Consider the following 56,736-nt stretch of genomic DNA (forward strand, 5'->3'; position numbering starts at 1 on the left):
CGGGATGAGCAGGGCGGGCGGGCCGGTGAGCGCCGCGCCGATGAGCATGGCCCGCGCGGTGCCACAGCGCCGGGCGAGGGCGGTGGCCAGCAGCGCGCCGATGATCCCGCCGATGCTCATCACCCCGACCAGGACGCCGACCAGCCCCGGCGCGAGTCGTAGCTCGCGGACCAGGAAGACGACCAGGACCGCCTGGTAGCCGGTCAGGCCGATGTTGCTGGCCGCCCCCATGAGCGTCAGGACCCGCAGGTACGGGTCACGAATGACGAAGCGCAGCCCCTCGGCCATGTCCCGCCGCAGCGACCGGGACCGGTCCTTGCGGACGGGACGAGGCTCGGCGGTGCGGATGCGCAGCAGGAACAGCGCGGAGAGCAGGAACGTCAGGGCGTCCAGCAGCAACGCGGCGACCGCTCCGGCGAGTTGGGCGATCAGGCCGGCGATGCCGGGCCCGACGACGTAGCTCACCGTCTGGGTGGCCTGGAGCTTCGCGTTTCCCTCGGGCAGTTGCTCGGGTCGCAGCAGCACCGGCAGGTAGACCTGGTCGGCGGTCTCGAAGAAGACCCGCGCCACGCCCGCACCGAGGGCCACCAGCAGCAGTTGCGCGACGGTGAGGCGACCCAGCAGGGCAGCCACCGGCACGCTGAGGAAGGCGACCGCGCAGATCAGGTCGCAGACCACCATGAGCGGCCGGCGTGGCAACCGGTCCACCCACGCGCCGGCCGGTAGGCCGATCATCAGCCAGGGCAGCCAGGCCGCGGCGGTGAGGACCGCCACCTGGAAGGTGCTGGCGTCGAGCACGGCGACCGCCACCAGGGGCAGCGCGACCGTGGTGACGTTGCTGCCGATGCTGCTGACCGTCTGGCCGGCCCAGAGCAGGCGGAAGTCGCGGTGCCGCAGCAGCCCACCGGCCCCTCGGACCGGCGTGGGTTCGCTGCGGGTGGCCGCCGTCACGGCCGGGCCGGCACGCCGTGGGCGAACACGAACACCGGCTGGCGCTCGGCGCCGTCGTCGGGCAGCTCGCGGTCGCCCCACCGGGTCAGCACGGCGACGATCTCACTGCTGAACTCTTCCAGCTCGGCCGGCGTGAGGTGCATCCACCGGTCCAAGGAGAATGGTCCATTCCCCCAGACGGCCTGCTCGGTCTCCTCGGCGGCGTGCCAGGCGCGGGCCAGCGCGACGTGCCGGTCGAGGTTGAGGGAGGTGGCGGCGTCGGCGACGGCACGGTCGGCGGGATCGGTGTCGAAGTCGGTCGTGGACCAGCGCACCGTCCGACTGGCCAGTTTCCACCAGCGTTCGCGGCGGTCCCGGGCCAGTTCGGGAGCTTCGGTGACCAGGTCGGCGGCGGCGAGCACCTTGAGGTGGTGGCTGACGTTCGCCGGGGCCTGGTCGGTGCGGTCGGCGAGCATGCCGACGGTCGACGGCCCGTGCACCTTGAACACGTCCATCAGTCGGCGGCGCAGCGGGTGTGCCATGGCCGCGAGGACCCGCGAGTCGGTGACCTGGCGTACGTCGGGCTTCTCCATACCCCTACGGTGCCATCCGCAACGACTCTTGCGCAATAGTTGTTACCCAAGAGTCGTTGCGGAATGGGCGGATGGGAGGGGCGACCCGGCGGCTACGGGCCGCCCCCGTTCAGGCGACCAGCCGGCGGGCCAGCTCGTCGGCGACCTGCTTGGCGATGGTGGGCGGGATGGCCGCGGCGATCTTCTCCGGCGTCAGCCCGGCCAACACGCCCGCAACGATCGCCGCCTCGTCGGTGAAGTCCTTCCCGGCCAGCGCGTTGAGCGTGGTCTGCAGGTCGGTGAGCTGCTTCGTCATCGCCTGCAGGTTCCAATTGCCGGCGACCGGGGCACCGGTGTCGTCCCGGCCCTCCGCCAATCGGGTGTAGATCTGTCCGATCGGGTTGCGGCCGTCCAGCACGGTCAGGTTCTTGTGGACGGTGGCCAGCCAGTTGTGCTCTTCGGGGGTCATGTCGTCGTCCTCCAGGAGTCCGATGGAGCTGAGGTAGCGGCGAAACAGGGGCCGCTGGTCACGGCCCGCCTTGATGGCGTCGCGGAAGAAGCTGAAGTGGGTGTGCCAGCGGTGCGAGCTGTCGCCGCTGGTGCGCTTTCCGAGCCGGTCCCACCGCTTCACGTTCGTACCGTCGGGGCTGTAGATGATTTCGCGGATGTCCCGGGTGTCGGCGGCGTTCGCGACGCACTGGCCCACACACCACACCGAGAAGCTGGCCAGGGTGTGCCGACCGCCACCGGAGAGGACGTCGAACTCGCCGACGTCGATCGCCGCCGCGTCCAGGGTCAGTCCGGACCGGTCCCGGGGTGACTCGACCACCGAGTAGTCGTTCGGCACCACCCGGTCCGAGCCGCAGTGATAGCCACCCCGGTGGGCCGGGTCGCCGACGATGCCGACCTCCGCCGGATCGAGGTCGTCCGGGCCGGGCGCGTTGTCGAGGTGGGTGAGGAGCAGACGTCGAAGGTCCAACAAATTGTCCGGGGCCCGCGTCATGGGGTCCCCCTCTCAGCTGGGGCGGGGACCGGGCACGACGTCACACCGCGTACGCGGTGTTGGGCTGTGGGCGAGCCCGGTCTGGTGGTGCACGGCGCCGGGCGTTGACCCAACCATAGCCCGCATTTCCGATGAATGCCCAGCTCAGAGGCGCTCTGTTCAGATTGGAGGCGAAGCCGGGGCAGAGTGGACGATCGGCATCAGCAGCGCCGAGGGATGAGCCGGACCATGCAAGACCTGCCGCCAACCGGCACGCAGCGTCACCGCCGTACCGAGAGGTTCGCCGGTGCCGGGGTTGCGTGCCCACCGCGGATGGGCGCCACCGGCGACCTGCACCCGCAGCCGGTGCCCGGTGGCGAACCGGTACGCGGTCGGCCAGAGCGTCACCGGCACCCGCAGCACCCCGGACGAGTCGGTGGGGAAGCGTTCGGGTGTCACCCGCACCAGACCGTCGCACACGTTCCACGACCGACCGCGGCGGTCCACATCGCACAGCCGCACGAAGACGTCCAGGTGTGGCAGTTCGCTGCGGACGTGCAGCTCGGCGCGGACCGGGCCGATCACCTCGACCGGCTCGACGAGCGGCGCGCTGGTGTAGGTCAGCACGTCGGGGCGGGCTTCGACCTGCCGGTTGTCCACCGGACCGGCTCGCTGGGCGACCAGCAGCGGCCCACCCAGCGACGGAGTGGGGTCGGCCGGGTCGTACCGGAACCTGTCGGCCGTCGACGCGACCGGGGGACGTGCCGCCAGCTCACCGCCCGGATGCAGGTGCCAGGCGGTCTGGACGGTCGGCGGTGGCCAGTCCGGCAGGTCCCGCCAGCCGCCGGGACCACCCACGTGCAACCGGACGGGGGCGGCGCGGGGCGGGGGTTCGTCGTCCGGTGGCCCGTCGAGGTGCTCGTCGAGCCAGGTCAACCCCTCCCGCAGGGCCGCCACGAACAGCCCTGGGCTGCCGTGGGTCCAGGGACCGATCACCAGGCGCGGTCGAGCGCCGGTGGCGCGCAGGGTGGCGTAGTCGTCGAGTTGGGCGGGCAGGAAGATGTCGTGCCAGCCGGTGACCATGACCACCGGCGCCCCCACCCGGGCCACCCGGTCGGCGAAGACCCGCTCGCGCCAGTACGCCGCCTCCGGGGTGTGGTGGCGCAGCCACTCCTGAAAGAACGGGATGCGGGCACCGGTGGCCACCCGGTCGGCCTCCGCGAGCGGCAGGTGGTCGAGCGCGGCGGCCAGCCGGGGCTGGCCGCGCTTGAGTTCCCGCTGCCGGGCCAGCCACGGCACGGTCTGGGCGTGCAGCAGCTCGGCCCAGGTCAGCACGGTGTCGAGGGCGAACGACTCCCCCGCGTACGTCGAGTCCCGGGTGGCCGAGGCGGTCACCACCGCGACCATCGCGCGCAGCTCCTCGCCGGCGTCGGCGGCCAGTGCCCACTGGGCGAAGCCCTGGTAGCTGACGCCGAACATGCCGAACGCCCCCGACCACCAGGGCTGGCGGCGCAGCCAGTCGAGGGTGTCGACCCCGTCGTCGCGCTCGTGCACCAGCGGGGCGAAGGTGCCGCCCGAGCCGCCGGTGCCCCGGCAGGACTGGATCACGGCGTGCCGGCCCCGCGCGGCGAGCAACCGGCCGAGCAGCCGCAAGGGACCACCCCGGCCGTACGGGGTACGGATCAGCACGGCCGGCGCGGATGCGCGGTGCGGCGCGTAGTGGTCGGTGCGGAGCACCACGCCGTCCCGGGCGCGGACCGGTATGTCCCGGGTGACCCGGACCGGGCCGGGACGCGTCACGGGCAGCCGCAGCGCGGCGGCGGCGAGGCGGGCGACGAGCCGGCCGGGCACGGTCAGTCCGTCGTCCGGTGGGGCGCGCCGGGCCGGGCGGCACGGACCGCCTCACGGTGCGCCCGCAGCGACTCGCCCATCTCGGCCAGGAACCGGTGCACCACCTCCAGCTCGTCGTCGTCGAAGCGGTCCATCACGGTGTCGGTACGCGCGCCCAGCGGCCGGAAGAACTCCATCGCGAGGGCGGCGCCCTGGTCGGCGTAGTGCAGCAGCACCTTGCGCCGGTCGACGGTGTCGCGGTCGCGGCGGATGTGCCCGGCCCGTTCCAGGCGGTCGATCAGGGCGGTGACCGAGCCGGAGGACAGGTTGAGCTGCTCACCGAGGCGGCCGGGGGTGATCGGGTCGCCGAACAGTTCGGCGTCCATGACAGCGATCAGCGCGTTCAGGTCGGTCGGGTTGAGGCCGTGCAGGTTGGCGAAGGCGTGACCGACCTGCTGGGCGTCCACCGCGTACCGCCGAAGGTTGTTGGTGATCTCGGCGACCAGCTGCTCGCGGCGCGTGTCGCGCCGCCGGTACATGCCGTGAGTCGCCACGTCGCGCCGCTTCTCCCCGTCGTCGGTCTCCCGGGTTGCAGCATAGAGCAGCCGCCGATAATCTCGGCCATCAAGATACTTGGCTTTCGAAAGACCTAGGGGTCAGCGATGTCCGTCTTCAGCAGGGTCGCGCGGGGTCGGCTGGCCGCGTGGCTGACCGTCGCCGCCGCGCTCGTCGTCGCCGCGGTCGTCTTCGGTGTCCCCCGGCCGGACAACCCGGCACCGGTCTCCGCCACCGGCCTGGACGCCACGTGGCAGTCGACCCAGGTGCAACGCCTCCAGGACCAACTGCCCACCAGCGACGTCCAACCGGCCATCGTGGTCGTCAGCCGCGAGGGTGGCGGTGCGCTGAGCGACGCCGACCGGGCCGCCCTGGCCTCCCGCTCCGGCGACCTGGGCCGACTCGCGGTGGGCGGTCGGGTGAGCCCCCCACAGGTCTCCCCGGACGGTACGGTCGCGCTCGTCGCCGTCCCGCTGGACACCTCCGGTGGCCAGGAGGAGGTCACCGCACGGGTCGCCGAGCTGCGCGACGCGCTGTCGGACCTGCCCGACCCGCTGGCCGCCGAGGTCACCGGCGCCCCCGCCCTCACCGCCGACCTGTCGTCGGTCTTCGAGGGCGCCGACGTCACCCTGCTCGCGGTGACCGCCGCCGTGGTCGCCCTGCTGCTGCTGATCACGTACCGCAGCCCGTTCCTGTGGATCGTCCCGCTGGTCGTCGTCGCCGCGACCGAACAACTCACCCTGCGCGCGGTGGACACGATCGTGCCGGCCGTCGGCATCAACCTCCAGCAGGGCCAGGTCACCGGCATCGCCAGCGTGCTGGTGTTCGGCGCCGCCACCGACTACGCCCTGCTGCTCATCGCCCGCTACCGGGAGGAGCTGCGGCGCGAGCAGGACCGCTTCGCGGCGATGCGGGCCGCGCTGCGCCGTACCGCCGAGCCGATCCTCGCCAGCGGCGGCACCGTGGTGCTCGGTGTGCTCACCCTGCTGCTCAGCGAGCAGGAAACGAACCGGGCACTGGCCGTGGCCTGCGCCACCGGTGTGGTCTTCGCCATGCTCTCGGCGCTGTTCGTGCTCCCCGCCGTGCTGGTGCTCTTCGGTCGCGGCCTGTTCTGGCCGTTCGTACCCCGGGTCGGCGGCCCGGCCCGGGAGGGCCGACTCTGGGGCCGGCTCGGCGAGGTGGTGCGACGCCGGCCGGTGGTGGTCGCGGCGCTGTCGACCGTGCTGCTCGGCGGACTGGCCCTCGGTGGGCTCGGGATCCGCACCGGCCTGTCCGAGACCGAGCAGTTCCGGGCCGCGCCCGAGGCGGTGACCGGCGCGCAGACCCTGGCCCGCGCGTTCCCCGCCGGCAGCACCCAGCCGGTGGCGGTGCTCACCACCCCGGCGGCGGTACGGGCGGTCACCGACGTCGCCGCCGCCGTACCCGGCGTCGCCTCGGCGCGACCGGGGGACGTCGGCCAGGCCGTCGCCCAGGTCGACGTGGTGCTGGACGCCGAGCCCGGCACGCCCGCCTCGGACCGAGCGATCGAGGCGCTGCGCGACGCGGTCGCCGCCGTTCCCGACTCCGCTCCGCCGGCCGTGAGCGGCGTCGAGCCGCCCGCCGGGGCGATCGTGGGCGGCTCGGTGGCCGCGACGTACGACTCGGACGAGGCCAACGACCGGGACCTGCGGCTCATCCTGCCGATCATCCTGCTGCTGGTCGGCGCGGTGCTGGTGCTGCTGCTGCGGGGCCTGGTCGCGCCGGTGCTGCTGGTGCTCACCGTGATCGCGTCGTTCTTCGCCAGTCTCGGCGCGGCGTGGCTGCTCTTCGACCACGTGCTGGACTTCCCGGCGTTGGACAGCGGCGTGCTGCTGCTCGCCTTCGTGTTCCTGGTGGCGCTCGGTGTGGACTACAACATCTTCCTGGTCACGCGGGCGCGCGAGGACGCCCGCAGCGCCGGCACCCGCGACGGCATGCTCTCCGCGCTGCGGGTCACCGGAGGTGTCATCACGAGCGCCGGGGTGCTGCTGGCGGCGGTGTTCGCCGTGCTGGGCGTGCTGCCGCTGATCACGCTGACGCAGATCGGCATCATCGTGTGCATCGGCGTCCTGCTGGACACCCTGCTGGTCCGCACGGTCCTGGTGCCGGCGCTGGCGTTCCTGCTCGGTGACCGGTTCTGGTGGCCGGGCCGCGTCCACGCCGACCCGGGCGTCGACGCCCCGGCGACGCGGGAGCCGGTGGCCGTCCGCGACTGACGCGCACGGAAAAGGGGCGGGGTCCACCCCCGCCCCTTTCCGTCGTGTTCAGTAGCTCAGGCAGACGCACTCGGTCATCAGCGCCCGCACGTTGCGCACGTACGACGGGTTCGGGATGGCCAGCGGCTCGCCCTCCTGCGCCACCGCCCCGTGCCCGAAGTTGTACGCGGCGATGACCGCGTTGAGCAGGCAGGAGTCCAGTTCGGCGGTGCACAGGTCCGCGTCGAGCCGGAAGTCGGACTCGAAGTACATGTCGCCGATGTACTTGGTCAGCCAGGCCAGGTAGTTGGCGCCCAGGTACGCGTTGTCCTGGTAGGCGGCGATGTCGTAGCTCTGGTCGAAGCGCTGGTTCATCCAGGTGGCGGTGGCCGGCATGACCTGCATCAGCCCGACGCCGCCGTCGCAGGCGTAGATGTTGGACTGCCAGCCGCTCTCCTGCCAGGCCGTGGCCTTGAGCAGGTTGAGCGGGATCTTGAGGTCGGGGGCGGAGCTGGGCCAGTAGGTGCGGGCGGCGGCCGCGGACAGCGCCACCTTCACGTCGGCACGGCTCGCCTGCGTGCCCTTGTAGCTGGGCTTGCAGGACGAGGGAGCGGGCTTGGGTGGGGCCGGCGGGACCTTCGTCTCGGTGGGCGCCTTGGCGACCACCCGCGGCTTCGTGGGCGGCGACGTACGCGTCGGCTTCTTCGACGGCTTCGGGGAGGCCGACGCGCTGCGACTCGGGGCGGCGCCCATCGCCGCCACCCCGCTCGGGGAGGGGCTCGCCTCGACGGACGGCTCGTCGACCGGCTCGTCGGTCGGCGCATCGGTGACCGAGACGGGGGCGGCAGCCTGGTCCTGCGGACGTTCCCCCTTGCCGGCGCAACCCACTGTGCCGCCGGCGATCAGGAGCCCGGCGAGCACGAGCGCGCCCACCCGACCGGCTCGTTGACGCATGGTGATCCTCCCCCGTCGAACAGTCGCCGCAGATTAGCAAGGTTCGACGGGCCGGGGTTGCCCCTGCGACGGGAGGACCGGACCGCTCGACGGCTCCCGTCCGCCGACCGCACGGTCCCGGGTGGCCCAGGCGACCATGAACACCACCGTCCACAGCACGCCGAGCAGCACCGCCGCCGCCGTACCGCTCGCCGTGTCCAGGCCCAGATAGAGCCGGGCGACGCCGACCCCCAGCACGCCCGCGGCGGCGGCCGTCCACGCGGCCACCGCCACCGGCCAGCGCGCGTTGCGCGACACCAGCCAGGCGAGGGTGCAGAGGCTCGCCGCGACCACGGCGTTCTGGGTCGGGAACGGGCCGGACTCGTGCCCACCCGGGCCGCCGTGCGTGCCGGTCAACTCGGCCACCCCGGCGAGCACCACCAGCGGCACGAACGCGCCGACCGTACCCACCACGCTCAGCAGGTCGGTACGCAGCGGTCGGCGACGCCACGCCAGTACCGCCGCCACCATCGCCACCAGCACGATCAGCGCCCACCCCCGTACCAGTGACACCACGACCAGGGTGGCGTCGGCGGCGTCCGGAGTACGGCGGGCGGTGAACCAGACGTCGATCGCCCCGTCGAGGGCCGCCAGTCCGCTGTTGCGCACCACCACGGCGAGCAGACCGGCGATGGCCAGCCCGGCGGCGAAGAGCAGCAGCAGCCCGACGGCCAGGTTGAGCAGCAGCGTCCAGGTCGGCCCGATCCGCATGGCCACCAGGAAGAACAGCACCCCGTAGCGGGCGCTGAGCCAGCGCACCGGCGGCAGCGCGGCGGCCCGCGACAGCAGCGCGCGTGCCGGGTCGGGGTTGCGCCCGAGCCACCGGCCGGCGAGCACCACCCCCAGCAGTCCCGCCAGCAACGCCAGTGCCGCGCCGGTGGCCCGGCCGAGCACCCGGGAGACCGTGTCGTACGACTCACCGGCGAGGTTGCCGAGCAGGATCGAGCCGCCCACCCAGGTCACCACCCCGGCCAGGTTCCAGACGGCGAACCGCCGGTACGGCATGCCGGCGGCCCCGGCCAACCGGGGCACCAGGGTGCGGGCGAAGGCCACCCACCGCGCGGCGAACACGCCCCGCCCACCGAGGCGGGCGAGCATCGCGTCGGCCCTGCTCCAGCGCCCGGGGCCGACCCGGTGACCCAGCCCGGCGCGCAGCCGAGGGCCGTAGCGCCGACCGGCGCGGAACGCCAGCGCGTCGCCGACCAAGGCCGAGACGATCATCGCGAGCAACGCCGGCCCGAGGCGCAAGGTACCGTTGTAGGTGAGGAAGCCGACGAGCAGCAGGGTAGCCTCACCCGGCACCAGCAGGCCGAAGATCACCGCGGTCTCGCCCGCCACGATCAGCGCGGCGGCCAGGTAGATCCACAGGGTGGGCAGACCTTGCACCCAGGTCAGCAGGTCGTGCACTCAGGCCCCCGGGACACGGGAGCCAGCATGCCAGCCGGGGGAACCACCGGCACAGCAGTTTCACCATAGATCAGGGGCACCTGGGGGTGACCCCGACGCAGCCTGCGCGAGCGCAGGCGGAAGGATAGAGGGTATGCAGCTTCGCACCGACCTCCGCAACGTCGCCATCATCGCTCACGTCGACCACGGCAAGACCACCCTGGTCGACGCCATGTTGCGGCAGGCCGGCGCGTACGGCGCACGAGGCGAGAACACCGAGCGGGTGATGGACTCCGGCGACCTGGAGCGGGAGAAGGGCATCACGATCCTGGCCAAGAACACCGGCGTGCGGTACCTGCCCGCCGATGGTTCGGACCCGGTCACCATCAACATCATCGACACCCCGGGCCACGCCGACTTCGGCGGCGAGGTCGAGCGCGGCCTGACCATGGTCGACGGCGTGGTGCTGCTCGTCGACGCCAGTGAGGGCCCCCTCCCGCAGACCCGCTTCGTGCTGCGCAAGGCGCTGCGGGCCCGGATGCCGATCATCCTGGTGATCAACAAGGTGGACCGTCCGGACGCCCGGATCAAGGAGGTCGTGGACGACACCTACGAGCTCTTCCTCGACCTGGACGCCGACGAGGAGCAGATCGACTTCCCGATCGTCTACGCCTGCGCCCGGGACGGCATCGCCTCGCTGACCCAGCCGGCCGACGGCTCGGTGCCCGACGACAGCGACTCCCTGGAGCCGCTGTTCCGCACCCTGCTGGACACCATCCCGGCCCCCGCGTACGAGGACGACGCGCCCCTGCAGGCGCACGTCACCAACCTCGACGCGTCGCCGTTCCTCGGCCGGCTCGCGCTGTGCCGCGTCCGACAGGGCACCATCAGCAAGGGCCAGACCGTGGCCTGGTGCCGCACCGACGGCAGCACCCAGCGGGTCCGCATCTCCGAGATGCTGATGACCGAGGGCCTGGAGCGCAAGCCGGCCGAGACCGCCGGTCCGGGCGACATCATCGCCGTCGCCGGCATCCCGGAGATCATGATCGGTGAGACGCTCGCCGACGTGGAGAACCCGGTGGCGCTGCCGCTGATCACCGTCGACGAGCCGGCCATCTCGATGACCATCGGCACCAACACCTCGCCGCTGGTCGGCAGGGTCAAGGGCTCCAAGGTCACCGCCCGGATGGTCAAGGACCGCCTCGACAAGGAGCTGGTCGGCAACGTGTCGCTGCGGGTCCTGCCGACCGAGCGGCCGGACGCCTGGGAGGTGCAGGGCCGTGGTGAGCTGGCGCTGGCCATCCTGGTCGAGCAGATGCGCCGGGAGAGCTACGAGCTGACCGTCGGCAAGCCGCAGGTCGTCACCCGCGAGATCGACGGCAAGACCTGCGAGCCGGTCGAGCGGCTGACCATCGACGCGCCGGAGGAGTACCTGGGCGCGATCACCCAGCTCCTCGCGACCCGCAAGGGCCGGATGGAGCAGTTGGTCAACCACGGCACCGGCTGGATCCGGATGGAGTGGCTGGTGCCGGCGCGCGGCCTGATCGGCTTCCGCACCGAGTTCCTGACCGACACCCGGGGCACCGGCATCCTGCACCACGTCTTCGAATCGTACGAGCCGTGGTTCGGCGAGCTGCGCACCCGCAACAACGGCTCACTGGTCGCCGACCGCTCCGGCGTGGTCACCGCCTTCGCGATGATCAACCTGCAGGAGCGCGGCCAGATGTTCGTCGATCCGACCACCGAGGTGTACGAGGGCATGATCGTCGGCGAGAACTCCCGCTCCGACGACATGGACGTCAACATCACCAAGGAGAAGAAGCTCACCAACATGCGGGCCTCGACCTCCGACGAGACCGAGAAGCTGATCCCGCCGCGCAAGCTCTCGCTGGAGCAGGCGCTGGAGTTCTGCCGCGAGGACGAGTGCGTCGAGGTCACCCCGACCGCGGTGCGCATCCGCAAGGTGGTGCTCGACCAGCAGCAGCGCGGCCGGGCCGCCGCCCGCCGCAAGCACGCCGGCTGACCTACACCGGCAAAGGGCGCGTCGGCCGCTTGCGGCCGGCGCGCCCTCGCGCTTCCCCGCCGGGGTACGTCCACCCGGCGCCGTCCTCCTCGACTACGGTCACCGGCATGACCTGGGATGATCTCGACGCCCTCCTGGACGCGGTGCCGGGCACCGTCTCGGCGTACGTGGGTCGACTCGACGCGCCCCCGAGCTGGACCCGCCACGCCCACGCCGGCCACTACGCCGCCAGCACCATGAAGGTGGCGGTGCTCGCGGCGCTGCACCGCTCCGCCGAGGCCGGCACGCTCGACCTGGACGCCGACGTCCCGGTGGTCAACGAGTTCGACTCGGCCCAGCCCGGCGCGCCCCGGTTCTCCTGCGCCCCGCACTACGACAACGACGACGCGGTCTGGGAGCGGCTCGGCCACACGGCGTCGCTGCGCTGGCTGGCCGAGCGGATGATCGTGCGGTCCAGCAACCTGGCCACCAACCTGGTCATCGGGCACGTCGGGCTGCCCGCGGTGGCCGAGGTGTGGGCCCTCGCCGACGCCCGCGACAGCGTCACCGGCCGGGGCATCGAGGACTTCGCGGCCCGCGACGCCGGCATCACCAACACCGTCACCGCCGCCGACCTGGCCGCCCTGCTGGGCGGGCTGGCCAGCGGCGTCACGACCCCGGCCGTCTCGCCTCGCCGGCCGGGTGCGCCGCCATGCTGGACGTGCTGCTCGCGCAGGAACACCGCGAGGACCTGGCCGCCGGCGTGCCCGAGGGCACCCGCATCGCGCTGAAGAACGGTTGGGTACGCGGTGTGCGCCACGGCGTCGGCGTGGTGCTGCCCGACGACGCCCCGCCGTACGTGATCGCCGTGTGCACCACCACCGACCTGCCCGACGGCGACGACGACGCCTGCGAACTCCTCGCCCGCGTCTCGGCCCAGGCCTGGGCGGCTCGCCACCGCCTCTGAGCCCGACGGGCCTCACTCCAGCAGGTTGGCCCGCAGCGCCCCGACGACCTCGTCGGTCAACCCCAACCCGTCGCGCAGGTACCCGTCGAACGAGCCGTGCACCCGGCGGACCTCCTGATAGCCGGCGTCGAGGTACGCGGCACGGACCTCCAGCACCGGTAGCACCGCGTCGACGTCCAGTGTGGGCTGGCGGCGGCGCATCGCCTCGACGATCACCGCGCGCAGGCTCTCGGTCAGCGCGTTGTTGCGCAGGTACTCGGCCCGGATCGCCGCCTCGTCCACCCCGAGGGCGGTGAGCAGGATGACGGTGAGCCAGCCGGTGCGGTCCTTGCCGGCCGAGCAGTGGTACAGCAGCGGCAGGTTCTCCGGACGGGCGGCCAGGCGTACCGCCGCGGCGAAATTGCGCCGGGCCGACTCGCCGGTGACGAACCACCGGTAGATCTCGGCCATCGCCCCCGCCGTGCCCTGCCGGGCCAACTCGGCGTACGCGTCGAGGTCGTGCCCGAGCAGCACCGCCGAAACGTACGTGAAGACGGGGTGCTCCGGGTCGTGCACCGGCAGGTGCACGACCCTCGGCTCGCCGGCCAGCCGGTCCGGCGGCGCGACGTCGATCTCGGTGTCATCGCGCAGGTCGAGCACGCAGGCCGGCGCGAGTGTCGCGAGCACCGGCAGGTCGGCGTCGGTGAGCCGGCCCAGCGCCGGGGTGCGGACGAGCTGGCCGACGCGGACTCTGCGACCACCCGCGCCGACCAGGCCGCCCAGGTCACGGGCGTTCGGCGCGCCCACCAGTTGCCAGTCCCGTACGACCATCCGGCCCGCCCTCCCGCCGTGTTCCTGCGTATAGGGTGCCCCACATGACGATCTCGGCGGTACGCACCCACCGGGTTTCCGCCCCCTTACACACCCCGTTCGTCACCGCGCTGCGCCGCACCACCACGGTGGACACGTTGATCGTCGAGCTGGTCGACGCCGACGGTAGGTCCGGCTTCGGCGAGGCGCCGCAGGTGTGGCAGGTCACCGGCGCCTCGGTCGCCGGGGCCGAGGCCTGCGTCCGCGAACTGCTCGGTCCGCTGCTCTCCGGACGCGACCCGGACGACCTGGTGGCGCGCTGCGCCGAGGTGCAACGGGCGGTGGTGGGCAACGAGGCGGCGAAGGCGGCGGTGGACGTCGCGCTGCACGACCTGGCGGCGCGGCGTTTGGGCGTACCCCTGGCGCGGTTGCTCGGCGGCACGACCCTGCGGGTCCCGACGGACGTCACCCTCGCCGCGGGCGACGCGGTCGACCTGGCGGCGGCCGCGCGCCAGCGGCGGGCGGACGGCTTCGGCGTGCTGAAGCTCAAGGTCGGCACGGACGCGGCCGGTGACCTGGATCGGGTACGGGCGGTACGCGCGGCGGTCGGCGCGGACGTGCGCATCCGGCTGGACGCCAACCAGGGCTGGACGCCGCGCGAGGCGGTCCGGGTGATCCGTGGCATCGAGGATGCCGGGCTGGACGTGGAGCTGGTCGAGCAGCCGGTGGCCCGCTGGGACCTGGACGGGCTGGCGTGGGTCAGCGACCGGGTGTCGGTACCGATCCTGGCCGACGAGGCGGTCTTCGGGGTCCGCGACCTGGTGGAGGTGATCCGCCGCCGGGCCGCCGACCTGGTCAACGTCAAGCTGGCCAAGTGTGGCGGGCTGCACCCGGCGCGCACGCTCCTGGAGTTGGCCCGTGCGCACGGGCTCGGCACGGTGGTCGGGTCGATGATGGAGAGTCAGGTCGGCATCGGCGCGGCGGCGAGTCTGGTGGCCGCGTACGGCACCACGGCGGTCGCCGACCTGGACGCGGCGTGGTGGCTCGCCTGGTCGCCGGTGCAGGGCGGGATTCGCTACGAGGGGTCGACGGTGGTCCTACCGAACGCGCCTGGCCTGGGCATTTCCGGTTTGGCTGAAGTAAAGATGCAGACTCGTGGTTGAGGACCGGCGGTTTTCTTCATAGGGTTGCCCCCAGACAGCCGACACGAGCTGGGGGTCGATGTGGAGCTTCAACCGGGCCGCGAGGCCGTCGTCCGGGTCGCCGTGTCGACGCTGTGGTCAGCCCCCGAGGCGGTCCGGACGGTCGACGGTCCGGCGCTCACGGCCGGCGTCGACATCCCGACCTGGGTCTCCGGCCTGGACACCGACCAGCAGGTCGGCGACTGCGTGTTGAGTCAACTCCTGCTCGGCGAGCGGGTGCTGATCGACGAGCTGCGCCCGGACGGCTGGGCGCGGGTCGTCGCCGTCGAGCAGCCGGCCGCCAAGCTCGATCCCCGCGGCTACCCGGGCTGGCTCCCCGCCGACCAGCTGACCCCCAGCGATCCCACCGTCAGCGGCGACCCGCTCGTCGTGGACGCCACCGTCACCGGGCTGCACGCCACCCCGGACGGGCCGGTCGTGCTGCCGGGAGTCGTCGTGGGCACCCGTCTCGTCCCGGCCGGTCCCGCCCGCGACGGCTGGCGGGCGGTCCACGTCCCGGGCCGGGCCGGGCCGCTCTGGCTGCCCGACGGGCACCTCGTCCCGCCGCCGAGCGGGCCGGCCAGCGCCGCCGACGCGCTCGCGGTGGCCCAGCGACTGCTGGACGTGGCCTATATCTGGGGCGGGCTGTCGGCGTACGGCATCGACTGCTCGGGCCTCGTCCACCTGGCCTGGCGCCGGTTCGGGGTGCTCCTGCCCCGCGACGCCGACGACCAGGCCGTGGCGACGACCCCCCTCGACCTGGGCGCGGAGCGCCCCGGCGACCTCTACTTCTTCGCCCGTCCCGGCCGGAAGATCCACCACATCGGCATCGTCACCGCCGTCGCCGACGGCTCGACCGACCGGCGGATGCTGCACGCCTGCTACCGGCAGCGGCGGGTGATCGAGGAGCCCTTACCGGCGGACCGGACGGCCACCCTGGTGGGCGTGCACCGGGTCTGACCGGCCGGCCCGTCGCGGTGCCCGGCCCGGAGCTCAGCGTCGGGCCTCGGCCAGCTCGCGTCGCCGGTCCCGGGCGGACTTGACCAGGCTGGCGACGGTGGCGACACCCAGCGTGCCGATGATGACCAGCAGGGACAGCCAGATCGGGATGTGCGGCGCCCAGCCGACGTGCTCCCCGCCGTTGATGAACGGCAGGTTGTTGTCGGCCAGCGCCTCCAACACGAGTTTGACGCCGATGAAGCCCAGGACGACGGCCAGTCCGTAGCTCAGATAGATCAACCGGTCGAGCAGGCCGCCGAGCAGGAAGTAGAGCTGACGCAGACCCATCAGCGCGAACACGTTCGCGGTGAAGACCAGGTACGGCTCCTGCGTGATGCCGAAGATCGCCGGAATCGAGTCCAGCGCGAAGATCAAATCGGTGGTGCCGATCGCGATCATCACGATCAGCATCGGCGTGAACAGCCGTCGCCCGTTCTCGTGGGTCGTCAGCTTCGCGTCGTCGTAGCCCTTGGAGATCGGCAGCGCCCGGCGGCTCCACCGGATCAGGAGGTTCTCGGAGAACTCGTCCTCGTCCGGCTCACCCTGGCGGGCCAGGTTGATCGCCGTGTAGATGAGGAACGCGCCGAAGATGTAGAAGACCCAGGAGAACTGCGAGATCAACGCCGCTCCGGCGGCGATGAACCCGCCACGCATCACCAATGCCAGCACGATGCCGATGAGCAGCACCTTCTGCTGGTACTGCCGGGGCACCCCGAACCGGGCCATGATGATGACGAAGACGAACAGGTTGTCCACCGAGAGGCTGTACTCGGTGAGCCAACCGGTGTAGAACTGCCCCGCCGCGCTGGCCCCGGAGGCCAGCCAGACACCGGCGCCGAAGAGCAGGGCGAGGCCGACGTAGAAGGCGACCCAGAGGCTCGACTCGCGCACGCTCGGCTCGTGCGGGCGTCGACCGATGATCAGCAGATCGACGAGCAGCACCGCAGACAGTGCGACGAGGGTCCCCGCCCACACCAATCCGGACACGTCCAACGTTCATTCCTCCGGCAGACACGCGGCGTCGGGCACACCGTACGCCCCTGACGGGGCCGGCGTGCCGCTGTCGCTCACTCTGGTGACTGTCGGAGGTCTCTTCCGCCCCCGACCCGCGAACGGGACGGAGACCGACGGAGCCGGGTCGGTCGCCGAGAATCCGGCGATCGTCCGTGCTGACGACTTCGTCGCGGGGGAATACTCCCCTCCTCGCGGACCATTGTTGCCCACCACGCGCCGTGATCACACCTGGGGCATGGGGTACCCATCAACACACTCTCTTGATCGTCCTAGGAGGCTAGCGTGTCGGGTGCGCTGATCGGGTCGGTGAACGACCAGCCGGACGCCAGCAGGTCGTCGCAGACCCGCACGGCCCGTGCCAGCCGCTCGGCGTGCGACCCGGTCAACTCCACGACCGGCACCCCCGACCCGGCCAACTCGTCGCGGAACCGGTCGGTCATCCAGGCGCGCAGGTGCTCACCGTCGCGCAACCCGTCGTCGGCGAACGGGACGCCCCGGTGATCGGTCAGCAGGTACCGCGCCGGCCGGCGCGCCGCCGCCCGCACCTGCGGCGACGCGCTACCCAGGTAGCGCTCCTCCCAGACCGCGGTGGCCCGCGCGTCGGTGTCGCAGAACAGCAACGGCCCCGACGACCGGGCCGCCGCGTCCTCGGCCGCCTGCTGCTCGCGGACCACCTCGCGAAAGTCCTCCCGGTCCCAGACGACATCGAAGATCGTCGCCTCGGGCGAGCGCTCCCGCAGCCGGGCGAGCTTGCGGGCCGTCAACTCCCGGCCGTACTCGGGAACCCAGACCGTGCCGTAGTGCGCGGCGAGCGCCTCGGCCATCGTGGTGGTGCCCGTCGACTCGGCGCCGACCACCACCACCCGCCGCACGAGAGCGGCCCGCACCGGCGGGCTCAGCCACCGCCAGTGACCCGCCGGGTCCGCGCGGACCGCCGTCCCGGAGACCGGCACGGTCCGCCGATCCGAATCGACCGACACGGGTACGGCCCCGAAACGGCGGGCCAACTCCGTTCCGTACGCCTCGGACGAGAAGACGGCGTCCACCTGCTCCGGTCCGACCGCCTCGCGGAACACCGCGCAGTGCGCATCCCAGACCGCCGGGTCGTCGTAGTCCACCGGGTGGTCGTCGTACCGGCCGACGAACCGGACCCACGGTGTGTCCGCGTGCGCCTCGCGCAGCCAGTCCAGCCGGGCCGCGAGCGGGATGGACTCCCGGCGTGACGGCGCCACCACCACCGTGACGGTGGCGCAGCGGGCGGCCGCCGCCGCGATCAGGGCATGGTGCCCGGCGTGCGGCGGATAGAACTTCCCCACCACCATCCCGTGCCCGAACTCGGGGCGCCGCGCCTGCGTCATCTCGCTCACGCGGTCACCGGGGCCGGGCCGGACGGCGCCGGGGTGGCCCGGTCGAGTCGGCGCTCATCGGCCCGCCAGGCCCGCAACCCGACCACGCACAGCGCGAGGAAGACCAGGTACAGCACGGCCGTCAGGTGCAGCCCCTTGTAGGCGTACAGCGGGATGTAGATCAGGTCGGCCGCGATCCAGAGCCACCAACTCTCCACCCGCTTGCGGGTCTGCCCGTACGTCGCCAGCAGGGACAGCGCCGTCGTCAGCGCGTCCGGCAGCGGCACCGTCGAGTCGGTGACCCGGTCCAGCAGGACCCAGAGCCCGCCGGTGAGCAGCACACCCGCGACCGCCAGCCCCACCCACTCCCGCCGGCCGGTCCGGCTCACCGTCAGCCGGGTCCGGCGTTCGCCGCCGAACAACCAGTGCCACCAGCCGTAACAGCCGAGCGCCACGTACACGACCTGGAGCCCGGCGTCGGCGTACAGCCCGGCCGTCCAGAACAGCAGCATGAGCAGCAGCACGTTGGCGATGCCGATCGGCCAGTTGGCGATGCGCTGCCGGGCTACCAGCCACACGTTGAGCACTCCGGTGGCGAACCCCAGCAGCTCCGCCCAGGTCGTGCCGACGCCCCCGACCCGGAACGCGGTACCGGTAAGCCAGTCGATGATCATGTCGTCAGACCTTAGGACGTGTGTCGACGGCGGAACAGACCCCGCGGCACCCGCACGACCCGGGGCCGTGGGAGGCTTTCCGACATGGTGCTTGAGGTCGCGCTGATCGACGTACTGCCCGGACACGAGGACGCGTTCGCCGCCGCGTACGCCGAGGGTCACCCGGTGCTGGCCGGGACGCCCGGCTGCCGCTCGGTGCGGATGACCCGGGGCATCGAGTCGCCCACCCGGTTCGTGCTGCTCGTCGAGTGGGACTCGGTCGAGGCCCACGAGAAGAACTTCCGGGACACCGACCGGTTCGCGCAGTGGCGCGCGCTCATCGGGCCGCACTTCGCCGGACCGCCGCTGGTCGAGCACTTCCTCGACGTACCGGCCTGAGTGGACCTGTCGTACCCCGGGGTTACCGTGCCTCCCGCACGCGCGGGTCGCCGGTCCCGACGGGCTCGGGGGCGCCGGGCCCGGTGGCCGCGCGGGCGAGTCCTACTGCCCGACGCGGCGGGCCAGGACGGTGACCGACTCCTCCGGTGACAGCGCCGACGCCAGCAGCGCCTCGGTCATCCGCTCGTACCTGTCGACGTCGAGCACCGTCGCCAGGCGCACGTCGGTGGTCAACGCCTCCAGCATCACCGTCCGCGGGTCCGCCGGGTCGGGAAAGGCATACCAGGAGTACGGCGTGAGCGGGTGCAGCCCGCCGCCGGCCAGCCCGCGTGGCAGCAACCGCACCGTCACGTGCGTCAGCCCGGTCACCGCCACGAGGTGCCGTAGCTGCTCCCGCCAGACGTCGACCGGCAGGTCGCCCTGGTCGCACACCGCCTCGGCGAGCACCGCCGTGTAGCGCGGCGGGTCGGCCCGGCGCAGCACCTCCTGCCGCAGCGCCCGGGCCCGCACCTCGGCCTCCACGTCGACCTCAGGCGTGAGCAGGACACCGGCGGCGACCCGCGAGCGCGCGTACGCCGCCGTCTGGAGCAGCCCCGGTACGAGCGCCGGCTGGTACTCGACGATGTCGGCCGCGCCCGCCTCCAGCTCGGCGTACACGCGCTGCCGTTCACTCATCTCACCGAGCGCCTTCCACCAGCCGCGACTGGTGGCCGCGTCGCGCGCGATGACGATCAACGCGTCCCGGACCGGGCCGGGCACCTGGTAGACGTCGAGCAGATCCAGCACGTCGGCGAGATCCGGACGGCTCTGCCCCAGCTCGATGCGGGACAGCTTCGACGTCGAGGCCCAGCCCAACCGGTCGCAGACCTGTTCCAGGGTCAGCGCCTCGCGCCGGCGTAGCTGACGCAGCTCAGCGCCGAGGCGCGCGCGTCGAATGACAGGACTTGTTGGCAACGGCATCCCCGCCTCCCCATCGAGGGAGCGTACGCAGGACGATCACCCAGTGCAATAGCGCGGTGGCGCACCGCAACTGAGGCGGTCGCGCCATGCGGGGGAATCCGAGGCCGTCGAAGCCTCCCTTCCCTGTTCAGGGCTCAGGCCGGTAGGCGCGGTCGAGCCGGAACTCGGCTCAGGGCCGGTAGGTGGCTCAGGGCCGGTAGGTGGCTCAGGGCCGGTAGGTGGCTCAGGGCCGGTAGGTGCCGAACGACCAGTGGATGCCGGCGAGGTCACGGGCGGCGTAGTCGCGGGACCCGTAGTCGGTGTCGAACGGTTCCCGGGTGATGTCCGCTCCGGCGGCACGCGCTTGGGCGCAGTGGGCGTCGACGTCGGGCACGGCCACGTAGACGGACCAGTCGTCCTCGGCCGCCGGAGACGCCGGGCCCACCCGAGGACCCAGCATGATCATGCCGGTGTCGAGGACGAGCTCGGCGTGGGCGACCGTGCCGTCCGGCGCCTCGTGCACGGCGTGCACCTGAAAGCCGAACGCCGACCAGAGCCAGTCGATCGCGGCGCGGGGATCGGGATAGCGGAGGATCGGATAGACGGTTCGCATAGCGACAAGTCTCCGACCCGGAGTCGACCCCCGGATTGGACGAATGTGACCCGGGGCAGCCCAACCTGCGCCGGGATCGCCGCGCTGGGGCCGGCCCGACCCACCGGTTCCCGCAAACCGGGCTGTCGGCGCGCTCAGGACGCCCCCACTTCCCTGAACCCGAGTCGATTGCGCCCGCTGGCGTCCCACCTCAGACGGCTGAGGGTGCGGCGAGCAGCGCCGCCGGTGTGGCGCCGGCGAACTGGTGGAAGTCCCGGATGAGGTGCGACTGGTCGTAGTAGCCACATCGGACGGCCACCTCGGCCCAGTCGACGGCCCGTCCACGTCCGGGCGGCGATCCGGTCGCGGCGGCATCGCGCAGCGCCGCGCGCGCGTGTTGGAAGCGCATCAACCGGGCCGCCGTCTTCGGTGGCAGGCCGACGTCCTCCCGGAACCGGGCCGCCAGATGTCGCCGGCTCCACCCCAGCTCGGCGGCGAGCTCGCCGACAGCGCCGCGCCCACCGCTCGCCGTGAGCCATCGCCAGGCCCAGTCGAGGCGGGCGTCGACGGGTGGGGACGCCGCCAGGCGGTCGGCGAGTGCCGCGTCCAGGAGCGCGAAGCGCTGCCTCCAGCCCCCGGCGTCGGCCAGCTGGTGCCGTAGCTGCTCGAGCCAGCGACCGGGGAGGTGCCCGAGGCCGACTGCCCGGTTCGTCAGCTCGGCGAGCGGCAGGCCGAGGACGCGCCGGGCGGTCAGCGGGGTCAGCAGCAGCTCCACGCCCTCCCCCACGCCCACCGTGCGGGTAGTGCACCAGCCGTCGAAGGTGCCGGCCACGAACGAGTCCACCCGCTCGACCCCACGCTCGGCGCTACGCGGATCGGCCACGTCCAGCGGCGCACCCCATCCCAGGATCAGCACCACGAAGGCACCTGCGGTCTCCCGGCGGACCAGGGGGACGTCCGCGCGTTCCCGGTAGCCGATGTACCGGTCGACGAACGGACGCAGACGGATCTCGGGCACCCCGAGGACCAGTTCGTCGTCGATCGGCGTCATCGCACCCGACCGCCCTTCCCGCTCGCCGCACGAACCACCCACCCGGCGCGTGGCCGAGACCGCCCGCCCATGCCGGTCAAGGGTGACCAGCTCGGCACGGAGACCAACCGCGAGCGGCTGCCGGGCGCTCCACACCACAACGCGCGCTCACTTCACCCCGGCGGCGTCCATCCCGCGTAGCTCCTTCTTCAGGTCGGCGACCTCGTCGCGGATCCGCGCCGCCAGCTCGAACTGCAGCTCACGGGCGGCGGCCAGCATCTGGTCGTTGAGCTCCTGGATGAGCTGGGCGAGGTCGGCGCGGGCCATCCCCTCCCGCGACGTGGTGGCGGCGGTCGACCGGCTGCGACTGCGCGTCTCCTTGACCGGCGCCTTGCCCCGGGAGAGCTGGCGGACCGCACCGCCGACCCGGGAGTTCTCGGTGTCCTCCGCCTCGCGGTAGATGTCGTCCAGGATGTCGTGGATCTTCTTGCGCAGCGGCTCCGGACTGATGCCGTGCGCCTCGTTGTGCGCGATCTGCTTGGCGCGACGCCGGTCGGTCTCGTCGATCGCCGCCGCCATCGACGGGGTGATCTTGTCGGCGTACATGTGCACCTGGCCCGAGACGTTACGGGCGGCCCGCCCGATGGTCTGGATCAGCGACCGGCCACTGCGCAGGAAGCCCTCCTTGTCGGCGTCCAGGATCGCCACCAGTGACACCTCGGGCAGGTCCAGGCCCTCACGGAGCAGGTTGATGCCGACCAGCACGTCGTACTCGCCCTTGCGCAGCTCACGCAGCAACTCGACCCGGCGCAGCGTGTCGACCTCCGAGTGCAGGTAGCGCACCCGGACGCCGTTCTCCAGCAGGTAGTCCGACAGGTCCTCGGCCATCTTCTTGGTCAGCGTCGTGACGAGCACCCGCTCGTCACGGTCGGTCCGCAGTTTGATCTCGTGCATGAGGTCGTCGATCTGGCCCTTGGTCGGCTTGATCACGACCTGTGGGTCGACCAGACCGGTGGGGCGGATGACCTGCTCGACGAACTCGCCCTGGGCCTGCTCCAACTCCCACGTGCCGGGGGTCGCGGAGAGGCAGACCATCTGACCGACCCGCTCCAGGAACTCGTCGAAGCGCAGCGGCCGGTTGTCGGCGGCGCTCGGCAGCCGGAACCCGTGGTCGATGAGCATCCGCTTACGGGAGGCGTCACCCTCGTACATGCTGCCGATCTGTGGGATCGTCACGTGCGACTCGTCGACCACGGTGAGGAAGTCGTCCGGGAAGTAGTCGAGCAGGCAGTGCGGTGGGCTGCCGGGCAGCCGCCCGTCCATGTGCATCGAGTAGTTCTCGATGCCGGAGCAGAAGCCCACCTGGCGCATCATCTCGATGTCGTACGTCGTGCGCATCCGCAGTCGCTGCGCCTCCAGCAGCTTGCCCTGGCGCTCCAGCTCGGCCAGCCGCTCGGCCAGCTCCGCCTCGATGTCGCGGATGGCCCGCTCCATCCGCTCCGGGCCCGCCGCGTAGTGCGTCGCCGGGAAGATCACCAACTGGTCGACCTCGCGGACCACGTCACCGGTCAACGGGTTGAGGTAGTAGAGCTTCTCCACCTCGTCGCCGAACAGCTCGATGCGGACCGCCAACTCCTCGTACGCCGGGATGATCTCCAACGTGTCACCGCGGACCCGGAACGTGCCCCGCTGGAAGGCCATGTCGTTGCGCGTGTACTGGATGTCGACGAGCCGGCGCAGCAACTGGTCGCGGTCGAGATCCTGACCGACCTTCACCTTGACCGCCCGGTCCAGGTACTCCTCCGGGGTGCCCAGGCCGTAGATCGCCGAGACGGTGGCGACCACGATCACGTCACGGCGGGTGAGCAGCGACATCGTCGCCGAGTGCCGCAGCCGCTCGACCTCCTCGTTGATCGAGGAGTCCTTCTCGATGTAGGTGTCGGTCTGCGGGATGTACGCCTCGGGCTGGTAGTAGTCGTAGTACGACACGAAGTACTCGACCGCGTTGTGCGGCATCAGCTCGCTGAACTCCTTGGCGAGCTGCGCGCAGAGCGTCTTGTTCGGGGCGAGCACCAGGGTCGGGCGCTGCAGCCGCTCGATGAGCCACGCGGTGGTGGCGCTCTTGCCGGTGCCGGTCGCGCCGAGGAGCACCGAGGTCCGGTCGCCGCGCCGCACCCGGCGCTCAAGATCGTCGATGGCAGCCGGCTGGTCGCCGGCCGGCTGGTAGTCGCTGACGACCTGGAAGCGGCCGTCGAGCCGAGGAATGTCGAGCGCCATGACATCAACGGTACGCCGCAGGTCCGACATGTTCGGCCGTCGCGCAGGGTACGTGATCGGCTTCAATATTCCCATTGTGTGGCGCATGTCACCGGGACTACCCTCTTCGTGTAGGCCGCTCGCGGCGGCCGACCGGGCCGGTGGCCAGGCCGTCATTCCGGCCGGCCGCCCCCGGCACAGCGGTCGCAGCACCCGGCTCGTCCGGCGTGCGCACCCGTGTGGTCGCGCTCACGGCGCAGACCGGCCGCCGCGAGCGCCCCTGCTCCGCACTCCGGGCTCGTCACCCGATGCCGTCCCACCCGTTTCACATCCGTGGACACCTCTGAAGCCCCGGCGCCCTCACCCGACACCACCCGGGCCGGCACCGCGGACCGCAGGGCTCGGCACGGTGTCAGGGACGGCCGACCCAGCCGTGCCGAGGTCAGGGACCAGAGCACCCCCGTCGGCGGTACCGGCCGCGGCGTCGGGTCGGCCCGGGCCAGCCGACGCCGCCGTACGCTGCTGCTCCTGCTCGCCCTGACCGCCGTGACGTCGGCGGCGGCGCTGGTGCTCGGGCTGCTGAGTTGGACGCCCGACCCACCCGCGCCGGCCCGGCCGCTGACCATCGCCGAGGCCGAGCGGCTGGCCGCGATGCGGGTCACCAACCTGCGGGACCTGCGCGCCGGTGTACGCGTCACCGCCGGCGAGGGCGCTGCCCGTACCGAGCTGGTGGGCTGGGTGGACTGGTCTCGTGCCCTGCTCTACCTGGACGTCGGCGGGCCGGGGGCGGGCACCGACCGGGGCCTGGTGCAGAGCGCCGGCCCGGTCCTGGTGGTCCGGCCGGACCCTACGGCCGTGCCCACCCCGGCCGCGCCTCCGCTGGTGCCGCCGACGGACCGCTGGCGGCTGCGTCACCTGACACCCGGCACGCGCCTGGCGTCGGTCCTCGACCTGCTCCTCGGCCTCGCCGCCGACCGCCCGGACCCCATCCCGACCGCCGGTGACGCGCGCTGGATCGCCCAGGAGGTGGTCGCGGACGGGACGCTGGACGTCCTCCAGGCGTCGCTGGCCGCCGCGCCGCCCACCGCCGCCAGCACCGCGGCACAGGCCAGCACCGCGGCAGCCGCCAGCACCGCGGCACAGGCCAGCACCGGGGCCGGCACGGCGGCGGCCAGCAGCCCCGCGGCCCGGTACTGGCTCGACCGGGACGGCCGACTACACAAGCTGGTGACCCGTCTGCCCGGTGTCGGGCCGCTCACGGTGCTCCTCGACCGGATCGACCGCCCCACGCTGCATCCGGTGGACGCGCTCGGCGGTCGACCCGGCCTGCCCCGGGCGCTCACGGAGGCCGAGCAGCGGCGGTGGGACGCGCTGCCGGCCCGGCTGCGCGGCCAGGGCGGCGCCACGCTGACGCTGGCCGCGCCGGTGGGCGTCGAGGTCAACCTGCGGGGCGCCGGTTGGTTGGGCTGGTCCGCCCGTACCGCCTATGTGGCGGTCGCCGACCTGGGCGTACCCGATCGCCGGACCCTCCTGCACCGCGACGCCGCCGGCCTGTCCCGTACGGACGTGCCCGCCGACGCCGGTGGTGGTGGCACGGCCGAGACGCCCGGTCGGCCGCCGTTCCCGGTCCCCGCCGGCACGTGGCGGACCAGCCGGTCCGCCCGCGACGACCTGGACCTGCTGGTCGACGCGGCGGTGGCCGCCGCCGACCCGGCGGCACGGCGTGCCGCCCCCGTGCGCGTCCGTGAGGACCTCGCCGACGGGCGGACGGTGGACGTCGTGGAGTTCCGCAGAGGCGCCGCGCGGCTGCGCTACTGGATCGACCGGGACGGGTTGCTGCGCCGGGTGGAGCTGTGTACCGGCCCCGGCGCGTGGGCCCAGCTGGACCTTTCCCCCGCCGTGGTGCCCCGCCTCCCGCCGCCACCGCGCGCCGCCGGTCGACCGCGCGGAACACGCTGACCGGGGGTCAGGGCCGCCAGTCGGTCTGCGCGGCCCACTGCTCGGTCCGCAGGTACTCCTCGTCGAACCACGGGTCGCGGGCCGTGCCGGAATCGGCGACGTGCGGCGCCGCGTCCACCAGATCGCGCTTGAGCAGCAGATACGCCGCCCGTCGATCCGGGTCGGCGCGCAGGTAGTCCCGCATCAGCAGCGCGTACCGCCAGCCGGGCGAGTCCGCCGCCCGTACGTGCAGCCGCACCGGGCGACCGGGGTCGGCGCTGCCGTGCAGCCGCTTCTCCCACCGCCCCCGGCCGGCCGGACGCGGATCGTCCCACCAGTGCCCCGGGACCCGGGGAACCCCGCGCCCGCCAGCCGCTCGGCCAGCGGCCCGTCGGCGTCCGCGAGGCTGGGCACGGCGAGCTGCACGTCGATGATGTCGTCGGCGGCCAACCCGGGCACCGCCGTCGCACCGATGTGGTCGATCCGCAGATCCGCCGGGGCGACCGCGTGGCGGATCCGGGCGGCCAACCGCGCGTACTGCTCGGGCCAGCTCGCGTCGGCCTCCGCCGCGTCGTCGCGCGCGGGCGGCGACGCGACCCGCCGCTGCCGCAGGTTGTGCTCGTAGGGTCGCAGCCGCTGCCGCCACAGCGTGTCCACGGCGTCGTGCAGCGCCGCCAGACTGCCGTCGTTGATCACCACCACGTCGGCGACCGCCCGCCGGCGATCGTCGTCGGCCTGCGCGGCGATCCGCCGCTCGGCCTCCGCGCGGGCCATACCCCGGTCGCGCGTCAGTCGCTCCAGCCGGGTCGGCACGGCCGTCTGCACCACGACCACCAGGTGGTACGTCGGCGCGAGCCCCACCTCCACCAGCAGCGGCACGTCGTTGACGACGATCGCGTCCGGCGCCGCCGCCGCGACCAGCTCGGCGGTACGCGCCCGTACCCGCGGGTGGGTGATCGCCTCCAGCCGGCGGCGGGCGGCCTCGTCGGAGAACACCAGGGCGCCCAGCGCGGCGCGGTCCAGCGCGCCGTCGGCGTCCAGCACCCCAGCGGAGAAGGTGGCGACGATCTCCGCGAGGCCCTCGGTGCCCGGCGCAACGACCTCCCGGGCGACCTGGTCGGCGTCGACGAGCACAGCGCCCAACTCCACCAACCGCGCGGCCACCGCGCTCTTGCCCGACCCGATCCCGCCGGTCAAACCCACCCTCAGCACCAGAACAGTCAACCGGATGGCGGCTCGTCCGCCAAACACGCCCAGCCCGCGATCAACCCGTTGAGGGGGACCCGACCTCTCACGCGCGTCCTTTGCTCTGCTTCAGCCCAGGAGACACCTGCCGTCCGGTAATCGGACACCGGCCGTTTCCTCCGTTGAAGCAGAGCAAAGGACGCAAGGTGGTAGGTGGGACCTGGTCGGTGCCCCGGCCCCTGGCCCCGGCCCTCAGCGACTCCGACCCGAGGTCGACGCGAGGTGGCCGTTAGCCCGCCCCGGGCGACGCCGCCGTGACCACGCGCGACAACCGCGTGCTGAGCACATGGCGAAGGCCCCGCCTCCGGCGATCCGAGGATCGCGGGAGACGGGGCCTGCCGTCGTTCAGCGGGTCACTTACCGCCGGCGAGCTTCTCCCGCAGAGCGGCGAGCGCCTCGTCGGTGGCCAGGGTGCCGGCCGGCTCCTCGTTCTGCCGGCTCGGGGCCGGGCTGGACGAGGAGGTGGTGCCGCCACTGGCAGCCGGGACAGCGGGGGCCGGGTTGGCAGCGGCCTCGGCGTCGGCGGCGCGAGAGGTCTGCACCTGCTTGGTGTGGGCCTCCCAACGCTGACGGGCCTCGGCGTACTGGTTCTCCCAGGTCTCGCGCTGCTTGTCGTACCCCTCGAGCCACTCGCCCGTCTCCGGGTCGAAGCCCTCCGGGTAGATGTAGTTGCCCTCGGTGTCGTACGTCGCGGCCATGCCGTAGAGGGTCGGGTCGAAGTGCTCCTCGCCCTCGACGAAGCCCTCGTTGGCCTGCTTGAGCGACAGGGAGATCCGGCGACGCTCGAGGTCGATGTCGATGACCTTGACCATGACCTCGGAGCCGACCTGGACGACCTGCTCCGGGATCTCCACGTGGCGCTCGGCCAGCTCGGAGATGTGGACCAGGCCCTCGATGCCGTCGTCCACGCGGACGAACGCACCGAACGGAACCAGCTTGGTGACCTTACCCGGCACGATCTGCTGGATCGCGTGGGTGCGGGCGAACTGCCGCCACGGGTCCTCCTGCGTCGCCTTCAGCGACAGGGAGACGCGCTCGCGGTCCAGGTCGACGTCCAGAACCTCGACCTCGACCTCCTGGCCCACCTCGACGACCTCGGACGGGTGGTCGATGTGCTTCCAGGACAGCTCGGAGACGTGCACCAGACCGTCGACGCCGCCGAGGTCCACGAACGCGCCGAAGTTGACGATCGAGGACACGACGCCCTTGCGGACCTGGCCCTTCTGCAGCTTGTTGAGGAACTCGGTGCGCACCTCGGACTGCGTCTGCTCGAGCCAGGCACGGCGGGACAGCACCACGTTGTTGCGGTTCTTGTCCAGCTCGATGATCTTGGCTTCGAGCTCACGCCCGACGTACGGCTGCAGGTCACGCACGCGCCGCATCTCGACCAGGGACGCGGGCAGGAAGCCGCGCAGGCCGATGTCGAGGATGAGACCACCCTTGACGACCTCGATGACAGAGCCGCGGACGACGCCGTCCTCGTCCTTGATCTTCTCGATCGTGCCCCAGGCCCGCTCGTACTGCGCCCGCTTCTTGGAGAGGATCAGACGCCCCTCCTTGTCCTCCTTCTGGAGGACCAGGGCCTCGATGTGGTCACCAACCGTCACAACCTCGGCGGGGTCCACGTCGTGCTTGATCGACAACTCACGAGAGGGGATGACACCCTCGGTCTTGTAGCCGATGTCGAGCAGGACCTCGTCCCGATCGACCTTGACGACGGTGCCTTCGACAATGTCGCCGTCGTTGAAGTACTTGATGGTCTCGTCGATCGCGGCGAGGAAAGCCTCCTCGGAACCGAGATCGTCGTGGGTGACCCGGGTGGCGCTCGAGGGGGCCTCGATGCTGCTCGTCATGTGGGCGGTTGCTCCGGTCGGTGGGTTGTCACAGCAGGCTGGTGTGTCGCAGTGACCTGTTCGCGCCAGCGGATCCGCCGCCGGGCACACCGAACGATCGCCTAGTGAGATCATGATGTGGCTCCGACGACCGCGCACCTGCTCCCTGCCGAGGCAACGCGATCCGCGAGCGCATCGTCTAGCCTACCGTGCGCATTACCACAGCGTGCAAGCCCTCCCGCCTCCTCGCCGCGCGATGACCTGCGAAAGCCGAACAATCGCCCGGAAACGACCCCTCCTGTCTCGTAGGTCACAGCGGCCCCAGCCGTCGGCTGGTCACGGGCGGTTTGATCGACTCGACTTCCTGGAAACCGGGCCATCCCGTCGCCCCGGAGACCCCGATTTCACCGAAGCCGAGTCGATCAAGCGGGCGCGTCGCGCCGATTCCCGGAGATCGTAGACGCGCCGCCGTACCCAACGGGGTGGGTGGGGCCTAGCGTGAGCGGGTGGATGACGACAGCCGGGTGACCCGGCGCGGCGTGGGTGACGCCGAGGTCAGGCGGGCCAACCGTGGCTGGTGGGACACCGACGCCGACGACTACCAGGCCGAGCACGGCGCGTTCCTCGGCGACGTGGACTTCGTCTGGTGCCCGGAGGGGTTGCGCGAGGCGGACGCCCACCTGCTCGGCGACGTCTCGGGACGACGGGTGCTCGAGGTGGGTTGCGGCGCCGCCGCGGCCGCCCGCTGGCTCGCCACCCAGGGCGCGCGGCCGGTCGCCTTCGACCTGTCCGCCGGCATGTTGCGGCACGCCGCCAAGGCGGCCGAGGCCACCGGGGTACGCGTCCCGCTGCTGCAGGCCGACGCGCTCGCGCTGCCCTTCGCCGACCGGTCGTTCGACGTGGCCTGCACGGCGTTCGGGGCGATCCCGTTCGTGGACGACTCGGCGGCCCTGCTCGCCGAGGTGCACCGGGTGCTGCGCCCGGGTGGCCGGTGGGTGTTCTCGGTGACCCACCCGATGCGCTGGATCTTCCTGGACGACCCCGGCGAGGGCGGGCTGAAGGCCGTGCACTCGTACTTCGACCGCTCCCCCTACGTCGAGCAGGACGAGAACGGCGTGGCGACCTACGTCGAGCAGCACCGGACCCTCGGTGACCGGATCCGGGAACTGGTCGGCGCGGGGTTCCGGCTGCTGGACCTCGTGGAGCCGGAGTGGCCGGAGGGCCACGAGGGCATCTGGGGGCAGTGGAGCCCGCTGCGCGGACGGCTCTTCCCCGGCACCGCCATCTTCGTCACCGAACGCCCCGCCGACTGAGCGCGCCGCACCCGTTGCCCGCCCGATCCGCTCGACATGAAGCTGCGATCGCCGAGATCACGCCGTAGTCGTTTCGCCCCGGCGGGGTCGGGTAGCCGGGGGCATGGCCGAACAGAGATTCCACCAGGGCGACCGTGTCTCCTGGTCGGCCCACGGCAGCCGCGCGTACGGCGTGGTGCAGGGCACGATCACCGAGCGGACGCGGATTCGCGGGCGGGCGGTGAGCGCGGCCCCCGACGACCCGCAGTACCGGGTCCGCAGTGACGGCACGGGCCGCGACGTGGCCCACCGCCCGGAGGCGTTGCGTCATGAGCAGAGCTGACGACCAGGGCCGGGACACCTACCGGGAGTTCACCGACGCGGTGAACATGAAGCCCGGCGAGCTGTCGACGTGGCTGGAGACCGACGAGTCGAAGCAGGTCGGCTGGCACAAGGGTGGCCGTACCGGTGGCGGCGAGTCGGTCGGGCACGAGTCCGGCCGGAAGATCATCAACCTGCTCCGCCGCAAGCGCGCCGACCTCTCGGAGGCGGACTACAAGCACATGCGCAAGGTGGTCGGCTACGTCCGCCGGCACATGGCGCAGCGCCCGTCCGGCAACGTACGCGACACGAAGTGGCGCTGGTCCCTCATGAACTGGGGCCACGACCCGATGAAGTAGCGGCCCCCGACCGCTCCGCGGACTCCCTGCCACAGGATCCGCACGAGGTGCCACCAAGATCCGCACGAGGTGCCACCAAGATCCGCGCAACTTCGGCGAAGTTGCTGCCTCGGACCTCCCGGATGCAGCACTTTCCCCGAAGTTGCGTGGATCATCGCGCATGCCCACCTCGTCGGGTGCGGGTGCCGCGAGAGCGGACGGGCAGCATGCAACCCGACGGGTATGGGTGCAAGAGCGGACGGGCAGCGACGGGACTACGCCTACCGGGTCAGGGGTTCCGGGGCAGCCCGACCCGCGCAGGGATCAAGCCTGACCGCCCGGAGCGGGTCGGGCTGCCCCGGAACCCCCACCGGCGACCATCAGTGATCCGCGCTGTTCCAGTCCCGGCCCAAGCCGACCGACACCTCCAGCGGCACCGACAGCGGGTACGCCCCGCCCATCTCGCGCCGTACCAGCGCTTCGAGGGCCTCCCGCTCACCGGGCGCGACCTCGAAGACCAGCTCGTCGTGCACCTGCAACAGCATCCGGGAGCGCAGACCGGCGTCGGCGAGGGCGGTGTCGACGTGCAGCATCGCCACCTTGATGATGTCGGCGGCTGACCCCTGGATGGGGGCGTTGAGCGCCATCCGCTCGGCGATGTCGCGGCGCTGCCGGTTGTCGCTCACCAGGTCGGGCAGGTAGCGGCGGCGGCCCAGGATGGTCGAGGTGTAGCCGTCCTGGCGGGCCTTGGCGACCACCTGGTGCAGGTAGTCGCGCACCCCGCCGAAGCCAGCGAAGTAGTTCTCCATCAGCCCGCGCGCCTCTTCGGTGCCGATGTTGAGCTGCTGGGACAGGCCGAACGCGCTGAGCCCGTACGCCAGGCCGTAGTTCATCGCCTTGATCTTGCGCCGCTGGTCCGGTGTGACCTCGTCGACCGGCACGCCGAAGACCGACGAGGCGGTGGCGGCGTGGAAGTCGGCCCCGGAGTTGAACGCCTCGATGAGCGCGTCGTCCGAGGAGAGGTGCGCCATGATCCGCATTTCGATCTGGCTGTAGTCGGCGGTGAGCAGGCACTCGTACCCCGCACCCACCACGAAGGCCCGGCGGATGCGCCGGCCCTCCTCGGTGCGGATCGGGATGTTCTGCAGGTTGGGCTCGGTGGAGGAGAGCCGGCCGGTGGCCGCGACGGTCTGGTTGAAGGTGGTGTGGATCCGGGCGTCGTCGGAGACGGACTTGAGCAGACCGTCCACCGTCGACTTGAGCTTGGCGACGTCGCGGTGACGCAGCAGGTGGGCCAGCACCGGGTGAGGCTGCTGCGCGTAGAGCCACTGCAGTGCGTCGGCGTCGGTGGTGTAACCCGTCTTGATCTTCTTGGTCTTCGGCAGGCCCAGCTCGGTGAAGAGGATCTCCTGCAACTGCTTGGGCGAGCCGAGGTTGAACTCCCGGCCCACCGCCTCGTACGCGCCCTGGGCGGCGGCCTTCACCTCGGCGGCGAAGTGCGCCTCCAACTCGGACAGGTAGTCGGTGTCGGCGGCGATGCCGGTGCGCTCCATGCCGGCGAGCACCCGCATCAGCGGCAGCTCCACCCCGGCCATCAGCCGCGCGGACTGCTCGCCGTCCCGGGACAACTCGGCGTCGATGGAGTCGGCGAGGTCGAGGGTGGCGCGGGCCTGGAGCATGAGGTTCTGCTCGGCCACCCCCTCGTCGCCCAGCCCGTCGAGGGTGAGCTGGCCGGTCTCGGGCGCGTCCACCCGCAGCTCGCGGTGCAGGTAGCGCAGGGCCAGGTCGGTCAGGTCGTAGGACCGTTGGTCGGGGCGGGCCAGGTACGCGGCGATCTGGGTGTCCCGGGCGATGCCGGCCAGCTCCCAGCCGTGCGCGGCGCAGGCCAGCACCGCGGGCTTGCTGTCGTGCAGCACCTTGGGCCGCTGCGCGTCGGCCAGCCAGGACGCGAGGGCGCTCTCGTCGGCGGCGTCGAGCCCGCTGGGGTCGACCCAGGCGGCCGCGCCACCGGCGCTGGCCAGCGCGAGCCCGGTGATCGAGGCGGCGTGCCGGCGGTTGGGGCCGGTGTCGAGCTTGACCGCGAGCCCGACCGGGGTGCCGGTTGGGGCGTGGGCGTCCAGCCAGGCGCTGAGCGCGCCCGACTCGGTGAGCACCTCGCCGGTCAGGTCGAAGCCGGACTCGGCCTCCGGCTCGACGGCCTCCAGGTACTGGTAGAGGCGGTCGCGCAGGATGCGGAACTCGAGGGTGTCGAAGACCTGGTGCACCGCCTCCCGGTCCCATCCTGTCCAGCGGGTGTCCTCCGGGCGCAGCGGCAGCTCCAGGTCGGAGACGAGGCGGTTGATCTCGTAGTTGCGGATCACGTCGGCGAGTCGCTCCCGCAGGCTGTCACCGGCCTTGCCCTTGATCTCGTCGGCGCGGGCGATGACGCCCTCCACCCCGCCGTACGTGGTGATCCACTTGGCGGCGGTCTTCGGGCCGACACCGGGCACGCCGGGCAGGTTGTCACTGGTCTCGCCGACCAGCGCGGCGAGGTCCCGATACTGCTGCGGGCCGACGCCATACTTGGTCTCGATCGCGGCCGGGTCCATCCGGGCCAGGTCGGAGACGCCCTTGCGCGGGTAGAGGACGGTGATCTGGTCGTCGACCAGCTGGAACGCGTCCCGGTCACCGCTGCTGATCAGCACCGACATGCCCTGGTCGCGGGCCTGGCAGGCGAGCGTGGCGATGACGTCGTCGGCCTCGTAGCCCTCCATCTCGACGACCGGGATCTGCAGCGCCGCCAGAACCTCCTTGACGAGGCTGACCTGGCCCTTGAAGTCGGTCGGGGTCTCGCTGCGGCCGGCCTTGTACTCCGCGTACTTCTCGGTGCGGAAGGACTGGCGGGAGACGTCGAACGCCACGACGATGTGGGTGGGCTGCTCGTCGCGCAGCACGTTGATCAGCATCGAGGTGAAGCCGTAGACCGCGTTGGTCGGCTGACCCGTCGTGGTGGAGAAGTTCTCGACCGGCAGGGCGAAGAACGCCCGGTATGCCAGGGAATGTCCGTCGACGAGGAGCAGGCGCGGCGTCGTAGCTGTCACGGCAGCGACTCTAGTCCGTCGCACCGACAACCCTCGTCGTCGCCTCGCAGACGCGACGAAGCGGCCGGCGATCGCCCGCCGGCCGCTTCGTCGTCGGTGACTCAGGCCACGCCGAGGTACGCCTCCTTGACCGCCGGGTCGTGCAGGAGTTCCTGGCCGGTGCCCTCCTTGACGATCCGGCCGGTCTCCAACACGTACCCCCGGTGGGCCCGCGACAGCGCCTGCTGGGCGTTCTGCTCGACCAGCAGGATCGTCGTGCCCTGCTCGTTGATCCGCGTGATGATCTCGAAGATCTGCTGGATCAGCTTGGGCGCCAGCCCCATCGACGGCTCGTCCAGAAGAAGCAGCTTCGGACGGGTCATCAACGCCCGACCCACCGCCAGCATCTGCTGCTCACCGCCGGAGAGCGTGCCACCGGCCTGCTTGCGGCGCTCGTGCAGCCGCGGGAACAGGTCGAAGACCATCGCCAGGTCCTTGGCGATGTCGGCCCGGTCCTTGCGGGTGTAGGCCCCCATCTCCAGGTTCTCCAGCACGGTCATACCGGGGAAGACGCCGCGTCCCTCCGGCGACTGCCCGATCCCCCGGATCACCCGCAGGTCGGCGCGCAGCCGGCTGACATCGGCGCCGTCGAACTTGATGCTGCCGCCGGAGATGGCGTGCAGCCCGGAGATCGCCTTCATCGTCGTGGTCTTACCGGCGCCGTTCGCACCGATCAGCGCCACGATCTCGCCCTGGTCGACGTGCAGGCTGATGCCGTGCAGCGCCTCGATGCGGCCGTAGAGCAGCTTCAGGTTGTCGATCTCAAGCAGCATCCTCGACACCTCCCAGGTACGCGGCGATCACCTTCGGGTCGTCGCGCACCTCGGCCGGCGATCCCTCGGCGATCTTCTGCCCGAACTCCAGCACCACCAACCGGTCCACCACGCCCATGACCAGTCGCATGTCGTGCTCGATCAGCAGGACGGTGACGCCCGAGTCGCGGATCTTGCGGATCAGCTGGAGCAGCGCCACCTTCTCCGCCGGGTTGAACCCGGCGGCCGGCTCGTCCAGGCAGAGCAGCGTGGGATCGGTCGCCAGTGCCCGGGCGATCTCCAGTCGACGCTGGTCACCGTACGACAGGTTACGGGCCAGGTCGCCGGAGCGACCTTGGATGCCGACGAAGTCCAGCAGTTCGTGGGCCTTGGCCTTGCCCTGCCGCTCCTCCCGCCAGTGCCGCGGCAACCGCAGCAGGGCGCTCGGCACGCTGGTCTTGTGGTTGGCGTCCGCGCCGACCTGCACGTTCTCCAGCGCCGTCATCTCCGGGAAGAGGCGGATGTTCTGGAAGGTACGCGCGATCCCGAGCTTGGTGATCTGGAACCGCTTACGGCCACTGACCTTCTCGCCCCGGAACCGGATCTGGCCGGTCGTCGGGGTGTAGACGCCCGTCATCGCGTTGAAGCAGGTCGTCTTGCCCGCGCCGTTCGGCCCGATCAGCCCGAGGATCTCCCCCTCGTAGAGGGTGAAGTTGACGTCGTTGAGGGCAACCACGCCACCGAACCGCAGCGTGACGTGGTCGACCTCCAGCAGCGGCTTGCGGCCGTCGACCGGGGTGGCCGGCTCGCTGACGGCCTCGTCCGGCGTCGACGAGGTCTCCGCCGGGCTGCCCACCGTCGTCCGCGCGTCGATCGCCATGTCACGCTCGCTGGTGACGTCGCGCTCGCTACCCATCCGTGGCTCACTCAACGACAGCCACCTCCTTCTGCCGGTCCTTGAGCTCGGCGGCACGCCGCCGGTTCGGCCACAGACCCTGCGGGCGGAAGATCATCACGATGATCAGCAGGACCCCGAAGATGAAGTACCGCAACGACGTCGGGCTGACGTCGAAGTCGTTACCGAAGACGGTGGCCGTCTCCGGCAGACCGAAGACGTCACCCACCGACCGCAGCCACTCCGGAATGTAGATGACCAGGAAGCCGCCGAGGATCGCGCCACCGATGCTGCCGGCGCCACCGAGCAGCACCGCCGCCAACACCAGAATCGAATTCTCCAGGGAGAACGTGGACGAGTTGACGAAGTTGGCCTGACCGGCCCACAACGTGCCGGACAGTCCGCCGACAGCCGCGCCGATCGCGAACGCCCACAGCTTGAACCGGAACGTCGGCACACCCATCAGCTCCGCCGCGTCCTCGTCCTCACGGATCGCCACCCAGGCGCGACCCACCCGGCTGTTGGCCAGGTTCCGGATCAGGAAGACCGCACCGATGATGACGGTGAGCAGCAGCCAGTAGTACGGCTTGAACTCGAACTGGAAGATGGCCGTCCCGTCCGGGTACTTGCCCGGCGGGTGCCCCACCTGCGGGATGCCCCGGTCACCGTTCAGGACCCAGTCCTGGTTCTTGGCGACGATCCGGATCATCTCCGCGAAACCGAGGGTCACGATCGCCAGATAGTCACCCCGCAGCCGCAGCGTCGGAGCGCCGAGCAGCACACCGGACAACAGCGCCAGCGCGATCGCGATCGGCACCGTGACCAACCACGGCCACGGGCTCTCGAACCAGTTGTACTCGGTGATGAGCTTGCTCTCCGGCGACGTCAACAACGCCACCGTGTACGCGCCGACGGCGAAGAAGCCGAAGAACCCCAGGTCCAACAGACCCGCGTAGCCCACCACGACGTTGAGACCGAGCGACAGCAGCACGATCCACGCGCAGTAGAACAGCACCGCCGCCATGTCGTTGCGCGTGGTGTACAGCGGGATCCACAGACCCGGGATGTTCAGGTACTCGTAGAACCACTTGTTCGGCAGGATGTAGAGGAAGGCGAGGAAGGCCAGCAACCCGGTGATCCGGGCGGACTTCGGCAGCCCGTCGACCCGCCGACCGATGGCACTCGAAGCGGAGTGCCAGCGCTCTCGCAGAGCGGTCATGCCCGCGCCCTCCCCAACGACTCGCCCAGCAGGCCGGTCGGCCGGAACATCAGCAGGACGATCAGCACCACGAACGCGATGAGATCCCGCCACTGCGAGCCGAAGAGCGCCGACCCGTAGTTCTCGACCAGACCCAGCAGGATGCCGCCGATCGCCGCACCCCGCAGGTTGCCGATACCGCCCAGCACCGCGGCGGAGAACGCCTTGAGCCCGAGCAGGAAGCCGATGTTGTAGCGGGTGTTTCCGCTCTTCATGTCACTGAAGACGGCGGCGACGCCGGCCATCAGACCGCCCAGCACGAAGACCAACGCGATCACTCGGCTCTTGTTGACACCCATCAGCGCGGCCGTGTTGGCGTCCTGCGCCACCGCGCGGATGCCCTTGCCGAACCGGGTCTTGTTAACGAACCAGTCCAGCCCCACCATCATGATGATGGCCACGCTCAGCGTCAGCATCTGCACCGGCGTGACGCTCCAGCCACCGATCTTGAACAGCGTGTCGGCGGGCAGCAGGGCCGGGGCGCCGATCTGACGCCGCTGGGTCAGCGTTCCCATCAGCTCCATCAGCGCGTACGAGGCGCCGATGGCCGTGATCAGGAAGGCCAGCGGCGGCGCGTTACGCCGTCGCAGCGGCCGATATGCGGTAACCTCGATGAGCAGGGCGACACTGCCGGACAGCAGCGCCGCCACAACGATCGCCAGAGCGATCAGCAGCAGCGAGCGACCGACCGACGGAGCGCCGCTGTTGCTGTCGAGCCCGAAGGCCGCCCAGGTCCAGATGGCACCGAACGTGCCGATCATGAAGACCTCGGAGTGCGCGAAGTTGATCAGGCGGAGTACGCCGTAGACGAGGGTGTAGCCGAGGGCGATGAGCGCGTAGATCGCACCCTGCACCAACCCGGTTGTGGTCAGTTCCGGGAAGCCCCGGACGAGTTCTGCAAAGTCCACCGATGCTCCGAAGGGTGTTGCGTTGAGCCGATGCGGCCGGGGTTACGCACCCCGACCGCATCGAAACAACTCTGTTCGTCACGCCCTCAAACCTGTGACCCTGGCGGGATCAGGCCTTCGGGATCTCCACGTCCGGAGCCCACGCGCCGGCCTTCGCCTTGAAGGCCCACACCTTGACCTGGGCCGGGTCCAGCTCGCCGTTCGGCTCCCACTTGTAGGTCACGCCAGAGGCGGAACCGGCCTTGTTGTAGGTGGAGAGGAAGGCCTGGATGTCGGTACGGGTGGTCTTACCGGCCTTGATCGCCTCGAGGTAGATGTTGGCCAGGTCGAACGCCACGTCCGCGTACACGCCCGGGTCGACGTTGTACTTGGCCTTGAAGTCGGTCACGAAGGTGCCCTTGGCGGCGGTCGCCGGACCACACGGGCAGGTCGCGATGGTGCCCTCGACGTCCTTCTGACCGGCCACCGACAGCATGTTGGCGTCGTTGATGCCGTCACCACCGATGAACGTGCCGGTCCAGCCGGCGGCACGCAGCTGCTTGAGGAACGGCGCCGCCTCCTCGGTGTAACCCGCGTAGAACAGCACCGTCGCGCCGCTGGTCTTCACCTTGGAGATCTGCGCGCCGAACTCCTGCGCGTTGTCGACGACCTTGTCGGTGCCGATGACCAGCGAGCCGAGGCCCTTCTTGGCCTCGTCGGCCAGACCCGCGCCGTACGCGGACTGGTCGTCGATGACGAACGCCTTCTCGGCCTTCAGCACCGTCTTGATGTAGCTGGCGATCGCCGGGCCCTGGGAGAAGTCGTTGCCGACGCCCCGGTGGAAGACCTTCCAGCCCTTCTCGGAGAGGCTCGGCCGGGTGGCCGACGGGCTGATGCTGGGAAGGGTCGCGGTGTCGAAGATCGGCAGCGCGACCTCGCTCTCACCGGAGAACGCCGGACCCACCATGCCGACGATCTTCGAGTCGGCGACCGCGCTGGTCGCCAGACCACCGGCGAGGTCGGCCTTGCCCTGCGAGTCGAACGCCTGAACGGTGACCTTGCAGTCCGCGTTCGCCGCGTTGTACTTCTCCACGGCCAGGTCGGCACCCTGCTTCATCGGGGTGACCAGGCCGGCGTCGGCGCCCGAGAGGGCCCCGAAGAAACCGATCTTGAGGTCGCACGCCTTGCTGGCGGAACCACCCGACGTGCCCTCGTCCTTCTTACATGCGCTGGCGCCGCCGGCAACAAGCGCCACGATGGCGACGCTGCCGAGGACGCGCACGAAGTTTTGCCTCAAGGCTGGAACCCTCCTCCGTCCAGAAGCCCGGTGGCGCCTCGTAGAACGCCAAGGCCACACCGGACCGGACCGTTCACCCGGTCTGGGGCGGGACGTTATCCCACAACCACTACTCCCCGTAAGGTGTCGTAGGCGGCGTTGACTCAACCGTTACCAGAAGCGGAAAAGCTCGCGTTTAGATGTCACATCGGCGCCTGTCGACAACTCGTCAAACGGGCCCAGAGGGCGCGAACCACACCCGCGCCGCCACCCCGTCGTCGACGGTGACCACCATCCGACCGTCCGCCGCCGCGACCGCCGCCGACGTGTCCCCACCAGCCGAAACGTGACCTGGCAGGGTCACCTGAGCCCACGACTGGGCATCCCCGGCGGACCGCCACAGCCGATGCCCGTCGCTCGCCACCGTCATCGCCAGCACCACGTCGGCGTCGCCGGCAACCGCCTCGACCCCCGCCACCGCGCCCGCGCCCGTCGCCCCGAAATCCGCGACAGCCCGCCATTCTTCGGCGCCGACCGTCGCCTGAGGCGACCATTTCCAGGCGTGGAATGCGCTCCCCCGCACCCCCAGGGCGTACACCACGGGCCCCACCCGGACGAGACGCTGCACGACCTCGTCCGCACCCGCCGCCGGCAACGCCGTGCGCGTCCACGCCCGGCCGTCGGCCGACGACCAGACGTACGGATCACGGTCGGCCCGACCCGCCGGCCGACCCCCGCCCGCGACCAACCAGCCATCGGGCGTCGCCACCACGTCCGTGGCGATCGTCGTCAAGCCCGCGTCACTGGCCAACCCCGGAGCATCGTCGACCAGCGCGAAGTCGGTCGCGTCCGCGGAACGCCACACCGCCGCCCCGCCCGTGCGGGCCCCCGCGATCAGCCACCCGCCAGCGCCACCCGCGATGCGGCTCGCGCTGACCGCCTCCGGTCCCCCGTACAGCTCGAACTCCGCCGGCACCTCGGACAGACCACCGTCGGCGTCCTGCCGCCACGTCCGCACCCGCGGATTGCCGTGCGCGCCACCCGAGCGCGCCCCGATGACGGCGATCCGACCCTCGGAACAGCCAACCGCGTACAGGATCGCGCGCTCGCCGTAGTAGCTGATCGGCCGCAACGGCAACGACGTCCACACGCGACCGTCCACGCTCCGCCAGGCAGCCGGCCGGGTTCCACCATCGGGCGCACCCACCGCGCCGACGGCGTACCACCGACCCGCGCACGCGGTCACATCACGCGCGATGAGCCGCCCCGGCGCACCCGGGGGCACCGGCAGATCCGCCATCTCCCACCGTGGACGCACCGGTTCGGGAAGCCGCCCGTCGTCGGCGGCCCGGCAGCCCGCGAGCAGCGTGACGACAACCCCGACCACCGCGACCGTACGCCGGACCGACACGCAACTGATGCTACCGATCCGATCACCCGTAGCCGAGGATCGACCAGCGCTCAGACGGACGGTTGCTGCGCCACCTCGCCGCCGGCGGTCTCCGCGAGGATCCGCTCGGCGACCTCCTTCATGGTCATCCGGTGGTCCATCGCCGTGCGCTGGATCCACTTGAACGCCTGCGGCTCGGTCATCCCGTACGTCGTCATCAGCGCGCCCTTGGCACGCTCGACCGTCTTGCGGATCTCCAGGCGGTCGGTCAGGCTCGCGACCTCGGCCTCCAGGGCCGCGACCTCCGAATACCGCGACAACGCGATCTCCACCGCCGGGACCAGGTCACTCTTCTGGAAAGGCTTCACGAGGTACGCCATCGCGCCCGCCGCCCGCGCCCGCTCCACCAGATCCCGCTGGCTGAACGCGGTGAGGATGATCACCGGAGCGATCCGCGCGCCCGCGATGCGCTCGGCGGCGGCCAGCCCGTCCATGATCGGCATCTTGATGTCGAGGATGACGAGGTCGGGCTTCAGCTCCTCGGCGAGGCGTACGGCGGTCTCGCCGTCGCCGGCCTCCCCCACCACCTCGTAGCCCTCTTCGACGAGCATCTCGGCGAGGTCCAGCCGGATCAGCGCCTCGTCCTCGGCGATCAGCACGCGCCTGCGCTCGGCATCCGTCGGCGTCTCAGCCACCAGCCCTACCCCCACCATCGATCACTGCACGGTCACCACCCATGCTCCCGCATGAGAGTAGTCGGGTACAGTGAGCGTCACCCGCCGGGATGGTGGAACGGCATACACGGAAGTCTCAAACACTTCTGCCCGAAAGGGCTTGCGGGTTCGAATCCCGCTCCCGGCACCTTGTCATACACGTGTTCGATGATGCAGGCGTGCATCCACCGCAGATGCGGGCACGCGCCCGCGCCCTCCGCGCTCGCGGACACAACATCCATTCAGTAGCCCGCGCGCTCTCCTTGCCCTACTCCACGGTCTGGCACTGGTGCGTCGATCGACCCAAACCAGCGAAGTTCGGCACCGAACTACGATGCTTTCGCTGCTCGCCGAATGTCGGCAACCCGACCGATCCCGAGACCTACGCCTATCTGCTTGGCCTCTATCTCGGCGACGGCCACATGGTGACCACTGATCGGGTTCCGGTCCTACGCATCTACTGCTCCGACGCCTGGCCCAACCTCATCGACGCCTGCGACGGCGCCATGCGGGCCGTCCTCGCCAACAAGGTCCAGCGCATCCAGAAACAGGGCTGCGTTGCGGTGCAGAGCACCGGCAAGCACTGGCCCTGCCTGCTCCCTCAGCACGGCCCCGGCAAGAAGCACGAGCGACCGATCGTCCTGGTCGACTGGCAACGGGCGATCATCGAAGGCCATCCGGGCCATTTTCTGCGCGGGCTGTTCCACTCCGACGGCTGCCGTTCCGCCAACCGGGTGACCGTGCGCGGCAAGGAGTACGTCTACCCGCGCTACCTGTTCTCGAACAGGTCGTCCGACATCATGTCCCTCTGCCAGTGGGCGCTCGACCTGCTCGACATTTCGTGGCGGATGAACCTCCCATGGTCGCTCTCGGTGGCGCGGCGCGACGCCGTCGCCACCCTCGACCGACACGTCGGCCCGAAGTCCTGACCAGGGTCACGCGCGGGCCATGGCCGGCGCGCCGATGAAGTCCATGATCGCCTTGTTGACCTCGTCGGCGTGGGTCCACGGGATGCCGTGCGGGGCGCCCTTGAGGGTGACGAGTCTGCCGTCGGGCAGCATCGGGGCGAGCCGTTGGCCGGTGACCGCGATGGGCAGCACGGCGTCCTGGTCGCCCTGGACGATGAGGATCGGCACGGTGATCCGGGGCACGTCGGCGCGGAAGTCGGTGGAGATGGTGTCGATGCACTGGTACATCGCACGGGCGGAGGCGAGCCGGCCGATGGCCCAGTGCGCCTTGAACGCTTCCTCGCTGACCTGCTTGCCCTTGGTCTGTTCGTAGTTGAAGAAGCTGGTGCAGAAGGCGGTGAGAAAGGCGAACCGGTCGGCCACGATGGCCTGCTTGAAGCCGTCGAGGACGCTGCCGCCGACGCCGTCGGGGTTGTCCGCGGCCTTGCGCAGGAACGGCGCGAGAGGGGAGAGCAGGATTCCCCGGCTGACCCGGTCGGAGCCGTACCTGCTGAGGTAGCGGGTCACCTCGCCGGTGCCCATGGAGTGGCCCACGAGGATGGTGTCGCGCAGGTCCAGCTCGGTCATGAGGGTGTCGAGGTCGGCCGTCAGGGTGTCGTAGTTGTATCCGGTGTCCGGTTGGCCGGAGGCGCCGAATCCGCGGCGGTCGTAGGTGATGACCCGGTAGCCGGCCTTGAGCAGGGGGTTGGCGACCTTCTCCATGGTCGCGCCGTTGAAGGGGAAGCCGTGGATGAGCACGACGGGTTGGCCGGAGCCGTGGTCCTCGTAGTAGATGTCGACGGCGGTGTTGTTTTCGGTGCCCACGGTGATGAACGGCATGTTCGTCCCCTCGTTCGGCTCGGCGTTGTCGGCCGACGTGGCTTTCCCCGGGCCTTGACGGTCATGCCGAGCGTGGGAGCCTGTGGCGGGACCGATGACAGGGGTGGATCTGATGCGGGTGGTCATCTTCGGTGCGACCGGCATGGTCGGTCAGGGCGTGTTGCGGGAGTGCCTGCTCGCCGAGGACGTGCGGGAGGTGCTCACCATCGGTCGCCGGCCGACCGGTCAGCGGGACCCGAAGCTGCGGGAGTTGACCGTCGCCGACGTCGGTGACCTGGAGTCGGTACGGGCGGAGCTGACCGGCGTCGACGCCTGCTTCTACTGCCTCGGTGTGTCGTCGCTGGGTCTGGACGAGGCGGCGTACACCCGGGTCAGCTACGACTTCCCGATGGCTGCGGCGCGACTGTTGGCCGAGGTGAGCCCGCAGGTCACGTTCGTCTACGTCTCGGGCGTCGGCACCGACTCGACGGGGCAGGGTCGGGTGATGTGGGCGCGGGTGAAGGGCCGCACCGAGAACGCGGTCATGGACCTGCTGCCCAACGGGTACGCGGCGCGGCCGGGGTTCATCCAGCCGACGTACGGGGCGGTGTCGCGGACGCGGGCCTACCGGATCGGGTACGCGGTGACCCGTCCGCTGTTCCCGGTGTTGCGGCGGCTGCTGCCGAACCACGTGACGACCACGGACGGGATCGGCCGGGCGATGCTGCGGGTGGCGCGGGAGGGCGCGCCGACCCGGGTGTTGGGCAACCGCGAGCTGCGCTGATCAGACGATCGCGTCGAGCGCCTGGGCCAGGTCGGCGCGTAGGTCCTCGGGATCTTCCAGGCCGACGGAGAGGCGCAGCAGCGCGCCGGTGGGCTTCGCGTCACCCTCGACGGGGCGGTGGGTGAGCGACGCGGGGTGCTGGATGAGGGTGTCGACGCCGCCGAGGGACACGGCGTGGGTGATGAGCCGGCAGGCGTCGGCGACGGTGGCGGCGGCGGGCGCGCCGCCGCGTACCTCGAAGGCGAGGAGGCTGCCGGGTCCGGACATCTGCCGGCCGACGAGCGCCGCCGGGTCGTACACCGAGGGGTGGTGCACCCGGTGTACGGCGGGGTGGTCGGCGAGCCAGCCGGCGAGTTTCTCGGCGGTGGCCTGTTGGGCACGGACCCGCAGCGGGAGGGTCTGTAGGCCGCGGTGCAGGAGGTAGCCGCCGAGGGGGTGCAGGATCGCGCCGGTGACGGCGCGGACCTGGCGCAGGCGCACCGCCCAGGCCTCGTCGCAGGCGACGACGCCGGCGAGGACGTCGCCGTGTCCGCCGATGCTCTTGGTGGCGCTGTGCAGGACGAGGGCGGCGCCGTGGCGGGCGGGTTGTTGCAGGACGGGGGTGGCGACGGTGTTGTCGACGAGCAGGGGCACGTCGCCGGCGGCGGTGGCCAGGGCGGCGATGTCGACGAGGTCGAGGGTGGGGTTGGCGGGTGTCTCGATGACGACCATCGCGGTGTCGGGGCGGATGGCGGCGGCGACCTGGTCGGGGTGGGCCCAGGTGACGGTGGTGCCGAGCAGACCGGTGGCGAGGACGTGGTCGGTGCCGCCGTAGAGGGGGCGGACGGCGACGATGTGGCGGTGGCCGTCGCGGGTGGCGGCGAGCAGGGTGGCGGTGAGGGCGGCCATGCCGCTGGCGAAGGCGACGGCCTGTTCGGTGCCTTCGAGGGTGGCGAGGGCGGTTTCGAAGCGGGCGGCGGTGGGGTTCCAGAGCCGTTGGTAGACGGCGCTGGCGTCGGCGGGCAGGGTGCCGCCGGTCGCGAGGTGTTCGTAGGCGTTGCCGCCGTCGTCGACCGACGGCAGCGGGTTGGTGGTGGACAGGTCGATCGGTGGTACGTGCACGCCGAGCGTGCGCAGGTCGTCGCGGCCGGCGTGTACGGCTCGGGTGTCCACCGTCGTCATGCGGGTAGGGTCGAACATCTGCCAAGCCGGCGGCAACAGTTTGGTGGATGATTCTGTCGAGAGCCCTGGTTTTGTCCGGTGGTTCGGAGGACGATGCTCGGATGCCCTCTGAGTCGAACGATGTGCGGCCGTATCCGGCCCTGGACGAGGTGGACCGCGCGATCCTCGCCGAGTTGGTGGCGGACGGCCGGTTGCCGAACAACGCGCTCGCCGAGCGGGTGGGGGTGGCGCCGTCGACGTGTCTGACGCGTACGCGGGCGTTGCGCGAGCGCGGGGCGATCCGGGGGTTCCACGCGGAGGTGGATCCGGCGGCGCTGGGCCTGCCGTTGCAGGCGCTGGTGTCGGTGCGGTTGACGGCGCACGAGCGGGCGGCGGTGGACGCGTTCCGGGCGCGGTCGGTGCGGCTGCCCGGGGTGGTGTCGGTGTTCCACGTGGCGGGCGCGGAGGACTACGTGCTGCACGTGCGGGCGGCGTCGGGTGACGCGTTGCGGGACTTCGTGCTGGACCATCTGGCGGTCGATCCGGTGGTGCAGCACACGCAGACCAGCCTGATCTTCGAGCAGGCGCGTGGGGTGGGCTGAGCGGCTGTCGGAATGAACGGGCAGGCCGGGGAGTTGGCACTGCGTGTGATCACCGTACCGTTGTCTGTTCTTGATCTTGCCCCGGTCGCCAAGGGTGCCACCGCCGGCGCGGCGTTGCAGGCCACCACCGAGCTGGCCCGACGCACCGAGGAGCTGGGTTATCACCGCTTCTGGGTGGCCGAGCACCACAACATGCCGGCGATCGCCAGCTCCGCGCCGGCGGTCCTGCTGGCGCACCTGGCGGCGAACACGTCGACCATCCGGCTGGGTTCCGGTGGAGTCATGCTGCCCAATCACGCGCCGCTGGTGGTGGCCGAGCAGTTCGGCACCCTGGAGGCGCTGCACCCGGGCCGGATCGACCTGGGCATCGGCCGGGCCCCGGGCACCGACCAGGTGACCGCGCTGGCGTTGCGGCGCACCATGGAGGGCCTGTCGGCGGAGGGTTTCCCGCGTGAGCTGGCCGACCTGATGAACTACTTCAGCGGGGAGAAGCCGGGGCAGATCGTCGCCACCCCGGGTCGCGGCGAGCAGCCGGCCGTGTGGCTGCTGGGGTCGAGCGGCTTCAGCGCCCAGCTGGCCGGCCTGTTGGGTCTGCCGTTCTCGTTCGCGCACCACTTCAGCGCGGCGAACACGCTGCCGGCGCTGGCGCTGTACCGGCAGAACTTCCGGCCGTCGCAGTGGCTGGACAAGCCGTACGCGATGGTGGCCGTCAACGCGGTCTGCGCCGACACCGACGAGCGGGCCGAGTGGTTGGCCGGGCCGAGCGCGCTGTCGTTCCTGAAGCTGCGCTCCGGTCGGCCGGAGCCGTTGTCGACGCCGGACGAGGCGGCGGCGTACCCGTACACGGAGTTCGAGCGGGAGTTCGTGCTGCAACGGCGCGAGGGTCAGGCGATGGGCTCGCCGGAGACGGTGCGGCGGCAGCTCACCGAGTTGCAGGAGCGCACCGGCGCGGACGAGCTGATGCTCACCACGCTGGTGTACGACGTGGCCGACCGGGTGCGGTCGTACGAGTTGATCGCCGAGAAGGTGGCCGGGGGCCTGCGCCGGGACGCGTGAAACACGATCTTCACGTCAGCGTCACTCCCGCGACCCGGACGGTGCCTAATGTTGGTGCCGGTGGTGGTACGGCATTCCCGGTCGGGACGGGTCGGGGATGCCGCGGTGTGGAGCACCGGGCTGCAGCTGTGCGGATTCCGCGGCTGCGGCCCGGTGCCTGCCACCTTAGGCGAACTCGATCAGTACCGCCAGGGTCAGATCAGCGTAGGTAGATGTTCGGGGTCGGTGGGCTGGCCATCTGGTCGCCGATGAAGAACCCCGGGTGCGGCGGCTGGTTGTAGGCGGTGTTCTGCCACGCGATCGCCACCCGGTACTGCGGGTCGTGCATCAGGGTGTAGATCCGGGTGCTGGTCGGAGTGGGTGTGCTGTAGATGCGCAACGCCCGACTGTCGGTGGACCGCCAGATCACCTCCTCGCGCCAGTCGCCCAGAATGTCGCCGGAGAGCGACGGCGTGGACTTGGTGCCGTTGTTGGACGCGACCCCGCTGCCGTCGAGCAGTCGGGTCTCGCCGCCGGTGCCGTACTTGTCGATCCTCGTGGCGTCCAGCAGTTCCCGGACGGGGTCACCGTCCCACCAGGCGAGGAAGTTCGTCGACGACGGCTTGCGGCCGATGTTCTGCCCTCGGGTGTTGGCGAGGCCGGAGACCGCCGCGGACCAGGACTCCGCGCCGGGGCTGCCGGCCCAGATGTCCGCCGAGACGCCCCGGCCGTTGTCGCCGGAGGCCGGCGTGGACCACAGGATCTGACCGGTACGGGCGTCCGCGAACCACGAGCTGGGCTTGCTGCCGTCCTCGTCGACCTTGAACACCTCCAGGCCGGCGCGGCCCGGGTCGAGGTCCCCGACGTGCATCGCGTCGCCGTGCCCGTTGCCCGTCGAGTAGAGCAGCCGCCCGTTGTCGTCGATGGTGGCGGCGCCGTAGACGATCTCCTGGCGGCCGTCGCCGTCGACGTCGGCCACGGAGAGCTGGTGGTTGCCCTGGCCGGCCGCCGCGCCGTTGCCGGAGGAGTTCGAGTCGAACGTCCAGCGCTTGGTCAGCGAGCCGTTGCGGAAGTCCCAGGCCGCGATCACCGCCCGGGTGTAGTAGCCCCGCGCCATGATCAGTGACGGGCGCTGGCCGTCCAGGTACGCGGTGCCGGCGAGGAACCGGTCCACCCGGTTGCCGTACGAGTCGCCCCAGGACGACACGGTGCCGCGCGGCGGGTCGTAGTTGACGGTGGATGCGATCGCGCCGGTCTGGCCGTTGAACATGGTCAGGTACTCGGGGCCGGACAGCACGTAACCGCTGGAGTTGCGGTAGTCCGCCGACGACGAGCCGATGAGCTGGCCGGTGCCGGAGCGGGTGCCGTCGGCGGTCTTCATGGCCACCTCGGCGCGACCGTCGCCGTCGTAGTCATACACCTGGAACTGGGTGTAGTGCGCGCCGGCCCGGATGTTGCGGCCGAGGTCGATGCGCCACAGCCGGGTGCCGGTCAGGGTGTACGCGTCGACGTAGACGTTGCCGGTGTAGCCGGACTGGGAGTTGTCCTTGGCGTTCGACGGGTCCCACTTGAGGACGATCTCGTAGCTGCCGTCGCCGTTGAGGTCGCCGACGGAGGCGTCGTTGGCGCTGTAGGTGTAGCTCTCCCCGCTGGGGGTAGTGCCGCCCGGCGGCACCTGGAGGGGCACGTCCAGGTAGCCGTTGGCGAACTGCAGGGCCGGCGCGGACGCCGCCTGCTCGGCGCCGCCCACCACGGCCCGCACGGTGTACGTCGAGCCGGCCGCCGCGCCGCTGTCGAGGTAGTTGGTGGCGCCGGTGATGGGGTTGGCGTTGACCCTGGTCGAGCCGCGGTAGAGGTTGAACGACACGCCTGAGGTCTCGGTGCCGAGCAGACGCCAGGAGACCAGGTTGCCGTTGCCGGAGCGGACGCTGACGAGCCCTCGGTCCAGGTTCTCCAGCTGTTTCGCCCCGGCCGGGGGGTTGGTGGGTGGCGGCGTGGTCGGTGGCGGCGTCGTGGGCGGTGGGGTGGTCGGGGCCGGGGTGGTCGGCTCGCCCGTGGGAGGCGCTCCGGTGCAGGTGACGCCGTTGAGCGTGAAGCTGGCCGGTGCCGGGTTGCTGCTCGTCCAGGAGGCGTTGAACCCGAACGAGGCGGTGCCGTTGGTGGCGAGCGCGCCGTTGTAGTCGACGTTGCGCGCGCTGACCTGCGCGCCGGACTGGCTGACCGTGGCGTTCCACGCCTGGGAGACCTGCTGGCCGGCGGCGTAGGACCAGGCGAGGGTCCAGCCGTTGATCTCCTCGCCGAGGTTGGTGATGGTGACGTTGGCGCCGAAGCCGCCCTGCCACTGGTTGGTGACCTGGTAGTCGACGCGACAGCCGACGGCGGCGGCCGAGGCGACGACCGTGCCGAGGGTGCCGGCCACGACGACTGCCGCCGTCGAGGCGGCGAGCAGGGTCAGCCGTTGTCTTGACGGGTGCATGAACTGCCTCCGGGGGATCCGGTGGTGACCGCTGTCGGCCCACCTGCCCTGCCCGGGAAGCACGGTGGACGGTCCGCCGCGGCGGCGACGAACGGCGATCTGGTCGGGGTGTTGACGCCCTGGAACTCGGATCCGGCTCAGCCGCATCGTAGGGCAAGCGCTTTCCGATCCGCAATATCGACGACCGTCACCCCGTACGGCTCTTGACCCTTCCCCACACCGCCTGATCGACTCGACCGGATGAGCGCCCCGCACATGGATCCGGACGAGTTCCGCCGCGCCGGCCACGCCGTTGTCGACTGGATCGCCGACTACTGGACGACGCTGCACCAGCGACCGGTCACCTCCGCCGACCCGCCGGGCACGGTGGCCGGGGCCCTACCGGGCTCGCCGCCCACCACGGGCGGCGAACCGGTCGAAGCGCTCCTCGCCGACCTGGACACCATCGTCCTGCCCGGGCTGACGCACTGGCAGCACCCCGGCTTCTTCGGCTACTTCCCGGCGAACACCTCCGGCCCGAGCCTGCTCGGTGACCTGGTCAGCTCCGGGCTCGGGGTGCAGGGCATGATGTGGGCGACGAGCCCGGCCTGCACCGAACTCGAGACGGTCATGATGGACTGGCTGGCCGAGTTGCTCGACCTGCCGCCGCGCTTCTCCTCGACCGGGCCCGGTGGCGGCGTCATCCAGGACTCGGCGTCCTCGGCGACCCTGGTGGCCACCCTCGCCGCGCTGCACCGCGCCAGCGGGGGTCGTTGGCGCGCGACCGGCATCGACCGGCGCTACCGCGCGTACACGTCGGCGCACGGGCACTCCTCGATCGAGAAGGCCGCGCGGATCGCCGGACTGGGCGCGGACGGCATCCGGTCGATCGACGTGGACCCGGACACCCAGGCGCTGCGCCCGGACGCGCTGCGCGCGGCGATCGAGGCGGATCTGGCCGTCGGGGACGTACCCGCCATCGTGGTCGCGACCATCGGCACGACCTCCACGACGGCCATCGACCCGGTGGCGGAGATCGGGGCGATCTGCGCCGAGTACGGCATCTGGCTGCACGTCGACGCGGCGTACGCTGGTTCCGCCGCCGTCTGCCCCGAACTGCGCTGGTCGCACAACGGCCTGGAGTACGCCGACTCCTACTGCTTCGACCCGCACAAGTGGCTGCTCACCGGCTTCGACTGCGACGCGTTCTGGGTGGCCGACCGCCGGGAGCTGATCGAGGCGCTGACCGTGCTCCCCGAGTTCCTGCGCAACGCGGCCTCCGATTCGGGTGCGGTGCTCGACTACCGGGACTGGCAGGTGCCGCTGGGTCGGCGGTTCCGCGCCCTGAAGCTGTGGTTCGTGCTGCGCTGGTACGGCGTCGAGGGGCTGCGGGCGCACATCCGCTCCGGCGTCGCCCTGGCCGCCCGGTTCGCCGATCACCTCCGCGCCGACGACCGGTTCGAGCTGGCCGCGGCGCACCCGTTCTCGCTGGTCTGCTTCCGGCTGCGGGCCGACGACGACACGAACGCCGAGCTGCTGGCCCGGGTGAACGCCACCGGACGGGCACACCTGACCCACACCCGGGTGGCCGGCCGGTACACGCTGCGGCTGGCCGTCGGCTCACCGCAGACCACCGAAGCGCACATCGACGAGACGTGGACGCTGCTCGCCGAGGCGGCGGACAAGCTGTTGACGCGCTGACGGCCCGGGCGCTACCGCCCGCCGGGTCGCCGATGTGGCGGCATCGCGACGCGGAGACCCCGCCAGATCGCCGACGTCGCGGCGTCGCCGCCTGCAGACACCGCCACATCACCGATCCGCAGTCGACCTCCCGCCGCGACGGCGGCAGAGGAGCCGCGTCCCGGCTGCCCGCCGGCAGGGCTGATGGCCGGCGGCAGCGCCGCCTGCGGGGCGAGGACCCAAATGAGCGTGATGCCGGTGAGTCATCTTGATGACTCACCGGCATCACGGTCACAGGGGGGTAGGCACTCCGCCGCGAACACCGACGGGAGAGCACCAAGTCGACCGACGTCACCGGAAGCCGCCGCGCGGGTCAGCGCCCTCCCGGGGTGCCCGCCACGCTGAGATCGGCCGGTGCGCTGCCGTCGGCAGCGCCGGTGATGACAGAGACCGACTCAGGAAGCACCGGCAAGACAGCGCCGGCTGCCGTGGCCGTCACGGTGGCGGTGGCAGCGGTGGCGCGGGCTCGACGGGTGCGGCGCAGGGCGCGTACGGCGAAGACCAGCGCGGTCAGCCAACCGGCGGCCAGCAGGACGTAGAGGGTGGGGCGGAGCGGTCCGCCCAGCTCGGCCGACCGGATCAGGGTGCGGGCGTTGGTCAGCACGATGACGCCACCGACCGCCGCGCCCAGCAGCTGGGCGGGCACGATACGCACCAGCCACGCGGCCAGCGGAGCGGCGATGAGCCCGCCGATCAGCAGGGCGACGACGGTGGGGAGGAGGAAACCCTCCGTTCCCAGCCCGATCAGGAAGCCGACGCTGGCGGCGCCGGCCACCACGAACTCGGCGGTGTCGACCGAGCCGATCACCTTGCGGGGCTCCAGGCGACCGGAGACCAGGAGCGCCGGGGTGGCGACCGGGCCCCACCCGCCGCCACCGGTCGCGTCGACGAAGCCGGCGACCAGGCCCAGGGGGCCGAGGAAGCGTCCGCGCAGCCGTCCGCCGACCCGACCGGTACGCAGTGGTCGGGCGAAGCGCACCAGCAGGTACGCGCCCAGGGTGAAGAGGATGGCGGCCATCCACGGCGCGGCTGACTCGGTGGAGATCGAGCTGAGCAGCGTGGCCCCGGCGAACGCGCCGATCGCGCCGGGCAGGGCGATGCGGGTGACCACCCGCCAGTCGACGTTGCCGAACCGCCAGTGTGCGACCCCGGCCGCGAGCGTGGTGCCGATCTCGGCCAGGTGCACCGACGCCGAGGCGGCGGCGGGCGCGACCCCGACGACCAGCAGCAGGGTGGACGAGGTCAACCCGTACGCCATGCCGAGCGAACCATCGATCAACTGCGCGACGAGCCCGACCAGAGCGAGGACCAGTAGCTTGCGCACGAGCGCCCCCTGACTTTTCGGTATCTCCTATCGACTTGGTCGACAATGCGGCACGGCGGAGCCGGGGTCAAGTGTCTGATCGGTGGATGGGACGGCCGCAGGTCGGCGTCGACGCGTCAGCCCCGGGGAGGCGTCAGATCCAGGCGCGCGGGTCGGCGGCCAGCTCGGTGACCCGCGCGGGCAACGCCCCCGCGGCCACGTCGGCGACGCTGACCAGTTCCAGGATCTCGCGCTCGCTGGCGCGCAGCGCGATCCAGACCTCCTGGAGGGCGCGGGCCGGACCGTGGTAGCCGAGCTGTTCGGGGCGCTGCCCCCGCACGTGTGCGAGCGGCCCGTCGATCACCCGGATCACCTCGGCGAGAGAGATCTCCTCGGCCGGGCGGGCCAGCCAGTAGCCACCCTCCGGACCGCGCTGGGCGTGCACGATGCCACCCCGGCGCAGCTGCAACAGGATGCTCTCCAGGAACTTCGGCGGGATCTCCTGCGCACGGGCGATCTGGTCGGCGGTGACCGGCCGGCCCCGCCCGGGGCCGCTGGCCGTCGCGGCCAGCTCGGCGGCCGCACGGAGGGCGTAGTCGACCCGGGCGGAGAGACGCATGCCGGCAAGGTTAGCCCGCAGGTCATCCGCCGGTACCGGCGACCCTCAACCGATCGGCCACGCATCGACGGACAACCAATTATGCCGCGCACCGTGATCCATTAACCGGTGGGGCCCGAAAGGCCGATTCCGAACGTCCCTATGCTGGGCGGGCAGTACGCCTGTCCGGCCGGTTGGTGGAGTTCGGGCCGGACGTTGATTAACCCCGGGGGGAAGGCAACACGATGACCGATGTCGCCACACGCACCTGGGATGGCATGACCATCCCGATCGCCGGCACCTACCGCCTCGATCAGGCGCACAAGCGGATCGGTTTCCTGTCCCGTCACATGATGGTGAGCCCCGTGCGCGGCGAGTTCGCCGAGGCGACCGCGGAGATCACGGTCGGGGAGGATCCGCTGCGCTCCGGGGTGACCGCCACGATCGCGTCGGCGAGCATCTCCACCGGGAGCGCCGACCGGGACACCCACCTGAAAAGCGCCGACTTCCTCGATGTGGAGCGTTATCCCACTCTCGAATATCGAAGCACGGGCATCACGTGGCAGAGCAACGACGACCCGATTTTCTACTGGGCGCGTCTGCGCAACCACAAACTCGGCGGACGAGGCAGAAGTCACAATCCTCCGCCGCAGTCCGAGCCCAATCGTTTTGTGCTCGCCGGTGAGTTGACGGTGAAGGGAATCACCCGCGCGGTGAACCTACAGGTGAATTTCGGCGGCGCGCGGCAGGATCCGTACGGGCAGAACATCTTCGGATTCAGCGCGACCGCCGAGATCAACCGTGAGGACTACGGCCTGCTCTGGAACGTCGCCTTGGAGAGCGGTGGCGTCCTCGTCGGCAAGACCGTGCAGATCGAGATCGCCGGTGAGGCCATCCACCAGGCGTGACCGGTCGGGTCAGGCGCCGACGCGGCGCAGCAGACCCTCCTGGACGGCGCTGGCGATCTGCCGGCCGTCCGTGGTGAACATCCGACCGGTCGCCAGCCCTCGCGCGCCGGACGCCGACGGGCTCCAGCAGTCGTAGAGGAACCACTCGTCGGCGCGGAACGGCCGGTGGAACCACAGCGCGTGGTCCAGGCTCGCGCCGACCACGCCGCCCGGCCCCCACACCTCGCCGTGCACGGAGAGCACCGAGTCCAGCAGGGTCAGGTCGGAGGCGTACGTGAGCGCGCACGCGTGCAGCAGCGGGTCGTCGGGCAACTTGCCGTCGATGCGCATCCAGACCCGCTGGTGCGGGTCGGCCGGACGGTTGCCGGGGCGGACCCAGCCGGGCTCCCCCACGTAGCGCACGTCGATCGGGCGGGGGATCTGCCCCCAGATGCCCAGGCGCTCGGGGTAGCGGGAGAGCCGGTCGGACATCGTCGGCACGTCCTGCGGCGGCGGCACGTCCAGCGGGGCGGGGGCCTGGTGGTCCAACCCCTCCTCGGCCCGCTGGAACGACGCCGACATGAAGAAGATCGGCTTGTCGTGTTGGAGCGCGACCGCACGACGCACCGAGAACGACCGGCCGTCGCGGATGTTCTCCACCTGGTACTCGATCGGCTCGGCCGGATCGCCGGGGCGGACGAAGTAGCCGTGCAGCGAATGCACGAAGCGCTCCGGGTCCACCGTGCGGCCGGCGGCGACCAGGGCCTGACCGGCAACCTGGCCGCCGTACACCCGCTGTGGACCGACCGGAGGGCTCATCCCCCGGAAGGTCATCTCACCGGTCGGGTCGAGGTCCAGCACCTCCAGCAGCTGGTCGACCGCCGCCTGGCCGACCGCGACCCGACCGTCGCTCACTGCAGCGCCCGCGCCGACGCCGCGTCGACCAGCGAGCCGAGCTGGTGCACGCGCAGCGTGTTGGTCGAGCCGGGGGTGCCGGGCGGGCTGCCCGCCACGATCACCACGTAGTCACCGGGGTTGGCCCGGTCGAGGCCGAGCAGCGCCTGGTCGACCTGGCGGAACATGTCGTCGGTGTGCTGCACGAACGGCATCAGGAAGGTCTCCACGCCCCAGGTGAGGGCGAGCTGGTCGCGCACCTCGGGGACCGGCGTGAAGGCCAGCAGCGGCAGGTCGCAGTGCAGGCGGGACAGCCGTCGCACGGTGTCGCCGGTCTGCGAGAACGCGACGAGCGCCTTGGCGTTGATGGCCCGGGCGATCGACGAGGCGGCCACGGTGAGCGCGCCGCCGTGCGTACGCGGGTCGTGCTGCAGACGCGGCACCCCGATCGAACCGGCTTCGGTGGTCGTCACGATCTTGGCCATGGTGCTGACGGTGAGCACCGGATACTTGCCCACGCTGGTCTCGCCGGAGAGCATGACCGCGTCCGCGCCGTCGAGCACCGCGTTGGCCACGTCCGAGGCCTCCGCCCGGGTGGGGCGGGAGTTCTCGATCATGGAGTCGAGCATCTGGGTGGCCACGATGACCGGCTTGGCGTTCTCCCGGCACAGCTGCACGGCGCGCTTCTGCACCAGCGGGACCTCGTCCAGCGGCATCTCGACACCGAGGTCGCCACGGGCGACCATCACGCCGTCGAAGGCCAGCACGATGGCCTCGAGGTGCTCCACGGCCTCCGGCTTCTCGACCTTGGCGAGCACCGGGCGGAAGACGCCCTCCTCGGCCATGATGTTGTGCACGAGCTTGATGTCCTCGGCCGAGCGCACGAAGGAGAGCGCCACCAGGTCGACACCGAGACCCAGGGAGAAGCGCAGGTCCTCGGCGTCCTTGTCCGACATGGCGGGCACGCTGACCGCCACGTTCGGCAGCGAGACGCCCTTGTTGTTGGAGACCGGGCCGCCCTCGGTGACGAGGCAGCGGATGTCGTTGCCGGTGACGTCGGTGACCTCGACGGCGACCCGACCGTCGTCGATCAGCAGCCGGTCGCCGGGCTTCACCTCGTGCGGCAGCCTGGTGTAGGTGCAGGAGACCCGCTCCTTGGTGCCGAGGATGTCGTCGCCGGTGATCACGACCGAGTCACCGGTGCGCCACTCGTGCGGGCCGTCGGCGAACTTGCCGAGCCGGATCTTGGGGCCTTGCAGGTCGGCGAGGACGGCGACGGGCTTGCCCGCTGCCTCCGACGCCTCCCGGACCAGGCGGTAGACCGCCTCGTGGTCGGCGTGGCTGCCGTGGCTGAAGTTGAGCCTCGCCACGTTCATGCCGGCCTCGACGAGACCCCGGATGCGCTCCGGGGACGAGGTGGCGGGTCCAAGAGTGCAGACGATCTTCGCGCGGCGTGTCACGCCCATCAGGCTAGTCTCTCCTTCAGGTCGGACTCGGGGCCGACCCCTTGCAGGCAGCGGAACAGGTGTCCAACGACGCGTGGCACGCGTCGGGCCGGCGGGCGCAAGCGCACCGGAACGTTGTGGCGACGGGCAACGGCGACCGCGCGCCGGGAATCGTACGCCTCCGCGCGGAGCCGGTGTCGGGCCGCTCCCGGCGACGGCCCTCTCCGACGCCCCCGGGACGGGCCGAGCGGGCACGGCGGTGAGCAGGTCACGCGGGTCGTGCGCCGCCTGGACGGCCGGGGACGGCCGGTCCACGCCGCACGCGCGACGGTAACACCGGCGCCGGCCCCGACGCCGTCACCGGCCTGACACCCGTCGCTGGCCGGACGGTCAGTTACCGGCCTTGACCAGCGGGAACTCCAGCGAGCCGGCCGGGCAGAGGAAGGTCAACACGTCCACCCGGTAGAGGCCGGCCTGCACCGCCGGGTCGGCCTCCAACACGCTGCGCACGTCCTCGACGCTGCCGGTGCGGGCCAGCCCGAAGCCGATCGGCGGCTCCGGCGTACGGGCCGGGCCGTCCACCGAGCCGGAGACCAGGATGATCCCGCTGCGCTGCAACGCCCGCATGTGCTCGGCGTGCTCGGCCTGCAACCGCTGCACGGTCTCCGGGGGCAGGGCCCGTCCGGCCGCGCCGGGATAGATCACGATGCACTCGTACGTGTCGAGCGCGAAGTCGACCTGCGGCACCTGCGGCATGGCCCTCCCTCCGCCGTCGCGCCGGCCCGGTCCGACGCCGACCGCCCGAGCCGGCGTCACCGGCACGCGCCCAGCCTCGCACGCCGCAAGGGGCGGTACCCGTCGCTCCGCGCAACTCCCCCAGGTCGGTCCCCGGGACGGACGGCATCCGGACACGGGCACGTGGGCGCGCCCGGTGTGATCACCGGCTACGGTGGACGGTCCAGGTGTCGGTGGCGGGAGGTCGGGATGAGTGACGACGGGCCGACGCCGAGCCCCCTGTCGTACGCCGAGGTGACCGACGAGGCGTACGCCACGCGGGCCGCGGCGGACTTCCGGGCCCAGGAGTTCGAGTTCGCGGTGGTGCTCAGCGGGCGGTGCCCCCGCTGCGGCCACGCGAGCGCCACCACGCTCGTCGACGAGGTTTACCGCAAGGACGCCGCGACGCCCGACCCGGGCTACCGGACG

General features: G+C 71.4%; 50 protein-coding genes, 1 tRNA gene and 1 pseudogene (2 of these 52 only partly in view). 18 read left to right on the plus strand and 34 right to left on the minus strand.

The annotated features are described in order from the left end of the window. The 5 genes from ACQP0N_RS23155 to ACQP0N_RS23175 form a co-directional block, all read right to left on the minus strand. Positions 1–951, minus strand: partial view of an MFS transporter gene (locus ACQP0N_RS23155; RefSeq protein ID WP_433114067.1) — the 5' portion only. It extends 330 nt beyond the left edge of the window; only the first 951 of its 1,281 coding nucleotides appear in the window; its start codon is at positions 949–951; the stop codon falls past the left edge of the window. Continuing rightward, positions 948–1,523 (minus strand): ArsR/SmtB family transcription factor, encoded by a 576-nt coding sequence (locus ACQP0N_RS23160; RefSeq protein WP_433114068.1) that lies wholly within the window; start codon positions 1,521–1,523, stop codon positions 948–950. Before ACQP0N_RS23160 ends, ACQP0N_RS23155 begins: the two co-directional genes overlap by 4 nt. A 109-nt stretch (positions 1,524–1,632) precedes the next feature. Further along, positions 1,633–2,505 carry a hypothetical protein gene (locus ACQP0N_RS23165; protein WP_433114070.1) on the minus strand — a complete coding sequence of 291 codons (873 nt, stop codon included), beginning with the start codon at positions 2,503–2,505 and terminating at the stop codon, positions 1,633–1,635. Positions 2,506–2,664: 159 nt separating this feature from the next. Continuing rightward, positions 2,665–4,335, minus strand: a complete 1,671-nt coding sequence (locus ACQP0N_RS23170) for a CocE/NonD family hydrolase (RefSeq protein WP_433114072.1) — start codon at positions 4,333–4,335, stop codon at positions 2,665–2,667. A gap of 2 nt (positions 4,336–4,337) precedes the next feature. Next, a complete protein-coding gene (locus ACQP0N_RS23175) occupies positions 4,338–4,853 on the minus strand; it encodes a MarR family winged helix-turn-helix transcriptional regulator (protein ID WP_433121767.1) in 516 nt (171 codons plus the stop codon). 123 nt (positions 4,854–4,976) lie between these two features. Here ACQP0N_RS23175 and ACQP0N_RS23180 point away from each other — a divergent pair, with 123 nt between their 5' ends. Further along, a complete protein-coding gene (locus tag ACQP0N_RS23180) occupies positions 4,977–7,103 on the plus strand; it encodes an MMPL family transporter (protein WP_433114074.1) in 2,127 nt (708 codons plus the stop codon). Between the two features lie 48 nt (positions 7,104–7,151). Here the strand turns inward: ACQP0N_RS23180 and ACQP0N_RS23185 are convergent, their stop codons facing one another. After that, entirely contained in the window at positions 7,152–8,036 is an 885-nt protein-coding gene (locus tag ACQP0N_RS23185) for a transglycosylase SLT domain-containing protein (RefSeq protein ID WP_433114076.1), read from the minus strand. 33 nt (positions 8,037–8,069) lie between these two features. Next, the gene (locus ACQP0N_RS23190; RefSeq protein ID WP_433114078.1) at positions 8,070–9,482 is read right to left on the minus strand and encodes a DedA family protein; all 1,413 of its coding nucleotides are present in this window, start codon (positions 9,480–9,482) and stop codon (positions 8,070–8,072) included. Positions 9,483–9,615: 133 nt separating this feature from the next. Here ACQP0N_RS23190 and typA point away from each other — a divergent pair, with 133 nt between their 5' ends. Both typA and ACQP0N_RS23200 read left to right on the plus strand, forming a co-directional pair. Next, positions 9,616–11,484: a translational GTPase TypA gene (gene typA / locus ACQP0N_RS23195; RefSeq protein ID WP_425732000.1), complete on the plus strand. Its 1,869-nt coding sequence runs from the start codon at positions 9,616–9,618 to the stop codon at positions 11,482–11,484. Between the two features lie 107 nt (positions 11,485–11,591). After that, positions 11,592–12,430, plus strand: a pseudogene (locus ACQP0N_RS23200) (serine hydrolase). 12 nt (positions 12,431–12,442) lie between these two features. Here ACQP0N_RS23200 and ACQP0N_RS23205 read toward each other — a convergent pair. After that, the gene (locus tag ACQP0N_RS23205; RefSeq protein WP_433114081.1) at positions 12,443–13,240 is read right to left on the minus strand and encodes a tyrosine-protein phosphatase; all 798 of its coding nucleotides are present in this window, start codon (positions 13,238–13,240) and stop codon (positions 12,443–12,445) included. A gap of 44 nt (positions 13,241–13,284) precedes the next feature. Here ACQP0N_RS23205 and ACQP0N_RS23210 point away from each other — a divergent pair, with 44 nt between their 5' ends. Continuing rightward, complete coding sequence (locus ACQP0N_RS23210; protein WP_433114083.1) at positions 13,285–14,382, plus strand: mandelate racemase/muconate lactonizing enzyme family protein; 1,098 nt, start codon at positions 13,285–13,287, stop codon at positions 14,380–14,382. A 60-nt stretch (positions 14,383–14,442) separates the two neighbouring features. Further along, positions 14,443–15,360 carry an NlpC/P60 family protein gene (locus ACQP0N_RS23215; RefSeq protein ID WP_433114085.1) on the plus strand — a complete coding sequence of 306 codons (918 nt, stop codon included), beginning with the start codon at positions 14,443–14,445 and terminating at the stop codon, positions 15,358–15,360. A 33-nt stretch (positions 15,361–15,393) separates the two neighbouring features. Here ACQP0N_RS23215 and ACQP0N_RS23220 read toward each other — a convergent pair whose 3' ends face one another. The 3 genes from ACQP0N_RS23220 to pnuC form a co-directional block, all read right to left on the minus strand. Beyond that, on the minus strand, positions 15,394–16,392 hold the full coding sequence (locus ACQP0N_RS23220) for a TerC family protein (protein ID WP_433114087.1): 999 nt from the start codon (positions 16,390–16,392) through the stop codon (positions 15,394–15,396). A 290-nt stretch (positions 16,393–16,682) separates the two neighbouring features. Then, a complete protein-coding gene (locus ACQP0N_RS23225; RefSeq protein WP_433121769.1) occupies positions 16,683–17,771 on the minus strand; it encodes an AAA family ATPase in 1,089 nt (362 codons plus the stop codon). A 5-nt stretch (positions 17,772–17,776) separates the two neighbouring features. After that, positions 17,777–18,433 carry a nicotinamide riboside transporter PnuC gene (gene pnuC, locus ACQP0N_RS23230; RefSeq protein ID WP_433114088.1) on the minus strand — a complete coding sequence of 219 codons (657 nt, stop codon included), beginning with the start codon at positions 18,431–18,433 and terminating at the stop codon, positions 17,777–17,779. Positions 18,434–18,517: 84 nt separating this feature from the next. On the opposite strand from pnuC, the gene ACQP0N_RS23235 reads away from it, so the two are divergent. Continuing rightward, positions 18,518–18,811 (plus strand): antibiotic biosynthesis monooxygenase family protein, encoded by a 294-nt coding sequence (locus tag ACQP0N_RS23235; RefSeq protein ID WP_355049563.1) that lies wholly within the window; start codon positions 18,518–18,520, stop codon positions 18,809–18,811. A 102-nt stretch (positions 18,812–18,913) separates the two neighbouring features. Here the strand turns inward: ACQP0N_RS23235 and ACQP0N_RS23240 are convergent, their stop codons facing one another. The 4 genes from ACQP0N_RS23240 to uvrB form a co-directional block, all read right to left on the minus strand. Further along, entirely contained in the window at positions 18,914–19,771 is an 858-nt protein-coding gene (locus ACQP0N_RS23240; RefSeq protein ID WP_433114090.1) for a helix-turn-helix domain-containing protein, read from the minus strand. 223 nt (positions 19,772–19,994) lie between these two features. Continuing rightward, complete coding sequence (locus ACQP0N_RS23245) at positions 19,995–20,363, minus strand: VOC family protein (RefSeq protein WP_433114092.1); 369 nt, start codon at positions 20,361–20,363, stop codon at positions 19,995–19,997. 190 nt (positions 20,364–20,553) lie between these two features. Beyond that, positions 20,554–21,393, minus strand: coding sequence for a helix-turn-helix domain-containing protein (locus ACQP0N_RS23250; RefSeq protein ID WP_433114094.1), 840 nt, complete (start codon positions 21,391–21,393; stop codon positions 20,554–20,556). Between the two features lie 147 nt (positions 21,394–21,540). Further along, a complete protein-coding gene (gene uvrB, locus ACQP0N_RS23255; protein ID WP_355049559.1) occupies positions 21,541–23,649 on the minus strand; it encodes an excinuclease ABC subunit UvrB in 2,109 nt (702 codons plus the stop codon). Between the two features lie 312 nt (positions 23,650–23,961). On the opposite strand from uvrB, the gene ACQP0N_RS23260 reads away from it, so the two are divergent. Next, on the plus strand, positions 23,962–25,587 hold the full coding sequence (locus tag ACQP0N_RS23260; RefSeq protein WP_433114096.1) for a hypothetical protein: 1,626 nt from the start codon (positions 23,962–23,964) through the stop codon (positions 25,585–25,587). A 7-nt stretch (positions 25,588–25,594) separates the two neighbouring features. Here the strand turns inward: ACQP0N_RS23260 and ACQP0N_RS23265 are convergent, their stop codons facing one another. From ACQP0N_RS23265 to rpsA, 3 genes are all read right to left on the minus strand, one after another. Further along, on the minus strand, positions 25,595–25,825 hold the full coding sequence (locus ACQP0N_RS23265) for a GrpB family protein (protein ID WP_433114098.1): 231 nt from the start codon (positions 25,823–25,825) through the stop codon (positions 25,595–25,597). Beyond that, a complete protein-coding gene (coaE, locus tag ACQP0N_RS23270; protein WP_433114100.1) occupies positions 25,771–26,778 on the minus strand; it encodes a dephospho-CoA kinase in 1,008 nt (335 codons plus the stop codon). Before coaE ends, ACQP0N_RS23265 begins: the two co-directional genes overlap by 55 nt. A 386-nt stretch (positions 26,779–27,164) precedes the next feature. Further along, positions 27,165–28,664: a 30S ribosomal protein S1 gene (gene rpsA / locus ACQP0N_RS23275; protein ID WP_355049556.1), complete on the minus strand. Its 1,500-nt coding sequence runs from the start codon at positions 28,662–28,664 to the stop codon at positions 27,165–27,167. A 485-nt stretch (positions 28,665–29,149) separates the two neighbouring features. On the opposite strand from rpsA, the gene ACQP0N_RS23280 reads away from it, so the two are divergent. The 3 genes from ACQP0N_RS23280 to ACQP0N_RS23290 all read left to right on the plus strand — a co-directional run bounded on the left by ACQP0N_RS23280 (position 29,150) and on the right by ACQP0N_RS23290 (position 30,615). Further along, the gene (locus tag ACQP0N_RS23280; RefSeq protein WP_433114102.1) at positions 29,150–29,956 is read left to right on the plus strand and encodes a class I SAM-dependent methyltransferase; all 807 of its coding nucleotides are present in this window, start codon (positions 29,150–29,152) and stop codon (positions 29,954–29,956) included. A 103-nt stretch (positions 29,957–30,059) separates the two neighbouring features. Further along, positions 30,060–30,278, plus strand: a complete 219-nt coding sequence (locus ACQP0N_RS23285; protein WP_355049554.1) for a DUF2945 domain-containing protein — start codon at positions 30,060–30,062, stop codon at positions 30,276–30,278. Further along, positions 30,265–30,615: a DUF3140 domain-containing protein gene (locus tag ACQP0N_RS23290; protein ID WP_355049553.1), complete on the plus strand. Its 351-nt coding sequence runs from the start codon at positions 30,265–30,267 to the stop codon at positions 30,613–30,615. The genes ACQP0N_RS23285 and ACQP0N_RS23290 overlap by 14 nt, the downstream gene beginning before the upstream one ends. A gap of 359 nt (positions 30,616–30,974) precedes the next feature. On the opposite strand, the gene polA is transcribed toward ACQP0N_RS23290, so the two are convergent. From polA to ACQP0N_RS23330, 8 genes are all read right to left on the minus strand, one after another. Continuing rightward, positions 30,975–33,674 (minus strand): DNA polymerase I, encoded by a 2,700-nt coding sequence (gene polA, locus ACQP0N_RS23295; protein WP_433114105.1) that lies wholly within the window; start codon positions 33,672–33,674, stop codon positions 30,975–30,977. Positions 33,675–33,775: 101 nt separating this feature from the next. Further along, positions 33,776–34,486, minus strand: coding sequence for an ABC transporter ATP-binding protein (locus ACQP0N_RS23300; protein ID WP_355049551.1), 711 nt, complete (start codon positions 34,484–34,486; stop codon positions 33,776–33,778). Next, complete coding sequence (locus tag ACQP0N_RS23305; RefSeq protein ID WP_396799370.1) at positions 34,476–35,345, minus strand: ABC transporter ATP-binding protein; 870 nt, start codon at positions 35,343–35,345, stop codon at positions 34,476–34,478. The genes ACQP0N_RS23300 and ACQP0N_RS23305 overlap by 11 nt, the downstream gene beginning before the upstream one ends. A 43-nt stretch (positions 35,346–35,388) precedes the next feature. Beyond that, positions 35,389–36,579: a branched-chain amino acid ABC transporter permease gene (locus tag ACQP0N_RS23310; RefSeq protein WP_355049549.1), complete on the minus strand. Its 1,191-nt coding sequence runs from the start codon at positions 36,577–36,579 to the stop codon at positions 35,389–35,391. Further along, entirely contained in the window at positions 36,576–37,526 is a 951-nt protein-coding gene (locus ACQP0N_RS23315; RefSeq protein ID WP_357127195.1) for a branched-chain amino acid ABC transporter permease, read from the minus strand. Before ACQP0N_RS23315 ends, ACQP0N_RS23310 begins: the two co-directional genes overlap by 4 nt. A 109-nt stretch (positions 37,527–37,635) precedes the next feature. Next, the gene (locus ACQP0N_RS23320) at positions 37,636–38,802 is read right to left on the minus strand and encodes a branched-chain amino acid ABC transporter substrate-binding protein (protein WP_433114108.1); all 1,167 of its coding nucleotides are present in this window, start codon (positions 38,800–38,802) and stop codon (positions 37,636–37,638) included. Positions 38,803–39,010: 208 nt separating this feature from the next. Further along, complete coding sequence (locus ACQP0N_RS23325; RefSeq protein WP_433114110.1) at positions 39,011–40,192, minus strand: hypothetical protein; 1,182 nt, start codon at positions 40,190–40,192, stop codon at positions 39,011–39,013. 50 nt (positions 40,193–40,242) lie between these two features. Then, positions 40,243–40,866, minus strand: a complete 624-nt coding sequence (locus ACQP0N_RS23330) for an ANTAR domain-containing response regulator (RefSeq protein ID WP_355049623.1) — start codon at positions 40,864–40,866, stop codon at positions 40,243–40,245. An 83-nt stretch (positions 40,867–40,949) separates the two neighbouring features. On the opposite strand from ACQP0N_RS23330, the gene ACQP0N_RS23335 reads away from it, so the two are divergent. Further along, a tRNA-Leu gene (locus ACQP0N_RS23335) sits at positions 40,950–41,032 on the plus strand. Between the two features lie 31 nt (positions 41,033–41,063). After that, positions 41,064–41,813, plus strand: a complete 750-nt coding sequence (locus ACQP0N_RS23340; protein WP_433114112.1) for a transcriptional regulator — start codon at positions 41,064–41,066, stop codon at positions 41,811–41,813. A gap of 6 nt (positions 41,814–41,819) precedes the next feature. On the opposite strand, the gene ACQP0N_RS23345 is transcribed toward ACQP0N_RS23340, so the two are convergent. Further along, on the minus strand, positions 41,820–42,671 hold the full coding sequence (locus ACQP0N_RS23345) for an alpha/beta fold hydrolase (RefSeq protein WP_433114114.1): 852 nt from the start codon (positions 42,669–42,671) through the stop codon (positions 41,820–41,822). Positions 42,672–42,765: 94 nt separating this feature from the next. Here ACQP0N_RS23345 and ACQP0N_RS23350 point away from each other — a divergent pair, with 94 nt between their 5' ends. Further along, positions 42,766–43,434, plus strand: a complete 669-nt coding sequence (locus tag ACQP0N_RS23350; protein ID WP_433114116.1) for an NAD-dependent epimerase/dehydratase family protein — start codon at positions 42,766–42,768, stop codon at positions 43,432–43,434. Here ACQP0N_RS23350 and ACQP0N_RS23355 read toward each other — a convergent pair whose 3' ends face one another. Then, on the minus strand, positions 43,435–44,613 hold the full coding sequence (locus ACQP0N_RS23355; protein WP_433114118.1) for a trans-sulfuration enzyme family protein: 1,179 nt from the start codon (positions 44,611–44,613) through the stop codon (positions 43,435–43,437). It lies immediately after the preceding gene. An 83-nt stretch (positions 44,614–44,696) separates the two neighbouring features. Between ACQP0N_RS23355 and ACQP0N_RS23360 the strand changes: the two genes are divergently transcribed. Continuing rightward, positions 44,697–45,176 (plus strand): Lrp/AsnC family transcriptional regulator, encoded by a 480-nt coding sequence (locus ACQP0N_RS23360; RefSeq protein WP_355049541.1) that lies wholly within the window; start codon positions 44,697–44,699, stop codon positions 45,174–45,176. 12 nt (positions 45,177–45,188) lie between these two features. Next, on the plus strand, positions 45,189–46,232 hold the full coding sequence (locus ACQP0N_RS23365; RefSeq protein ID WP_433114121.1) for an LLM class flavin-dependent oxidoreductase: 1,044 nt from the start codon (positions 45,189–45,191) through the stop codon (positions 46,230–46,232). A gap of 199 nt (positions 46,233–46,431) precedes the next feature. Here ACQP0N_RS23365 and ACQP0N_RS23370 read toward each other — a convergent pair whose 3' ends face one another. Continuing rightward, positions 46,432–48,687 carry a cellulose binding domain-containing protein gene (locus ACQP0N_RS23370; protein ID WP_433114123.1) on the minus strand — a complete coding sequence of 752 codons (2,256 nt, stop codon included), beginning with the start codon at positions 48,685–48,687 and terminating at the stop codon, positions 46,432–46,434. 240 nt (positions 48,688–48,927) lie between these two features. Here ACQP0N_RS23370 and ACQP0N_RS23375 point away from each other — a divergent pair, with 240 nt between their 5' ends. Next, entirely contained in the window at positions 48,928–50,367 is a 1,440-nt protein-coding gene (locus ACQP0N_RS23375) for a pyridoxal-dependent decarboxylase (RefSeq protein ID WP_433114124.1), read from the plus strand. A 352-nt stretch (positions 50,368–50,719) separates the two neighbouring features. Here the strand turns inward: ACQP0N_RS23375 and ACQP0N_RS23380 are convergent, their stop codons facing one another. Both ACQP0N_RS23380 and ACQP0N_RS23385 read right to left on the minus strand, forming a co-directional pair. Next, a complete protein-coding gene (locus ACQP0N_RS23380; protein WP_433114126.1) occupies positions 50,720–51,730 on the minus strand; it encodes a sulfite exporter TauE/SafE family protein in 1,011 nt (336 codons plus the stop codon). Between the two features lie 133 nt (positions 51,731–51,863). Continuing rightward, the gene (locus tag ACQP0N_RS23385) at positions 51,864–52,328 is read right to left on the minus strand and encodes an RrF2 family transcriptional regulator (RefSeq protein WP_030334362.1); all 465 of its coding nucleotides are present in this window, start codon (positions 52,326–52,328) and stop codon (positions 51,864–51,866) included. A gap of 224 nt (positions 52,329–52,552) precedes the next feature. Here ACQP0N_RS23385 and ACQP0N_RS23390 point away from each other — a divergent pair, with 224 nt between their 5' ends. Beyond that, positions 52,553–53,215, plus strand: coding sequence for a YceI family protein (locus ACQP0N_RS23390; RefSeq protein ID WP_355049536.1), 663 nt, complete (start codon positions 52,553–52,555; stop codon positions 53,213–53,215). 9 nt (positions 53,216–53,224) lie between these two features. Here ACQP0N_RS23390 and ACQP0N_RS23395 read toward each other — a convergent pair whose 3' ends face one another. The 3 genes from ACQP0N_RS23395 to ACQP0N_RS23405 all read right to left on the minus strand — a co-directional run bounded on the left by ACQP0N_RS23395 (position 53,225) and on the right by ACQP0N_RS23405 (position 56,289). Further along, positions 53,225–54,109, minus strand: coding sequence for an acyl-CoA thioesterase (locus ACQP0N_RS23395; RefSeq protein ID WP_355049535.1), 885 nt, complete (start codon positions 54,107–54,109; stop codon positions 53,225–53,227). After that, positions 54,106–55,554 carry a pyruvate kinase gene (gene pyk / locus ACQP0N_RS23400; protein WP_425732030.1) on the minus strand — a complete coding sequence of 483 codons (1,449 nt, stop codon included), beginning with the start codon at positions 55,552–55,554 and terminating at the stop codon, positions 54,106–54,108. The genes ACQP0N_RS23395 and pyk overlap by 4 nt, the downstream gene beginning before the upstream one ends. Before the next feature lie 369 nt (positions 55,555–55,923). Next, positions 55,924–56,289 (minus strand): YciI family protein, encoded by a 366-nt coding sequence (locus ACQP0N_RS23405; protein ID WP_355049533.1) that lies wholly within the window; start codon positions 56,287–56,289, stop codon positions 55,924–55,926. Positions 56,290–56,517: 228 nt separating this feature from the next. Here ACQP0N_RS23405 and ACQP0N_RS23410 point away from each other — a divergent pair, with 228 nt between their 5' ends. Further along, positions 56,518–56,736 carry the 5' portion of a hypothetical protein gene (locus ACQP0N_RS23410; protein ID WP_355049532.1) on the plus strand. The gene runs 96 nt beyond the window's last position, so only the first 219 of its 315 coding nucleotides appear in the window; it begins with the start codon at positions 56,518–56,520; its stop codon lies off the right edge, out of view.

The sequence above is a fragment of the Micromonospora sp. CA-246542 genome, from assembly GCF_050942905.1.
Classification (GTDB): Bacteria; Actinomycetota; Actinomycetes; order Mycobacteriales; family Micromonosporaceae; genus Micromonospora.

Bases quoted from the DNA above. Each gene is read 5' to 3' on its own strand.
- ACQP0N_RS23160 (WP_433114068.1), bottom strand. From the start codon at position 1,523: ATGGAGAAGCCCGACGTACGCCAGGTCACCGACTCGCGGGTCCTCGCG.
- ACQP0N_RS23165 (WP_433114070.1), bottom strand. From the start codon at position 2,505: ATGACGCGGGCCCCGGACAATTTGTTGGACCTTCGACGTCTGCTCCTC.
- ACQP0N_RS23175 (WP_433121767.1), bottom strand. From the start codon at position 4,853: ATGTACCGGCGGCGCGACACGCGCCGCGAGCAGCTGGTCGCCGAGATC.
- ACQP0N_RS23180 (WP_433114074.1), top strand. From the start codon at position 4,977: ATGTCCGTCTTCAGCAGGGTCGCGCGGGGTCGGCTGGCCGCGTGGCTG.
- ACQP0N_RS23185 (WP_433114076.1), bottom strand. From the start codon at position 8,036: ATGCGTCAACGAGCCGGTCGGGTGGGCGCGCTCGTGCTCGCCGGGCTC.
- typA (WP_425732000.1), top strand. From the start codon at position 9,616: ATGCAGCTTCGCACCGACCTCCGCAACGTCGCCATCATCGCTCACGTC.
- ACQP0N_RS23205 (WP_433114081.1), bottom strand. From the start codon at position 13,240: ATGGTCGTACGGGACTGGCAACTGGTGGGCGCGCCGAACGCCCGTGAC.
- ACQP0N_RS23210 (WP_433114083.1), top strand. From the start codon at position 13,285: ATGACGATCTCGGCGGTACGCACCCACCGGGTTTCCGCCCCCTTACAC.
- ACQP0N_RS23225 (WP_433121769.1), bottom strand. From the start codon at position 17,771: ATGACGCAGGCGCGGCGCCCCGAGTTCGGGCACGGGATGGTGGTGGGG.
- pnuC (WP_433114088.1), bottom strand. From the start codon at position 18,433: ATGATCATCGACTGGCTTACCGGTACCGCGTTCCGGGTCGGGGGCGTC.
- ACQP0N_RS23235 (WP_355049563.1), top strand. From the start codon at position 18,518: ATGGTGCTTGAGGTCGCGCTGATCGACGTACTGCCCGGACACGAGGAC.
- ACQP0N_RS23240 (WP_433114090.1), bottom strand. From the start codon at position 19,771: ATGCCGTTGCCAACAAGTCCTGTCATTCGACGCGCGCGCCTCGGCGCT.
- ACQP0N_RS23245 (WP_433114092.1), bottom strand. From the start codon at position 20,363: ATGCGAACCGTCTATCCGATCCTCCGCTATCCCGATCCCCGCGCCGCG.
- ACQP0N_RS23250 (WP_433114094.1), bottom strand. From the start codon at position 21,393: ATGACGCCGATCGACGACGAACTGGTCCTCGGGGTGCCCGAGATCCGT.
- uvrB (WP_355049559.1), bottom strand. From the start codon at position 23,649: ATGGCGCTCGACATTCCTCGGCTCGACGGCCGCTTCCAGGTCGTCAGC.
- rpsA (WP_355049556.1), bottom strand. From the start codon at position 28,664: ATGACGAGCAGCATCGAGGCCCCCTCGAGCGCCACCCGGGTCACCCAC.
- ACQP0N_RS23285 (WP_355049554.1), top strand. From the start codon at position 30,060: ATGGCCGAACAGAGATTCCACCAGGGCGACCGTGTCTCCTGGTCGGCC.
- ACQP0N_RS23290 (WP_355049553.1), top strand. From the start codon at position 30,265: ATGAGCAGAGCTGACGACCAGGGCCGGGACACCTACCGGGAGTTCACC.
- ACQP0N_RS23300 (WP_355049551.1), bottom strand. From the start codon at position 34,486: ATGCTGCTTGAGATCGACAACCTGAAGCTGCTCTACGGCCGCATCGAG.
- ACQP0N_RS23305 (WP_396799370.1), bottom strand. From the start codon at position 35,345: ATGGCGATCGACGCGCGGACGACGGTGGGCAGCCCGGCGGAGACCTCG.
- ACQP0N_RS23310 (WP_355049549.1), bottom strand. From the start codon at position 36,579: ATGACCGCTCTGCGAGAGCGCTGGCACTCCGCTTCGAGTGCCATCGGT.
- ACQP0N_RS23345 (WP_433114114.1), bottom strand. From the start codon at position 42,671: ATGCCGTTCATCACCGTGGGCACCGAAAACAACACCGCCGTCGACATC.
- ACQP0N_RS23350 (WP_433114116.1), top strand. From the start codon at position 42,766: ATGACAGGGGTGGATCTGATGCGGGTGGTCATCTTCGGTGCGACCGGC.
- ACQP0N_RS23355 (WP_433114118.1), bottom strand. From the start codon at position 44,613: ATGTTCGACCCTACCCGCATGACGACGGTGGACACCCGAGCCGTACAC.
- ACQP0N_RS23360 (WP_355049541.1), top strand. From the start codon at position 44,697: ATGCCCTCTGAGTCGAACGATGTGCGGCCGTATCCGGCCCTGGACGAG.
- ACQP0N_RS23365 (WP_433114121.1), top strand. From the start codon at position 45,189: ATGAACGGGCAGGCCGGGGAGTTGGCACTGCGTGTGATCACCGTACCG.
- ACQP0N_RS23370 (WP_433114123.1), bottom strand. From the start codon at position 48,687: ATGCACCCGTCAAGACAACGGCTGACCCTGCTCGCCGCCTCGACGGCG.
- ACQP0N_RS23375 (WP_433114124.1), top strand. From the start codon at position 48,928: ATGAGCGCCCCGCACATGGATCCGGACGAGTTCCGCCGCGCCGGCCAC.
- ACQP0N_RS23385 (WP_030334362.1), bottom strand. From the start codon at position 52,328: ATGCGTCTCTCCGCCCGGGTCGACTACGCCCTCCGTGCGGCCGCCGAG.
- ACQP0N_RS23390 (WP_355049536.1), top strand. From the start codon at position 52,553: ATGACCGATGTCGCCACACGCACCTGGGATGGCATGACCATCCCGATC.
- pyk (WP_425732030.1), bottom strand. From the start codon at position 55,554: ATGGGCGTGACACGCCGCGCGAAGATCGTCTGCACTCTTGGACCCGCC.
- ACQP0N_RS23405 (WP_355049533.1), bottom strand. From the start codon at position 56,289: ATGCCGCAGGTGCCGCAGGTCGACTTCGCGCTCGACACGTACGAGTGC.